General features: G+C 66.6%; 56 protein-coding genes and 1 pseudogene (2 of these 57 running past the window's edge). 32 read left to right on the top strand and 25 right to left on the bottom strand.

Annotated elements, in window-relative coordinates:
* A protein-coding gene (locus ACFQEY_RS00555; protein ID WP_379763717.1) for a tyrosine-type recombinase/integrase crosses the window boundary here: on the top strand, positions 1-84 show its 3' end. 1,011 nt of this gene lie to the left of the window's left edge; only the last 84 of its 1,095 coding nucleotides appear in the window; the start codon falls outside the window, past its left edge; its stop codon occupies positions 82-84.
* A 7-nt stretch (positions 85-91) separates the two neighbouring features.
* On the opposite strand, the gene ACFQEY_RS00550 is transcribed toward ACFQEY_RS00555, so the two are convergent.
* Positions 92-805, bottom strand: coding sequence for a hypothetical protein (locus ACFQEY_RS00550; protein ID WP_379763715.1), 714 nt, complete (start codon positions 803-805; stop codon positions 92-94).
* A 50-nt stretch (positions 806-855) separates the two neighbouring features.
* On the opposite strand from ACFQEY_RS00550, the gene ACFQEY_RS00545 reads away from it, so the two are divergent.
* From ACFQEY_RS00545 to ACFQEY_RS00480, 14 genes are all read left to right on the top strand, one after another.
* Positions 856-999, top strand: coding sequence for a DUF7557 family protein (locus ACFQEY_RS00545; protein ID WP_379763712.1), 144 nt, complete (start codon positions 856-858; stop codon positions 997-999).
* Between the two features lie 263 nt (positions 1,000-1,262).
* The gene (locus ACFQEY_RS00540) at positions 1,263-1,421 is read left to right on the top strand and encodes a hypothetical protein (protein WP_379763710.1); all 159 of its coding nucleotides are present in this window, start codon (positions 1,263-1,265) and stop codon (positions 1,419-1,421) included.
* Positions 1,414-3,939, top strand: a complete 2,526-nt coding sequence (locus ACFQEY_RS00535; RefSeq protein ID WP_379763708.1) for a phage/plasmid primase, P4 family — start codon at positions 1,414-1,416, stop codon at positions 3,937-3,939. Before ACFQEY_RS00540 ends, ACFQEY_RS00535 begins: the two co-directional genes overlap by 8 nt.
* A 416-nt stretch (positions 3,940-4,355) precedes the next feature.
* Positions 4,356-4,700 carry a hypothetical protein gene (locus ACFQEY_RS00530; RefSeq protein WP_379763706.1) on the top strand — a complete coding sequence of 115 codons (345 nt, stop codon included), beginning with the start codon at positions 4,356-4,358 and terminating at the stop codon, positions 4,698-4,700.
* Positions 4,700-5,221 carry a hypothetical protein gene (locus ACFQEY_RS00525; RefSeq protein WP_379763704.1) on the top strand — a complete coding sequence of 174 codons (522 nt, stop codon included), beginning with the start codon at positions 4,700-4,702 and terminating at the stop codon, positions 5,219-5,221. The genes ACFQEY_RS00530 and ACFQEY_RS00525 overlap by 1 nt, the downstream gene beginning before the upstream one ends.
* A complete protein-coding gene (locus ACFQEY_RS00520; RefSeq protein ID WP_379763702.1) occupies positions 5,218-5,505 on the top strand; it encodes a DUF8136 domain-containing protein in 288 nt (95 codons plus the stop codon). Before ACFQEY_RS00525 ends, ACFQEY_RS00520 begins: the two co-directional genes overlap by 4 nt.
* The gene (locus ACFQEY_RS00515; RefSeq protein ID WP_379763699.1) at positions 5,505-5,810 is read left to right on the top strand and encodes a hypothetical protein; all 306 of its coding nucleotides are present in this window, start codon (positions 5,505-5,507) and stop codon (positions 5,808-5,810) included. The genes ACFQEY_RS00520 and ACFQEY_RS00515 overlap by 1 nt, the downstream gene beginning before the upstream one ends.
* A complete protein-coding gene (locus ACFQEY_RS00510) occupies positions 5,807-7,234 on the top strand; it encodes a hypothetical protein (protein ID WP_379763696.1) in 1,428 nt (475 codons plus the stop codon). Before ACFQEY_RS00515 ends, ACFQEY_RS00510 begins: the two co-directional genes overlap by 4 nt.
* Complete coding sequence (locus ACFQEY_RS00505; protein WP_379763694.1) at positions 7,234-7,527, top strand: hypothetical protein; 294 nt, start codon at positions 7,234-7,236, stop codon at positions 7,525-7,527. Before ACFQEY_RS00510 ends, ACFQEY_RS00505 begins: the two co-directional genes overlap by 1 nt.
* Positions 7,528-7,529: 2 nt before the next feature.
* Complete coding sequence (locus tag ACFQEY_RS00500) at positions 7,530-7,673, top strand: DUF7563 family protein (RefSeq protein WP_379763692.1); 144 nt, start codon at positions 7,530-7,532, stop codon at positions 7,671-7,673.
* Positions 7,670-9,142, top strand: coding sequence for a hypothetical protein (locus tag ACFQEY_RS00495; RefSeq protein ID WP_379763690.1), 1,473 nt, complete (start codon positions 7,670-7,672; stop codon positions 9,140-9,142). Before ACFQEY_RS00500 ends, ACFQEY_RS00495 begins: the two co-directional genes overlap by 4 nt.
* 101 nt (positions 9,143-9,243) lie before the next feature.
* Complete coding sequence (locus tag ACFQEY_RS00490) at positions 9,244-9,594, top strand: hypothetical protein (RefSeq protein ID WP_379763688.1); 351 nt, start codon at positions 9,244-9,246, stop codon at positions 9,592-9,594.
* Positions 9,595-9,650: 56 nt separating this feature from the next.
* Complete coding sequence (locus ACFQEY_RS00485; protein ID WP_379763686.1) at positions 9,651-10,259, top strand: hypothetical protein; 609 nt, start codon at positions 9,651-9,653, stop codon at positions 10,257-10,259.
* Between the two features lie 148 nt (positions 10,260-10,407).
* Positions 10,408-11,013, top strand: a complete 606-nt coding sequence (locus ACFQEY_RS00480) for a PH domain-containing protein (protein ID WP_379763684.1) — start codon at positions 10,408-10,410, stop codon at positions 11,011-11,013.
* 228 nt (positions 11,014-11,241) lie between these two features.
* Here the strand turns inward: ACFQEY_RS00480 and ACFQEY_RS00475 are convergent, their stop codons facing one another.
* Positions 11,242-12,972 (bottom strand): type II/IV secretion system ATPase subunit, encoded by a 1,731-nt coding sequence (locus ACFQEY_RS00475; protein ID WP_379763682.1) that lies wholly within the window; start codon positions 12,970-12,972, stop codon positions 11,242-11,244.
* 289 nt (positions 12,973-13,261) lie between these two features.
* Here ACFQEY_RS00475 and ACFQEY_RS00470 point away from each other — a divergent pair, with 289 nt between their 5' ends.
* On the top strand, positions 13,262-14,173 hold the full coding sequence (locus ACFQEY_RS00470) for an HpcH/HpaI aldolase/citrate lyase family protein (RefSeq protein ID WP_379763680.1): 912 nt from the start codon (positions 13,262-13,264) through the stop codon (positions 14,171-14,173).
* Positions 14,174-14,783: 610 nt separating this feature from the next.
* Here the strand turns inward: ACFQEY_RS00470 and ACFQEY_RS00465 are convergent.
* From ACFQEY_RS00465 to ACFQEY_RS00455, 3 genes are all read right to left on the bottom strand, one after another.
* The gene (locus ACFQEY_RS00465) at positions 14,784-15,122 is read right to left on the bottom strand and encodes a preprotein translocase subunit TatA (protein WP_379763678.1); all 339 of its coding nucleotides are present in this window, start codon (positions 15,120-15,122) and stop codon (positions 14,784-14,786) included.
* 53 nt (positions 15,123-15,175) lie between these two features.
* A complete protein-coding gene (gene nreA / locus ACFQEY_RS00460; protein ID WP_379763676.1) occupies positions 15,176-16,504 on the bottom strand; it encodes a DNA repair protein NreA in 1,329 nt (442 codons plus the stop codon).
* A gap of 172 nt (positions 16,505-16,676) precedes the next feature.
* On the bottom strand, positions 16,677-17,678 hold the full coding sequence (locus ACFQEY_RS00455; protein ID WP_379763674.1) for a transcription initiation factor IIB: 1,002 nt from the start codon (positions 17,676-17,678) through the stop codon (positions 16,677-16,679).
* Between the two features lie 124 nt (positions 17,679-17,802).
* Between ACFQEY_RS00455 and rnhA the strand changes: the two genes are divergently transcribed.
* Positions 17,803-18,399 (top strand): ribonuclease HI, encoded by a 597-nt coding sequence (gene rnhA, locus ACFQEY_RS00450; protein ID WP_379763672.1) that lies wholly within the window; start codon positions 17,803-17,805, stop codon positions 18,397-18,399.
* Positions 18,386-19,102, top strand: a complete 717-nt coding sequence (locus ACFQEY_RS00445) for a DUF7108 domain-containing protein (protein ID WP_379763670.1) — start codon at positions 18,386-18,388, stop codon at positions 19,100-19,102. The genes rnhA and ACFQEY_RS00445 overlap by 14 nt, the downstream gene beginning before the upstream one ends.
* A 107-nt stretch (positions 19,103-19,209) precedes the next feature.
* Here ACFQEY_RS00445 and ACFQEY_RS00440 read toward each other — a convergent pair whose 3' ends face one another.
* Complete coding sequence (locus tag ACFQEY_RS00440) at positions 19,210-19,569, bottom strand: PadR family transcriptional regulator (RefSeq protein WP_379763668.1); 360 nt, start codon at positions 19,567-19,569, stop codon at positions 19,210-19,212.
* 537 nt (positions 19,570-20,106) lie between these two features.
* On the opposite strand from ACFQEY_RS00440, the gene ACFQEY_RS00435 reads away from it, so the two are divergent.
* Both ACFQEY_RS00435 and ACFQEY_RS00430 read left to right on the top strand, forming a co-directional pair.
* Positions 20,107-20,640, top strand: a complete 534-nt coding sequence (locus ACFQEY_RS00435) for an inorganic diphosphatase (RefSeq protein ID WP_379763666.1) — start codon at positions 20,107-20,109, stop codon at positions 20,638-20,640.
* A 122-nt stretch (positions 20,641-20,762) separates the two neighbouring features.
* Positions 20,763-20,906: a hypothetical protein gene (locus ACFQEY_RS00430; protein WP_379763663.1), complete on the top strand. Its 144-nt coding sequence runs from the start codon at positions 20,763-20,765 to the stop codon at positions 20,904-20,906.
* 53 nt (positions 20,907-20,959) lie between these two features.
* On the opposite strand, the gene ACFQEY_RS00425 is transcribed toward ACFQEY_RS00430, so the two are convergent.
* From ACFQEY_RS00425 to ACFQEY_RS00415, 3 genes are all read right to left on the bottom strand, one after another.
* A complete protein-coding gene (locus ACFQEY_RS00425) occupies positions 20,960-21,757 on the bottom strand; it encodes a helix-turn-helix transcriptional regulator (protein WP_379763661.1) in 798 nt (265 codons plus the stop codon).
* Between the two features lie 100 nt (positions 21,758-21,857).
* A complete protein-coding gene (locus ACFQEY_RS00420; protein ID WP_379763659.1) occupies positions 21,858-22,106 on the bottom strand; it encodes a hypothetical protein in 249 nt (82 codons plus the stop codon).
* Between the two features lie 126 nt (positions 22,107-22,232).
* Entirely contained in the window at positions 22,233-23,579 is a 1,347-nt protein-coding gene (locus ACFQEY_RS00415; RefSeq protein ID WP_379763657.1) for an MFS transporter, read from the bottom strand.
* A gap of 175 nt (positions 23,580-23,754) precedes the next feature.
* On the opposite strand from ACFQEY_RS00415, the gene ACFQEY_RS00410 reads away from it, so the two are divergent.
* The gene (locus tag ACFQEY_RS00410) at positions 23,755-23,886 is read left to right on the top strand and encodes a DUF7503 family protein (RefSeq protein ID WP_379763655.1); all 132 of its coding nucleotides are present in this window, start codon (positions 23,755-23,757) and stop codon (positions 23,884-23,886) included.
* Here the strand turns inward: ACFQEY_RS00410 and ACFQEY_RS00405 are convergent, their stop codons facing one another.
* Positions 23,887-26,052, bottom strand: a complete 2,166-nt coding sequence (locus tag ACFQEY_RS00405) for a caspase family protein (protein WP_379763653.1) — start codon at positions 26,050-26,052, stop codon at positions 23,887-23,889.
* A gap of 156 nt (positions 26,053-26,208) precedes the next feature.
* On the opposite strand from ACFQEY_RS00405, the gene ACFQEY_RS00400 reads away from it, so the two are divergent.
* The 3 genes from ACFQEY_RS00400 to ACFQEY_RS00390 all read left to right on the top strand — a co-directional run bounded on the left by ACFQEY_RS00400 (position 26,209) and on the right by ACFQEY_RS00390 (position 29,516).
* On the top strand, positions 26,209-27,165 hold the full coding sequence (locus ACFQEY_RS00400; protein ID WP_379763651.1) for a succinylglutamate desuccinylase/aspartoacylase family protein: 957 nt from the start codon (positions 26,209-26,211) through the stop codon (positions 27,163-27,165).
* A complete protein-coding gene (locus tag ACFQEY_RS00395; RefSeq protein WP_379763649.1) occupies positions 27,165-28,514 on the top strand; it encodes a pyridoxal-phosphate dependent enzyme in 1,350 nt (449 codons plus the stop codon). Before ACFQEY_RS00400 ends, ACFQEY_RS00395 begins: the two co-directional genes overlap by 1 nt.
* A 105-nt stretch (positions 28,515-28,619) precedes the next feature.
* Positions 28,620-29,516, top strand: a complete 897-nt coding sequence (locus ACFQEY_RS00390) for a ketopantoate reductase family protein (protein ID WP_379763647.1) — start codon at positions 28,620-28,622, stop codon at positions 29,514-29,516.
* 579 nt (positions 29,517-30,095) lie between these two features.
* On the opposite strand, the gene ACFQEY_RS00385 is transcribed toward ACFQEY_RS00390, so the two are convergent.
* Positions 30,096-30,317 carry a DUF7556 family protein gene (locus ACFQEY_RS00385; protein WP_379763646.1) on the bottom strand — a complete coding sequence of 74 codons (222 nt, stop codon included), beginning with the start codon at positions 30,315-30,317 and terminating at the stop codon, positions 30,096-30,098.
* Positions 30,318-30,630: 313 nt separating this feature from the next.
* Here ACFQEY_RS00385 and ACFQEY_RS00380 point away from each other — a divergent pair, with 313 nt between their 5' ends.
* The 3 genes from ACFQEY_RS00380 to ACFQEY_RS00370 are packed head-to-tail and all read left to right on the top strand — an operon-like array spanning position 30,631 to position 33,899.
* Positions 30,631-31,479, top strand: coding sequence for a CBS domain-containing protein (locus ACFQEY_RS00380; protein WP_379763644.1), 849 nt, complete (start codon positions 30,631-30,633; stop codon positions 31,477-31,479).
* Positions 31,480-33,279, top strand: coding sequence for a glycine--tRNA ligase (gene glyS / locus ACFQEY_RS00375; protein ID WP_379763642.1), 1,800 nt, complete (start codon positions 31,480-31,482; stop codon positions 33,277-33,279). It begins immediately after the preceding gene.
* A gap of 2 nt (positions 33,280-33,281) precedes the next feature.
* Positions 33,282-33,899: a dolichol kinase gene (locus ACFQEY_RS00370; RefSeq protein WP_379763640.1), complete on the top strand. Its 618-nt coding sequence runs from the start codon at positions 33,282-33,284 to the stop codon at positions 33,897-33,899.
* A gap of 536 nt (positions 33,900-34,435) precedes the next feature.
* Here ACFQEY_RS00370 and ACFQEY_RS00365 read toward each other — a convergent pair.
* From ACFQEY_RS00365 to ahaH, 10 genes and pseudogenes are all read right to left on the bottom strand, one after another.
* Positions 34,436-37,353 (bottom strand): annotated as a pseudogene (locus ACFQEY_RS00365) (DEAD/DEAH box helicase).
* A gap of 355 nt (positions 37,354-37,708) precedes the next feature.
* Positions 37,709-38,401, bottom strand: coding sequence for a V-type ATP synthase subunit D (locus ACFQEY_RS00360; RefSeq protein WP_379763638.1), 693 nt, complete (start codon positions 38,399-38,401; stop codon positions 37,709-37,711).
* Between the two features lie 130 nt (positions 38,402-38,531).
* Positions 38,532-39,956 carry a V-type ATP synthase subunit B gene (locus ACFQEY_RS00355; RefSeq protein WP_379763636.1) on the bottom strand — a complete coding sequence of 475 codons (1,425 nt, stop codon included), beginning with the start codon at positions 39,954-39,956 and terminating at the stop codon, positions 38,532-38,534.
* Between the two features lies 1 nt (position 39,957).
* Positions 39,958-41,733 carry a V-type ATP synthase subunit A gene (locus tag ACFQEY_RS00350; RefSeq protein ID WP_379763634.1) on the bottom strand — a complete coding sequence of 592 codons (1,776 nt, stop codon included), beginning with the start codon at positions 41,731-41,733 and terminating at the stop codon, positions 39,958-39,960.
* Position 41,734: 1 nt separating this feature from the next.
* Complete coding sequence (locus ACFQEY_RS00345) at positions 41,735-42,064, bottom strand: V-type ATP synthase subunit F (protein WP_379763632.1); 330 nt, start codon at positions 42,062-42,064, stop codon at positions 41,735-41,737.
* Positions 42,061-43,107 (bottom strand): V-type ATP synthase subunit C, encoded by a 1,047-nt coding sequence (locus ACFQEY_RS00340; protein WP_379763630.1) that lies wholly within the window; start codon positions 43,105-43,107, stop codon positions 42,061-42,063. The genes ACFQEY_RS00345 and ACFQEY_RS00340 overlap by 4 nt, the downstream gene beginning before the upstream one ends.
* Positions 43,104-43,682: a V-type ATP synthase subunit E gene (locus tag ACFQEY_RS00335; protein ID WP_379763628.1), complete on the bottom strand. Its 579-nt coding sequence runs from the start codon at positions 43,680-43,682 to the stop codon at positions 43,104-43,106. Before ACFQEY_RS00335 ends, ACFQEY_RS00340 begins: the two co-directional genes overlap by 4 nt.
* Positions 43,683-43,703: 21 nt before the next feature.
* Positions 43,704-43,955: a hypothetical protein gene (locus ACFQEY_RS00330; protein ID WP_379763627.1), complete on the bottom strand. Its 252-nt coding sequence runs from the start codon at positions 43,953-43,955 to the stop codon at positions 43,704-43,706.
* 224 nt (positions 43,956-44,179) lie between these two features.
* Positions 44,180-46,393: a V-type ATP synthase subunit I gene (locus ACFQEY_RS00325; protein ID WP_379765065.1), complete on the bottom strand. Its 2,214-nt coding sequence runs from the start codon at positions 46,391-46,393 to the stop codon at positions 44,180-44,182.
* 4 nt (positions 46,394-46,397) lie between these two features.
* Positions 46,398-46,754, bottom strand: coding sequence for an ATP synthase archaeal subunit H (gene ahaH / locus ACFQEY_RS00320; protein WP_379763625.1), 357 nt, complete (start codon positions 46,752-46,754; stop codon positions 46,398-46,400).
* A 155-nt stretch (positions 46,755-46,909) separates the two neighbouring features.
* Between ahaH and ACFQEY_RS00315 the strand changes: the two genes are divergently transcribed.
* Positions 46,910-48,616 (top strand): nucleotide-binding protein, encoded by a 1,707-nt coding sequence (locus ACFQEY_RS00315; RefSeq protein WP_379763623.1) that lies wholly within the window; start codon positions 46,910-46,912, stop codon positions 48,614-48,616.
* Positions 48,617-48,631: 15 nt separating this feature from the next.
* Here the strand turns inward: ACFQEY_RS00315 and ACFQEY_RS00310 are convergent, their stop codons facing one another.
* Entirely contained in the window at positions 48,632-49,603 is a 972-nt protein-coding gene (locus tag ACFQEY_RS00310) for a transcriptional regulator (RefSeq protein ID WP_379763621.1), read from the bottom strand.
* A gap of 158 nt (positions 49,604-49,761) precedes the next feature.
* Between ACFQEY_RS00310 and ACFQEY_RS00305 the strand changes: the two genes are divergently transcribed.
* Positions 49,762-51,267 carry a TiaS agmantine-binding domain-containing protein gene (locus tag ACFQEY_RS00305; protein WP_379763619.1) on the top strand — a complete coding sequence of 502 codons (1,506 nt, stop codon included), beginning with the start codon at positions 49,762-49,764 and terminating at the stop codon, positions 51,265-51,267.
* 90 nt (positions 51,268-51,357) lie between these two features.
* On the opposite strand, the gene ACFQEY_RS00300 is transcribed toward ACFQEY_RS00305, so the two are convergent.
* A complete protein-coding gene (locus ACFQEY_RS00300; RefSeq protein ID WP_379763617.1) occupies positions 51,358-51,588 on the bottom strand; it encodes a DUF7543 family protein in 231 nt (76 codons plus the stop codon).
* Between the two features lie 140 nt (positions 51,589-51,728).
* The gene (locus tag ACFQEY_RS00295; protein WP_379763615.1) at positions 51,729-51,905 is read right to left on the bottom strand and encodes a hypothetical protein; all 177 of its coding nucleotides are present in this window, start codon (positions 51,903-51,905) and stop codon (positions 51,729-51,731) included.
* 158 nt (positions 51,906-52,063) lie between these two features.
* Here ACFQEY_RS00295 and ACFQEY_RS00290 point away from each other — a divergent pair, with 158 nt between their 5' ends.
* The 3 genes from ACFQEY_RS00290 to ACFQEY_RS00280 all read left to right on the top strand — a co-directional run bounded on the left by ACFQEY_RS00290 (position 52,064) and on the right by ACFQEY_RS00280 (position 54,402).
* Positions 52,064-53,185, top strand: a complete 1,122-nt coding sequence (locus tag ACFQEY_RS00290; protein ID WP_379763612.1) for an aminopeptidase P family protein — start codon at positions 52,064-52,066, stop codon at positions 53,183-53,185.
* 430 nt (positions 53,186-53,615) lie between these two features.
* A complete protein-coding gene (locus ACFQEY_RS00285) occupies positions 53,616-53,903 on the top strand; it encodes a DUF5789 family protein (protein ID WP_379763609.1) in 288 nt (95 codons plus the stop codon).
* A gap of 52 nt (positions 53,904-53,955) precedes the next feature.
* Entirely contained in the window at positions 53,956-54,402 is a 447-nt protein-coding gene (locus ACFQEY_RS00280; protein ID WP_379763606.1) for a DUF302 domain-containing protein, read from the top strand.
* Positions 54,403-54,844: 442 nt separating this feature from the next.
* On the opposite strand, the gene ACFQEY_RS00275 is transcribed toward ACFQEY_RS00280, so the two are convergent.
* A protein-coding gene (locus tag ACFQEY_RS00275; protein WP_379763603.1) for a cation:proton antiporter crosses the window boundary here: on the bottom strand, positions 54,845-54,915 show its end. Its footprint extends 1,144 nt past the window's final position; only the last 71 of its 1,215 coding nucleotides appear in the window; its start codon lies off the right edge, out of view; it ends in the stop codon at positions 54,845-54,847.

Genomic DNA, 54,915 nt, shown 5'->3' with positions numbered 1-54,915 from the left:
GGCGCGATCGACGAGTACATCCACACATACTTTGAGGATATCGAGAAGATCTATCGAGAAGAGATTTACAAACTGAACGTGTGAGGCGGCACTAATCTTCGGCCTTTTCCTGTATGCGATCTTGCTGTCGTTCTTGGATCTCTTTACCGCTTATGTCCGTTTCGTGGTGGAGGCGAAGGGTTTCCTCGTATGAGAGGCGCGCACCGGCGTGGAATCGTTCTTTTATATCCTCGATGTCGGTCTTTGGTTCCGTCTTGATATTGATTTCACACGTGGTGACTTTCTCACCCCGCTTTTCGGCGGCCACTTCGACGGCCTCGGCGATCATATCTTCGAGTTCGAGGTTGATATCCGGCTCAGACCACGGGCCAAGATCGACACTCTCATCGAAGTGCCTCGAATCGGTTCCGAACTCGTTTTCGACTTCCAGCGGCGTGGTTTTATTCAAACTGGGCATTTCCATTATTCCGCGGAGGAACAGGCTAAGACCTCCGACCGTCCTTTTACGGAATTGGATAACGTCGTCGAGATTCTCCACAACCTCACTCTCCACCCGCGTGCCGTCGTGCTCGTGGATTACGTCGGTGTCTTGTGAGTATACGTCGGTGAAAATACTCTCCACGTCGTCTTGGGGTAGATGGACTCCGACGTGGCCGATCTGGTCTAAAACCCCCTTCACGCGCTCGCGGATCTTGTACCGGTACTGTGGATTCGTGCCGTCGGTCGGTGCGTGACCAACCTCCCGAAGTCGGCCGAATATACTATCAGTCAGCGGGCGGCCCTTCTCTCGCTCTTTGCTAACCATACGTTCCGTTATCGCTCTTAACACTTAAACATGGTCTCTTATGTAATCATATGGCAGCAACGGAGTCTGTCCGAACGACAGTCGGATTGAAGCAGTCAACTAAGCGCCGTCTTGAGGCGCTCAAGCCCTACGACAGCATGAGCTACGACGAGCTGCTGTCGGAAATGGCCGACGTGTACGAGGGCGACGCCTAACGATGCGTCGGAACAGCATGGCCGCGCGAGGACGCGGCCACGGAAGCCTTGATGAAGACGACGAGGACGACGACGCACCCACGGGGGGTGTTCACGTCCGTGCGTGAGTTCGTCCCACAGCGTAAAAACCGTTTCCCCGGCCTCTCGACCGGCTGGCGCGGTGTGTACGCCGCATTAGAGTGTTCGACCGGTATCGAGCCGGCGAGCACCGACGGCGGCCGGTCCGACACGAGCGCGAACGTCACGCTCGGTGAGGTGGCCCGATGAGCGACCGAGAGGCGCACGTCGGCGACTCCGGCGCGGGGATCTTCCTCTCCGGATCGGACCTCGAAACGCTCGGGATCGACCCGTCGACCACCGACCGTGTGGGGTACGACGTGACCGCCGACGGCGTCGAACTCCGCGAGGTGGCCGATGAGTAGCGCGGATTCGCCGCCGGAGCCGGAGACGGTCGGATTCTCCCCCGGCGCGATCCCGGAGGCGCTCACGTCGCGCGAGCAGTGGATCTGCTGGCGGTTCGACTGGAAGGACGAGCGCGACGAATGGACGAAAGTCCCGGTCGATCCGCGCACGGGTGGGTTCGCGAAAACGACCGATCCCGACACATGGACCAGTTTCGCACAAGCCGCCGAGTACCACCGTCGGAGCGCGAGCGACACCGCGGGACTCGGGTTTGTGTTCAAGGGCGACGACATGATCGTAGGGGTCGACCTCGACGACTGTCGCGACCCGAGCACCGGCGAGCCGACCGATGAGGCGCGGTCGATTATCGAGCGGCTGGATTCATGGACCGAAGTCAGCCCGTCCGGCACCGGCTACCACGTGTTCGCTCAGGGTGTGATTCCCGACGACGGGAGCCGCGGCGACATGGACACCGGATCGTCGCATATCGAGATGTACGACCAGACGCGGTTTTTCACCGTCACAGGTGACCATGTGGGGACGACGCCCGGCAGCGTCACACCCGCGCCGGGTGTGGTGAAGGACCTCCACGCGGAGTACGTCGCCGACGACACCGACGCCGGCGGCAGTAGTGGCGGCGCGGGCGCGTCGTCGACGCCGTCGGAGATCCAAGATATCGACGACGCCGACCTCATCGAGACGGCCAAGAACGCCGAGAACGGCGACAAGTTCGCGCAACTGTGGAACGGAAACACCGCGGGCTACCCGAGCCACAGTGAGGCGGACCAAGCGCTGTGTAACTACTTGGCGTTCTACACCGGCGGCGACCGGCACCGGATGGATCGACTGTTCCGACAGTCGGGCCTCCACCGTGAGAAATGGGACGAGGACCGTGGGGCCAAGACCTACGGCGAGCTGACGATCGACACGGCGATCACGTCCGTTTCGGACCAGTACGAACCCGGAGAAGGCGGGTCTTCCCCGCCCGAACCCAAGGGGTTGACCGACGAGAAAGGCGACCCTGTCGACGACGACGGGGCGGCCGTCGTTCGGCCGGATAACTTCTGTGCCGAAGCGGGGATCAACCCCTCCGAAGGCGAGCACATCTCCGACCTGAACGACAAGCAGAAAGCGGCCGCGACGTGGCGGCTCATCAAGCGGTCCGATGAGTATCACGTCCGCGCGCACCGCGACACGGGCGCGCTGTGGGCGTATGAAAGCGGCGTGTGGGAATCCAACGGCGAGCGGACGCTACAGTTCGCCGCGCGGAAGGCGGTCAACCCGGAGAACTACGGTGCGAACCTCCTGAACGAACTCAAGGCACAGGTGTGTGCCGATCCCTACGCCGAGATCGACGACGACACGCTCGGGCTTGAGCCGGGCGCGGTCGCCGTCGAGAATGGATACGTCGACCTCCGGGCGGCGGCCGGCGACGGCGACGGGGACGCGCTCCGACCGCTTGAGCCGGAGGACTACGCGCTCGCGAAACTCCCTGTGGAGTACGACCCGGACGCGACCAGTGCGCCGTGGCGGGAGTTCGTCGCCGACGTGGTCGAGTCGGAGAAGATCGACGCCGTACAGGAATACGTCGGGTACACGCTCCACCGCGGAGAAATGCCGTTCAACCGCGCGCTGTTGCTCGTGGGGTCCGGTGCCAACGGGAAGAGTACGTTCCTGAACGTCGTTCGGCAGCTACTCGGGCCGGAGAACACCGAGACGAAACCCGTTCACAAGTTCGACAAGGACAACGCCGTCGCCGACCTCTACGGGAAGCTCGCGAACATCGACGCCGACCTCTCCGAAGGGTCGCTGTCGTCGCGCGGGCTGGCGACGTTCAAGCGGCTGGTCGGCGACGATCGCGTGACCGGTCGGCACCTGTATGAAGATGCCTTTACCTTCGAGCCGGCTGCTAAGCACCTCTACGCGTGTAATCAGGTGCCCGATGTGAGTAACATCGTGAGCGATAACGACACCGCGTTCTGGCGGCGGTGGGTTATCGTTCAGTTCCCGAACTACTTCCCCCCGCGGGACCGGGACCCGACGCTTGAGGGGACGCTTACCTCCGACGCGCACCTCTCCGGTGTGCTCAACTGGGCGATCGAAGGCTGGGGTCGCCTCATGGAACAGGGGGCGTTCACCAACATCGAGACGACGCCCGACGAAACCCGGCGGCTCTGGCAGAGCTGGGGCGACAGTGCCGATGAGTTCCTTTCGCAGTGTGTCGAGACGGACCCGAGGACGACCAACCTCACCACCGGCGAAGCGTGGGAAGTCTACAAGGAGTGGTGCCGTCGGGAGGGGAAGGACGCCACGGGGCAGCGTGACTTCACGAACACCGCGAAGGCGTCGGACGTGGATCTCGGCTACAAGACCAGCGTCCGGACGAAACGGCACCGGTCGCCGCGCGGTGGGTACAAGGCGTTCGGGTTGACCGACGACGCTCCCGATCTCGACGCGGTGCTCGCCGACGACGACGGCGACGACACCGACGACGATGATGGGACGATGGGCACCGGCCTCGATTCCTTCGGATCATGATCGGGTCGGCTACATCGGTCACACCTCCGGCTACATCCGTCCCCCACAGTCAGCCGTGCTACTCCCCGATTTCCACATTTCGGGTTTGTTGTAGCCTATGTAGCCTATGGGGATCGAAAAGTCGTGCTAATGGAGAGAGTGAGCGGCAGTGCCGTGTGTATACTGTAGAAAAGAAGGTTTCCGATCAGGGTCGGCTACATAGGCTACATTTTCCCGGCGGTCGCCGCGCGGCCGGTGCCGTTCTCCCGCCGGCGGCGCGTGGAATCCCCCCGCCCGACAGTGGCGATCCCGGACGTACCGATCACAGACTAACTGGCAGATAAGACGACGATAATGAAGACACCGAACCCACGAACGACGCACCGAACCGCCCGAAATCGGGCGAATCGCACCGAAACCCCGGGGGTTGTCCCGGCATGAGCGGGAGCGACGACGACACCGACGCGGAGAGTGTGGAGAACGCCGACGACGCGCTGCCGGCGGAGTTCACCGACGAACAGCTCGACGCGCTCGCCGACGCCGTCAAAGATCGGCTCATCGACGACACCGCGAAGGCGGCCGGCGGCGACAGTGAGGACTCCGAGTTCACGTTCACCGAAGCGACCGAGGCGGTGGTCGAATCGCTGGATACGGTAAAAAAGCGGTTCGACGTGATGAGCGACCGGCTCGATCTACTCGAAGACCAGATCGCCGACGGCGACGGCGTCGACGACAGTACCGACACGCAACCGACCAGCGACCAGTTTCGAGGTTTCCAGTAATGTTCACCCACCGATACGAAGTGACTGTAGAGTTCGATCGAGCGTTAGACCACCCGCGTGACGAACCCGAGAGGCTCGCGGACTTGGCGCGGAAACACGCCGTGCGGGCGGTCGTCGAAGGGCGCGGCGTGGCGTATGAGATCGCGGACGTGACCGTCGACGCCGACACGGGGCTGTTCCGGGCGGTCATCAACGCGGACGCGCCGGTCGGCTTCAAGCGGGGACGGTTCCGCCGGGCTGTAGTCGAGAAGTACAACGACGAGACGGACAAGCCCTCGATGAGCGATTGGGACGGACCGTCGTCCTATCTCGCGTCGCGGGCGGTCACGGGCGGCCATGAGTCGGTGAGCGACTTCGCCAACCGTGTCAAACACGGCGGGCGGCAGGCGTACCGCCCGAGCGACGACGAGAAGCGGGAGGCGCTGGAAATCGCCGAGAAGTACCGCCAACTGCCGGGGGACGCACCGGACCTCACGTTAGACGGGTACCACCTCCGGACCCTCGCGGGTGAGACGGCATGAGCGCGGACACGTCGCCGCCCGCGGCCGACGACGCCGACGCGGTCGTGAGCGATTACGACCAGATGCTCGCGGACCTCGATGTGGCGATCGAAGAGGCGCGCCGGAAGATCGAGGACGGTCGTGTCCGCGACGCCGAGAATGAGAAAGTCCGGATCAAGTGGATTCGGGCGCTCGCGTACACCGTGAACATCCGGCGGCAGGTGGCCAACGATCGCGACCTCGAAGAGCTGGCCGAAGAGATCGAGGCGCTGAAAGCGGACACCGACGCGGAGGGGGGTCGGTAATGGTCGAACCGACCTACCCCTTCCCGCCGGCGCAAGACCGGATGAGCGACAAACAGGTATCGGCGTGGTACAACCGTCGGCTCCCGGAGCGTGAACAGCGGAAGTTCGCGTTCGTGCTCGAAACGATCGACGAGCGCGACGGCGACCATGGCGACGACACGATCGTCACGGTGATGAACCACTTCCACACCAACCCGGAGGACCCGGTCGACGTGCGGGAGGTACTACAGGATGTGGGAATCGCGTTCGACGATCCGGACCCGGACATGAGCCACATCGATCTGAATGAGGTGTTCATGCCGTGAGTGTCCGCGAGCTGGTTTTCGAGTACAAACAATCGGGTGCTCGGAGTGTCGCCCGGAATGATCGTCGCGTGAGGGAGTCGATCCAAAAAACGGGACGCACCGCCGAGCGCGAATCCGGAAAGGTACAGCGGTGGCTCGACAGAAATAAACAGGCGATAAACGCCATATCGGTCGCCACGCTCGCGGCCGTGGGTGGGATCCTCTCGGCGGCACCGTCGTTCAGGGCGGCCATGTCGGGCATACGGGCGTCGTTCACGCTCCTCGCCCACACAATCGTGTCCGACGTTCTCCCGGGTGGGACGAACTTGGCGTCGGTAGCGTTGGACCTCGTGAATCGGTTCCGTAGCCTCGATGAATCGATACGCCGACCGATAAGCGCGCTTGTGCTTGTCGGTGGGACGATCGTCGGCCTCCTCCCGGTGATCGCCGCGTTCATCAAGTCCGCTGCCGCCGTCGGGGGCGCGTTGTCGGGTGCCGTCGCCGCGGCCAAAACGGCAGCCGTCGCGATCGGGGCAATCACCGGCGTCGCCGTGTCGACCGTCGCAGCGATCGCCGCGTTGGTCGTGGCTGTGGGTGCGCTCGCAGTCGCGTTCATCACCGACTTCCGTGGGATCCGGACGAAAACGCTGGAAGTGATGGATGCGGTGATCGACTTGAGCGACGTTGTCTCCGGGTTCCGTCGACTCGTCGGCGCAGCCGGGCGACTACTTACCGGGGATTTCGGCGGCGCGCTCGAACTCGCACGGTTGGGGCTGCGCGACCTGTGGCTCGCCGGCGCACAGACACGGCAGAAAGTCTTGCTGTTCATCCGGCAGATGGTCGCCGGCGTCATCGAGCGGTTGCTCGCGTGGCGAAAACGGTCGGTGAAAATCGCGGTCCAGATCCGGGACGCGGTTGTCCAACGGATCACAGACATGACCACCCGCGTGTTGGAACTCTTGAGCCTCGCCCGTGAAATGGCAGCGAAGGGGCGAGCGTGGGTTAGCGGCCTCGCCCGTGGGGTGAGTGAGCGCGCCGGCGAACTCGTCGACGCGTTCCGTAACATGGCTTCACGCGTGGCGAGAGCGTTCAAGGACCGATTTAACGACCTCATCCCGTCGGTGATTTCGATCCCGAGTGTGTCCATCGACATCCCGGACATCCTCGGCGGTGGATCGCGAACCGTCGGCGGTGGGTATCTCTCACTTCCACAGCTCGATACGGGCGGTCGGATCGCGAGCGACGGGTTGGCCATGCTCCACGCTGGCGAGCGGATCATGCCGGCGGCACAGGTACGCGAGCGTGGTCCCCAGCCGACCGGCGGCGATACCGTCACGGTCGACACCGTGAACATCATGGTTCAGGGATCGGGTGACGGCCGGATCGACGGTCAGAACATCGCTCGGGAGTTCGAACGGGAGCTATCCGACCGGGGGGCCAACTAATGCCGCTACCCACCCGCGGTGAGGTGCTGGTCGTGGCCGGCCTCGCACTGTGGCTCTTGGCGATCCCGACGCTGTGGAGTACCGATCTGGTTTGGGGGACGATCGTCATGCTCGCGTGGGTGCTCACCCCGAGCGGGATCGCGGCGGGTTACTTCCGTCCCGATCGGCGGGTCACGTGGCCGTGGATCGCGGCCGCGTGTGTCCCCGGCGTCGCGATCGTCGTCGCGATCGTGTACCTCGCCCGCGGCCGTCCCGTCGTCGACGACGCGGACCGACTCGACGCGGGGGCGTGACCATGCCGACGTGTCAAAACTGCGGCGGTCACGTCTCGAAGCGGTACGCCCGTGTGCTCACACCGCGCGGCGTCGACGAACCCCGGACGTGCCCGAATTGTGACCTCATCAGGAACGGCGCGGAGATACGCGAACGGAACACATGACCACACCACACCAACTACAGAAAGAGATCGAGGGGCTGCGTGACCAGCGGGCCGACGCACAGGCACAGGCCGACGGCGTCACGGTCCTGTGGGGCGCTGCCGACCCGGAACACCGCCCGGACGGTATGACGTGGGTCCCGGAGACAAACACGCTCACCTACGACGTATGGGCGGCTCAGCGGGAGACGCTCGACGCGCTCGATGAGCCGGACCGTGATATCGTGGCGTTCCTCGCCGGGTACGGGACGGGGAAGTCCGTCGCCGGCGCACGGTGGCTCATCGCCAACGCGATCACACACCCCGGGAGCCGCTTCTTGGCGCTCGGGATCGACTTCGCGAAGGCGCGTGATACCACGTTCCGGATCCTCTTCGAGCAACTGCCGGGCGAGCGCACAGGTGTGGTCACATCGAGCTACAACGGACCGGAAACGTCGCCGATCGTCGCCGACTACAACCGCGCGGAACACCGGCTGACGCTGGTCAACGACACCGTGATTAAGCTCGGGTCGGCCGACAAGTGGAACCGGTACGCCGGCGACGAGTACGGCGCGGTGTGGCTCGATGAGCCGTCACACTACGGCGAAGACCTCCACGACCTACTGGAAATGATCGGCTCGCGGCTCCGCGGCGTCGCTGGTCCGAAAACGATGGTGTGGACGCTCACCGGAAACGGGTACAACGCGGCATGGGAAATCCTCGAAAAGCGGGAGGGGGCCGACGGCGACCCGATCGGACTCGGGATCGAGGTGGTCCGTGCCTCCACGCTTGAGAATCCGTATCTCGACGACGCCACGAAGGAACGCTTCGAGCGACAGTACGCCGGCACCGGCCGTGAGGAACAGGCACTTCACGGTGGGTTCGCGGCCGCGTCGGGGCTGGTCTACTCGGGGTTCTCCCGCGACACCCACGTGGTCACGCACGCCGACGCCGTCGACGCCGTCGACGACACGAACGACTGGCGGATCTACGGGTACGACGCTGGTTGGGGCGATCCGCGTGTGCTCGTCGAGATCGCCAAGACACCCACGGACCAGCTGGTCGTGCTCGATGAGTTCTACCGAACGGACACCCACGTCCGGGAGGTACTCCGGTGGCTCGCCGCGCACGACAAGCCGGGCGGGACGATCTACGCGGAACACGAACCGAGCGATATCGACACGTTCGACACGGGGGATGAGGCGGTCCCCGAGCACGACCCGCGGGAGTTCGACGCGGTCCGCGCCGAGAAGTCGATCGACGCCGGGATCGCCGACGTGCGTGAACGCCTCGAAGTGAAGGACGGTGAGCCGGGGCTGTTAATCTCCGACCAGTGTGAAAACCTCATCCGGGAGTTGCTCGGGTACAAAGAGGAACAAGTCGGGACCAGTGCCGCCGAAGATCACGTTTGTGACGCCAGTCGCTACGCCATTCACACCGACCAGCGGACGCCGTCGACCCCCGAGCCGTCGGATATCTTCGGGAGCGTGTGAACCCACGACCGCGGTGGGTTCCGCGGACACTCATCATGTGGTGACTGTTCGGCCGTGAAACGTGTTGCCTATTTATCACACCGGCGGGTTAACCGAAGCGTATGAAGCGACGACAGTATCTTGCGGCGGTGGGTGTCGCCACAGTGGGCGCGCTCGCCGGATGTTCAGGCGGATCGGGCGCGGAAGTCTCGGGGACGGTGCGTGATCCCGACAACTCGACCCACAACGTCGACGTGGAGTCGGGGCAAACTCTCCGCGTCGAAGTGGAGAACACAGAAGGCCCCATGACTGCCGTCCGCGTGAACACTCCCGACGGGGATCGTGCGATTGACGAAACGGTAGATACCGAAGCGACGTTTACACACACCGCCGAGAGTACGGGCGCATACCGCGTGACGATCGTCCCGACGGGGTCGGCGTCGTATGAGATCCACATCGACACCGACGAGTGAGGCAGGGGACCAGTTTTGTGACCGGGATTTAACCGGTCGTGGGGAAATCTCGCCGTATGGGTATTTTCGATCGACTCTTCGGGAGTGGAGGCGGCGACGACGGCAACGACCCGCCGGGTGAGACGGCAAAAGACCACATCGAGAACCCGGCGGAATCCGACATACTCCTCGATCCCGAACTTCTTGAGGGGAAGGTGAACGTCGACCGTCGGGCGGAAATCATCGATACGCATTACGACGACGTGTCCACAGACGACGCGCGATTTATCGCCGAGACGGTGAAAGAATACGTCGAATCATACGATCTGCGAAAGGGCGACGCGCGCTCCCGGATCGAGGAACGGACGGGATTAGACCGTGACCGCGTGGTAGAAATACTATGGACTGAACGATCTTCGGTCCAAAACTGCGACAAGGTACGTAGCTGGCAAGACGCGGAAACGCCGATGATGTTCGTTTGGAAGTTGGGGGATGAATGCTCACAAATCTGTGCCGACGTAGAAGAGGCGACCGCGGGGCGTGACGAACCGATTCCTTTAGGCGAGCTACAGGAACTCCTGCGAGAGAAAGCGGAGGAGTATGCCGATGAGGGTGGCACCCCCGAGCGGATGGATCACTGGGTCCCTCACCACAAGTGTAAGGCTCTCTTACAGATGAAAGTGTAGTAGCAGCAATTCCACACCGGCACGCGGTGTGGTTTTCACGCGGGTGTATCGTGCTGCCATATGTTGATACTCCCACCGTGGATATACTAGCCGGATGAACATTCATCTATTCCGAAGAGTATAGGACGATCGCAATACAGGCCCATGTATGGGATTATTTAGCAATGACGACGCGGAGATACCCGAGCACTGGCGCACTGAACCTCAGGGAGAATACGTCACAAAGGAGCGTATAGAAAAAATAGAAGATGTTCTAGACGACGGTGAGGCACCACACTACATAACGCGGGGATCAACCGTTGATGTTGAAGGATCGTCGGCCGGGTCGTCGCTCTTCGGTGACGATCGGAGTCGAAAGAGCGGCACACGTGGGTGGGTGCGGTCGGTTTATACTGACGGGCGTGTCGTGGTGAAAATTCCCCAATGGCTGGGGTCCGATGAACGTTCGATCCCCTACGACAGTATCACAAGCGTCGATTTGGATACAGGCCTTGTGAACAAACGGATCTCCCTACAGACTCCCGGCCAGACGTATCACATTGAGGCACAGGAACCGGGGAAAGACCAAGTCCGGGAGATCGTGAGCTTCATCCGCGAGAAAATATCGGAAGCGAATGAACCCGATACGGTTGTTGCGGAATCGGAACCAGATCCGTTAGACCGTATTGAGAAACTATCCGAACTCCACGAACAGGGTGTAATTAGTGATGAAGAGTTTGAAGAGAAGCGACAATCGCTGTTAGACGAGGTATAGACCGATGGAATATCCACACCGCGCGCCGGGTCCTTACTCATCAGGCAGATTGTAGCCTATGTAGCCTATGGGTGAGGAAAAGTCGCGAAAGCGTGGAGTAGAAGCGGTGTGACTGTGGATAGTGTAGGAAAGAAGGTTTCCGGTTGGGGTCGGCTACATAGGCTACAAGTCACACAGTGCTTTCGGGGAGCGCGGTCGGCCGGCGTTTCGTATTAGCATATTCGCTCTTTAACCGGTGTTCAGCGTCTCGGCGAAGGTCTCGAAGCTCGCCGGCGTGTTGATCTCCGCTATCACCTCCACGTCGGGGTTCAGGTAGTTCGCCTCGGTCATCAGTTCCGACATGCTCACGGCCTTGTACGCGTCCTCGTGATCCCGGGTCGTGAGCGACACCCCGGTCTCGTGCGGGAGCCTGACTTCCCGGGATCCCTCGTCGATCGAGACTGGCCGGTCGTCGAACGGGATGAAGGGCGTGTGGGCGTTCAACAGCGTCGTCTTCCCCACGCCGGTCGGTCCCGCGAAGAGGACGACGCCGCGGTGCTCGTACAACAGCCACAGCAGCGTGACGATCTCCGCCGACAGCGTCCCGCGGTCGATCAGGTCGACGGGGGTCAACGCGTCCGCGCTCTGCTTCCGGATCGAGACGTGCGGACCACCCTCGGAGATGACCGGGAGCGCCACCGCACACCGGATCGTCTCGTCGACGGCGTCGACGTCGAGGTTAACCTTCGCCGAGGGCGTCGAGGCGTTGAGCTCCGTCCCGTCGCGGGCCGCCAGCCCGGTGACGACGTTGACGAACGACGCCTCGTCCGCGAAGGAGAGGTTGGTCGGCACGCGCGCGCCGGCCGCCGCGATCGACTCCTCGTCATTCTCTCGCGTTTCCCGCAGTATCGACGAGCGCGGGACGACCTTGACGCGCTCGCCGACGCGGTTGGCCTCGACGTCCTCCAGGTTTGGGTCCCGGATCGGGACGGTGAGGATCCCCTCGCCGACGAAGTCGCGGAGCACGTAGTACGCGAGGTCGTCGAGCCGGTCGTGGGCGTACCGCGAGTCGACCGGCGGGACGGCGAGCCCGCGGTCGGCCAGCCGGGACCTGACCCGGTGGGCCGCGGCGTCGAGCCACGCGCGGGTGTTTCGGGCGGTGAGTCGCCGCGAGAGGAATCGACGGGCGTGCTCGGCGACGAACGCCTCGCGGTCGTCGACGACGCCGTTCACCGTCGTCTCCCAGATACGCTCTTTGCACTCCTCGATCAGCGCCTCGTCGCCGGGGAGGAGGTCGGGCTCTAAGGCGGCGTATTTCGTCTCGAACGCGTCCGAGCCGAGTAAGCGCTCCCGATAGACGACCACGTCGACCGAGAGCCCGGCGAAACCGACCGCGTACTGGGCGAGCCGCTCGGCCGCGACGCGCTCGACGTACTCGGTGTCGACGTCGATCCCCGTCTCCAGCGGTGCGAACGTCTCGGTGTGGACGACGAGCTCGCGCTCGTCGCCGACGTCGGCCACCTCGATCCGATCGTCGAGCGCGACCGGCGTGAGGTCGCCGAGCAGCCGGAGGTCGCGCAGTGCGTGGTAGTCGATCCGGCGGCGCGCGGCCGGGGTCGCGTCGAGTAGCCGATCGAGTGCGCGCTCGTACTTCGGCTCGAACCCCGCGGCCGCGCGCTCTATCACCCCGATCCGCGTGAGCGGTCGGCGGTGGCGGACGGCGGAGAAGTGGTCGCGGACGCGGTCGAGCGCGCGAGCGGCGGCGGCCGACAGCGGCGGCTCGCGCACGTCGTACCCGAACCGTCCGCCGTCGCGCTCGCGAACCGTCGCGACGACCCCCGGCGCGGCCTCGTACTGCGCGCGGACGTCGGGCGCGTACCACGCCTCGGGGTCCCCCGGCGGCACCGGTGCGGGCACCGCGCCGGCGGCCGGATCGTCGTCCGACCCGCCGCCGATCTTGAGGGTCGGCCCGTCGCTCACGTCTTGGTCCCTCTCGTCGTCGCTCGCGTCGTCACTCGATTCGTCGCGGCGTCGCCGCCCCAGCTCGTCGTCATCGTCGGTCGTTCGCGGGTGGCCGTCGCCCCGATTTAAGGGTTTATTTTATCCCTGACATGTCGTTTCAGGGATGAGAAATGTTGGCGAGGTCGATCCGCCGACGTGCGCCCGCGGTCGGGACGCTCGTCGCAGATGGACTTCCTTTCGTCTCGGAGAAAAAACTCCGAGTGAGGTAGCTTTATTTTCATGGATGTGAGTGATATACCCGTCACACATGACGGACGTTACCCTTCGTCGAACGCAACTGGCAACGCCTGCGAGCGACGAGAAAATGATGCACTCGGCGGCCGACAGCGACGCTGACGAGGTGTTCCTCGATCTCGAGGACTCGGTGGCCCCGAACGCGAAGCCCGCTGCGCGTGAACCCCTTATCAAGGCCGCTCGCGAGGAGGACTGGAGCGACAAGGTCCTCAGCTTCCGGATGAACGGTATCGACACCCAGTGGTGGTACGACGACCTCATCACGGTCGTCGGAGAGGCCGGTGAGCACATCGACGACATCATCGTCCCCAAGGTGAAATCCGCCAGCGACATCCATACCGTCGAGAACCTCCTCGAACAGATCGAGGTGAACAACGGGCTGGAGGTCGGCGGCATCGGCCTCGAACCCCAGATCGAGGACGGTGAAGGGATGCACAACGTGCACGAGATCGCCCACGCCTCCGACCGTCTCTCGTCGGTCATCTTCGGTCCCGGCGACTACTCCGCGGCGATGGGCACGCCCGGACTCGACATCGGTCAGTTCCCGGAGTATCCCGGACACTACTGGCACCACGCGCTCTCGGAGTGTAACGCCGCGGCGAAGTCCGCCGGTCTGCCGTGTCTCGACGGCCCGTACGCCGACATCGAGGACGCAGACGGATTCCGCGAATCCGCCGAGAACGCCAACATGATCGGCTGCGACGGTAAGTGGGCGATCCACCCCTCGCAGATCGAGATCGGCAACGAAGTGTTCGCGCCGGACCCGGAGACCGCCGAGCGCGCCAAGCGCATCGTCGACGCCTACGCCGAGGCGATGGAGGAGGGCAAGGGTGCGGTCTCCGTCGACGGGCAGATGGTCGACGAAGCGACCAACAAGATGGCCCAGGATATCGTCGAGACCGCCGAAGCGGCCGGCATCCTGTAATCGGCCGGTAGCACGCTCGACTCGTTCAGCTTCGATCCACCGTTTTTTTGACGTCGCTCGCGCTCGGAGCCGCGCCGCTCTCGATCGATTTCGGGAGTAGGTATTGCAGACCACCGCCGGCGACGTGGTATATAAAAAGAGTGAGCGGGGGCGGCGACGACTGCTTATAAATGACTGAGGCGGTGGCGTCGCCGGACTACGTCCGGCTTCAAGCGAGAGCTTCGCTCTCGCCCTGTGCGCCGGGAGCGGCCGACAGGCCGCGAACAGCGAGGGACCGGAGGTCCCTCTGTCAGCCGGCGGCAAAGCCGCCGGCGACGCCCGCACGAGGGACGCCGCGAGCGCCTTTTAAAGGCGCGAAGCAGCGAGGCTGGGGAGGCGTGAGGTGCAGGGCTATGCGGGGTGGGGGCTTTGGAAGTGTTCAACGCGCTGTCGACGATCACTTATAAGCAATCAACGCCATACACTGAGCGATTCACCGCGCCAGGAACGAGATATAACCAGCCGCCAGCAACACCACTCGCTCACTTATAAACGACCACCCCATCCGCGTGCAATACCCACTCTCGCAGTGAGGCAACGAACCTCCGGTCGGCCGCGAGGCTCCCGGTGCTCAGTCGGACTCCTGGTCGTCCACCTCTTCGCGGAGCCGGTCGACTTCGGCCTCCAGCTCGGCGATCCGTTCGGCGTTGGCGGCGACGTCCGCGTCGATGTCGGCGGTGGAGTGGGCGTCGGGGTCGGCAGCGGAATAGGCGGCGGCGGCGGGATCGACATCGGAATCGGCGTCGCCGCCGACGGCGGCGCTCTCGTCGCCGTCCGGTCGAGATCTGAGGAACAGAACGACCGCCACGATGACGATCACCGGAGCGCCGAAGAGCGCGAGGATGAGCAGGAGGATCAGAATCTCCGGACCGGCCGGGACGCCGCCGAACGCGGGGACTGTCGGGACCATGGGTCCACCAGTCGGCGGCGAAATAAAAACGATCGGGCGATCGGGACGTCTCCTCAGTTCGCGTCAGCGAAGTCGCCGAGGTTCGCCTGCAGTCCGGCCGCCATCGTGGATTTCCGCCGCAGGCGACCGAGCGATATCGGGAGGTGCTCGGCGACGCCGCGGACCGCCTCGCCGAACGTCTCGGCGGTCCCGAGCTCGCCCTCGAAGGCGTTTCGGACCGCCTCGCGCACCTGCCAGACGCCGACGGGTCCCCAGTAGTCGTCCGAGACGTGTCGCAGGACGAGCGCCTTGGCCTGTCGCCCGCGGTCGTCGAGGTGTTCGAGGACGCCGAGACGGGCCGCGTAGTAGGCCCCGGCGGTCTCCTCGACGTACCCGGTGCGCCCGTCGCGACCCTCGCTCGCGGCCGCCAGATAGACGCCGGCCTCGGGGTCGGGATTCCAGATCGAGCCGGGCGATTTCATCTCGACGAGCTCGTACTCCCAGCGGCCGGGTACCAGTACGACCCAGAACGCGTTGCCGAGGTACTCGTTGCGGTGGACCTCGATACGGTCGATCGTCGGGGTATCGCGGATCGAGCCGCGGAGGAACCGCCCGACCGTGTCGTCGACGGCCGTGATCGACCAGCGCGTCGGGACGAGCCGCCGATTCGCCCCCTGACCGAGTGCGCCCGCCGAGAGGATCGTGTTGATCTCGTAGACGTCGAAGCCGCGTCGGTAGAGGTACGTCATCGCACCCTCCGCGCGCCAGTCGTCGTCTTCGAGCGTCTTCTTCACCGGACGCGGGACGTGCGGATTCTCTCCGAGGTCGGCGGTCCGAGCCGCGGCGCGCGGGCCGGTCGGCGTCTTGATGTCCTGCGTACCGATGTCGAAGTCGAGGTCGGGGGTGCCGTCCAACCCGATCTCGACGTCGACCGGACGGTCCGCGATCGCGACCTCGCGTTGCACGCCGAGCCAGCCGTCCCACGCGTCGTGGACGCTCGCAGCGGCGGCGGAGCCGCCGGCTGGCCCCCGGCTCCGGCCGATTCTCCCGGCGTCCCCCACGTCGACGCCGCGCGTCGAGTTGAGCAGGCTCGTCCGGCGGTCGAACACGTCCGCGATGGAGACGCCCTCGTCGTACCACGCGGCGGAGGTCTCGAATCGTTCCGCCTGCTCCTCGCGACCGACCGGCGAGAGCAGGCCGGTAGAGACGTTCGGATAGTTGGCTCGGCCGACGAAGATCGAGGGCGAGACGCTACCGACCACGGCGTCGTCGGAGACGTGCTCCTCGAATCGCCGCTCGAAGGAGTCGAGGTGGTCGAGGATGCCGTAGTCCTTCTCGGCGGCGAGGCGACGGCGCTCGGCGCGCTCGTTCGCCTCGAACTCGATGAATTCGTCGAGCCGCATTCGGATTCGAATTGGAACCGCGACGGCTTGAACGTTGCTGGCGACGAATCAGTGCTTGAAAAATGTGTGCAGAAAGGAGGTGCGCGTGAATCATGAGCCCAGGAATCATGGGCCCAGGAATCATGAGCGCAGAGCGAAACGCGAGGGACGGACAGCGACCGTCGAACGCCCGTTAGGCGTGGATCCCCATCGCTTCGATCTGCTCCTGGTAGCGGTTGCGGATGGTGACTTCGGTGACCTGCGCGACGTCGGCGACCTCGCGTTGGGTCTTCTTCTCGTTACAGAGGAGGGAGGCGGCGTAGATGGCGGCCGCGGCGTACCCGGTCGGCGACTTCCCGGAGAGCAGTCCCTGCTCTGCCGTCGTCTCGATGATCTCGTTGGCCTTCGACTGGACCTCCTCGCTGAGCTGGAGCTCGGAGGAGAATCGGGGGACGTACTTTTTCGGGTCGACCGGTCGCATCTCCAACCCGAGTTCCTGCGAGATGTAGCGGTACGTCCGGCCGATCTCCTTGCGGTCGACCCGCGAGACGTCCGAGATCTCCTCGAGGCTGCGGGGGATGCCCTCCTTGCGACAGGCGGCGTAGAGGGCGGCGGTGGAGACGCCCTCGATGGAACGACCGCGGATGAGGTCCTCGTTGAGCGCGCGGCGATAGATCACGGAGGCGACCTCGCGTACCGAGCGGGGAACCCCGAGCGCGCTGGCCATGCGGTCGATCTCGGAGAGCGCGAACTGGAGGTTGCGCTCGCCCGCGTCCTTCGTCCGAATACGTTCCTGCCACTTCCGCAAGCGGTGCATCTGCGACCGCTTCTTCGAGGAGATGGAGCGGCCGTACGCGTCCTTGTCCTTCCAGTCGATCGTCGTCGTCAGCCCCTTGTCGTGCATCGTCTTCGTCGTGGGCGCGCCCACGCGCGACTTCGACTGGCGCTCGGAGTGGTTGAACGCCCGCCACTCCGGGCCGGGATCGATCTGCTCTTCCTCGACGATGAGTCCGGTCTCCTCGTGTATCAGTTCGCCGTCGGCCGTCCGGGTGAGGTCCTCCGGATCGAAGTCCTCGGGGTCCAACTCGTCGGCGTCGACCCCCGCGACCTCCTCGGCGTCGGTTTCTGTCTCGTCGGCGTCCTCGTCCCGCATGCGCTGCCGGTCGTGATCCCGTTGCCGGGTTGGCCGTGTCATCGCATTTATATACTATCCCGTCGGATTGCCTTAAAAGTTCGTGAGCAACGGGAGATCTCACGGACGCGAACGGCGTGCCGGTCGACGGACAACCCTTTGTCCGGCGAGCGCGGAATCGGATCGAATGCCGACCATCGAGTGCGATCCGCGGGCCGCACGGGCGCGGCTGGCGGACGCCGGCGTCCGGATCGAGGAGGGGAACACCGCCCACGAGCGGTGGCGCGCCGAGCGCGACGGGGCGATCGCCGTCGCGTACGACGACAAGGTCGTGGTCCAGGGGAGCGATCCGACGCGTCTGACGGCCGTCCTGAGCGACGGCGGCGGGCGCGCGCACGTCTACTTCGACGGGGCCTCACGCGGGAACCCCGGACCGGGCGCGGTCGGGTGGTGTCTGGTCACGTCCGACGGTATCGTCGCGGAGGGCGGCGAGCGGATCGGTCGGGTGACGAACAACCAGGCCGAGTACGCCGCCCTGATCCGGTCGCTGGAGGCCGCAGACGAGTACGGTTTCGACGAGATCGACGTCCGCGGCGATTCCGAACTGATCGTCAAGCAGGTGCGCGGGGAGTGGAACGCGAACGATCCGGAGCTGCGCGAGAAGCGGGTCAGGGTCCGGGAGCTGTTGGAGCGGTTCGACCGGTGGTCGATCGGTCACGTTCCGCGGGAGATAAACGCGCGCGCCGACGATCTTGCGAACGAGGCACTCGATGACGCGAACTAACGACGGCGAGCCGCCGGAGTGGGCGAAAGAACGAGCGCGCGAGGTGATGGCGGCCGAGGAGCCGAGCGGCGACGGAGACGGTTCTGATACGGAATCGGATCGCGCGGATACGGAGTCGGACCGCGCCGATCCGGAGTCGGACGCCGACCGCGTCCCTGACGTTCCGGTCGAAGTCGTCGGCGAGGCGGAGCGACTCACCCGGCTCGCGCGGGAGACCGAAGACGCCGAGGCGGCCGCGTTCTACCGCGAGCGCCGCGACGAACTCGTCACCGACCACGACTACGTTCCGCGGCTCCGCGAGGAGGACGACACGCTCGTGTTGTATCCCGGCGAGTGGATGGACGACGGGACGGTACGGCTCGATCGAATCGAGACCACCGAGCGCGCGGTCGAGGTGTCGCTGTCGGGTCCCGGAGACGCCGACCGCTACCGCGAGATCGCCGCCTACAACGACGCCATCGCCGAGGCGGTCGGTGAGGAGGCCGCTGATCTCCACGCGGACACCGCGGAGCGCTTCGCGGCGTTCATGAGCAACCACTACGTCCGCGCGGTCGACGACGCGACGCCCGAAATGCGAGCGGAGTTCCGCGAGGAGTACCTCCCGCGGAACGGCTGGCCGACCGACGAGCAGTTGGCCGCGGTCGACGAGTCGCTGTCGGTGGTAGAAGAGACCGCGACCGACGTCGAGGGACCGGCGGAGTAGCCCCGGCGCGCCCGCTCGTTGGTGAAGTGTGCGCGGTTTTCACCGCGCGCGTGTGCCAGAAATCGCGTTGGTTTCGTGCCGGTACGGCGGAGTCCGCCCGAGCCGAGCTACTCCCCGAGAAGCGCGCGGACCTCGTCCGCGCGGGCCTCGTCGGTGACGAATCGGTCGAGGACCCACTCCAACTGACCGAGGACCGCGTCGTGTCCGGCCTCGGTGAGCTCGTACTGGTTCGTTCGCTTGTCGAGCTCGCTCTTCTCGACGAGTCCGTCCTCGACGAGGTCGTCGAGGTTCGGGTAGAGCCGTCCGTGGTTGACCTCGGAGCCGTAGTAGGACTCGAGCTCGCGTTTGATGGCGAGCCCGTACATGGGCTCCTCCGAGAGGATCGCGAGGATGTTCTGTTGGAACGCCGTGAGATCCGACGCCGATCGCGTTACGACCGCATCAGTGACTGATTGTGCCTCTGACATGGTTATCTGAAGGACACCCGAACTTATAACGTTTCTCAAGATTCACAGGTGTTTTAATATCTCACCGGAGAGAGGATCAGAGAAACGACCCGATGCAGGGTCGAACGGCACGAAAACGGGAGAAGTGGGGGATGCCGTTGTTCCGACAGTTCGTCCCTCTCCGTGGCAAATTCGTGAAGATTCATCGGAATTTTTCGCGGAGACGTCCGGATCCGGTATCCGTGACACCAGGCAATAATATCCGGGTTGCGGCTGTCGCGGGGTCGTGATCGTCGCGAGGCTGCGGTCATCGGGAGGCTGCGGTCATCGGGAGGCTGCGGCCATCGGGAGGCTGCGGTCATCGGGAGGCTGCGGCCATCGGGAGGCTGCGGTCATCGGGAGGCTGCGGCCATCGGGAGGCTGCGATCCTCGCGAGGCTCGACCCTCGCCGGCACTTCCGAACGCGGATCGGCGGGACGCTGCAGGCGCTACAGGCGGCGGATCGGGACGAGTCGAACCCGAAAGGACTTTGCGGGACTTGGTCCGAGTATCGGCCACATGGTCAACCTCTGGGAAGATCTCGAGACGGGACCGAACGCACCGGACGAGATCTACGCGGTCGTGGAGTGTCTCAAGGGTGAGCGGAACAAGTACGAGTACGACAAAGACATCCCCGGCGTCGTGCTCGACAGGGTGCTCCACTCGAACGTCCACTACCCGTACGACTACGGGTTCATCCCGCAGTCGTACTACGACGACGGGGATCCGTTCGACGTGATGGTGCTCGTCGAGGACCAGACGTTCCCCGGGTGCGTCGTGCAGGCTCGCCCCGTCGCCATGATGAAGATGGACGACGACGGCGAGCAGGACGACAAGGTGATAGCAGTCCCGACCGAGGACCCCCGATTCGATCACATCGAAGACCTCGAGGATATCCCCCAGCAGACCCGCGACGAGATTGACGAGTTCTTCTCGACGTACAAGAACCTCGAAGCGGGCAAGGAAGTCGAGACACTCGGGTGGGAGGACAAGGCGGCGGCGAAGGACGCGATCGAACACGCACAGGACCTGTACGACGAGGAGTTCCAGTAGCGACGGTCGCGGAATCGAACTCGACAACGAAGATAACCCGCGAACATACCCCCGCAGTCGCGGGATGCGTTATGCACATGGGTAATTTTTAGGTTGTGTGGTGCCTACGAGCAGACACAGCCATGAGCGCGAGCACCCCGTCCGTCGGTATCGACCACCCGACGGTCGTCCCCGCCAACTTCGACCCGGAAGAACGCACGGACGACGCTTTCGACCCGGAAGAACGCACGGACGACGCCGACGACTCGGGCGCGTCGGAGGAGTGAGCGACCGGGGCAGCGGCAGACGGCCGCTTCGGACCGACGGAGACGTAGTCGGGTCAGGCCCTCTCGACGACAGCGGAGAGGCGTTTCGCGTCGGCCACGAATGATTCGAGCCGTTCGTCGACCCACTCGACGACCGTCGAGTCCGTGGATTCGAGCACGCATCGGGGGCTGTTTCGCCGGTCGTACGCCGTCACGCAGGCGAGATCGCCGTATCGAAAGAGACCGTACTCGACGGGCGTCGGCGAGACGTACACCGTGGCTCCGTCGTCGTCGAGCGCCCTGTCCGTCGCTGGGCCGAATTCCGCGATCGACGCCTCGACGACGTCGCGGTCGATGACGAGCTCGATATCGGCACCCGCGTCGAGGGCGTCGGCGGCCGCCTCGTTGAACTGCTGGATGACGACCGGCGAGACAGCCCGGATCTCGTCTCCGCGGCACTCGCGTAACAGTTCGGTGAGTCGATCGACCGCCGCAAGCGGGTTCCTGTCCGCGGCGACCGTCAGTTCGCCGGCGTCGAGCACCGAGGGCGGAACGTCCGCCCCGACGCGTTCGAGGTCGGCCGCGAACTGCCCGAACCGGGCGGCTCGGTGGACCTCGTCCAGCAGCGACTCGTAGGCGTCGTGAACCCGCTTTCCGGTCGGGGTCACGCGATAGGCGGCCCCGCGTTTGACGACCCAGTCGCGGTCGCGGAATCCGGCGAGGATCCGCTGGACCGTCGTGCGCGTCGCGTCGACGGCGGCCGTCAAGTCCGCGGGTCGCCGCGGGTCGCTGCGGAGGGTTCTGAGTATCTCGACCCGAATCGGCGACCCGGCGAGGTATTTCGCGTCGTCGTGTCCGTCGTCGGACGTCATCGTCTGTTCTCCCGATACGAGCACCGAACGGTTAACCGTACCGCGTGAGGGATCCTCATGGTTGGAGACTCCGACGGCGAGGACTCCCGAACGGCCGGCCTCACGGGCGGTGCTGGAACGACACGACGGTACCGATCGCGTCCTCGCCGTCGATCGTCTCCGTGGTCACCGTCGCGGCGACGACGGCGTCCGCGCCGAGCGCTTCCTCGATCACGGCTCGGAGCGCGTCCGGGTCGGCTCCCTCCTGTAGCACCGGAACCCGGACCTGTCGTCGGTTGACGGCGACGTCGCCGAGGTCGTAGTCGGTGTGCTCGAACGCGTCGCGTATCGCGGCCTCGATGTCGGTCATGGGGACTTCTCGGTCGCGGGAGGGCAAAAAATCGACGGGGCGGTCGAACCGCTCGCGGCGCGCTTCCGTCAGTGGCGCATTTCCGCCGGCTGCGTACTTCCGCCAGCAGCGCGCTTCCGCCAGCGGTCACGCGTACGCGTCGTACTCCTCGCCGAACAGCGCGAAGTACGCGGCCCCCACGAGTCCGATCCCGCTCGCGAGGCCGAACGACAGGACTGGGCTTCCTTCGAACGCGATATCGGTCGTCGGGATCGAGAAGCCGCCGTATATCAGCCCGCCGAGCGCCGCGCTCGGGATGACGATCGCGTTGCGGAGGAGGTAGTACGATCCTGAGACGCGGCCGCCGGTGTCGCGCTCTGCGGGACCGACGATCAGCGCCTTATGTGCGGGAAGTCCGGCGAACCGGAGCCCCGAGAACGCGAACAGCAGGACGACGAGCGGTGCGGTCAGTGGCGTGTCGGCGGGAACGCTGATGAGCAGCGCGGGGAAGACGGCGTAGACGAGGAATCCGATCGCGACGACCGGTTTGAGGCCAACGGACTCCGCGGCGCGCGCCGCGGGGGGCATCGAGACGAGCGCGACGAGCATCTCGATCGCGAGCAGTACGCCGAAGAAGGCCGCCGGCGACAACGAGAGCGGGCCCATATCGAGGCCGACCTCCAGAAACTGCGTGATCACGATGACGAAGAAGACGTACACCATCCCGTTCGCGAACCGGACGAGCGTGTCGCCGACGAGCAGTGGACGGAGCTCCGGCGGGAGGTTCCGGAGATCGTCGGCGATCTCGTGGATGCCCTCGAACTCCTTCCCGAGCGTGTCCTCGCTGGCGTCGTACAGAACGTGTTGGAGCGCGGTGGCGACGACGCCGAAGAACAGCGCGATCGCGAGCACGTACTGGAAGCTCACGGTGAACTCCGCAACGTACTGGATCACGCCGGCCGCGATCAGCGGGCCGATCAGGAACGCGGTCCGGCGGAACACCTCGGTGCTCGCGAACCCGCGCGCCAGTCGCTCCGGCGGCACGGACTGCTTGACGATCGCGAACGTTGCTCCGAGCCCGAACGACTTCCACGCCTGCGCGAGAAAGAGCCCGACGAAGATCCAGATCCACGGCTCGAACACGACGCCCCCGACAGTGATCGTGCCGAGGGTCGGGGCGACGAGCCAGACGGCGAACCCCAGACTCGACAGCACCCCGAACAGCGTGAGCGCGATCCGAGATCCGATCCGGTCCGAGAGCCGACCGCCCGGGTACGGGTACACCGCGCCGATGACGTTGCCGACGGTCCCGAACAGCCCGATGACGAACGCGCCCGCCCCCAAGGCGCTCATGTACTCCGGGACGTACCGGCTCGTCATCTGGAATCCCAGGCTGAACGCGAACATCGCGAGCGACAGCACGAGCACGTCCCGACGCAGCGAGAAGAACTGCCGAAACGGGTCGAGGAGGTCGACGTCGTCGGGCTCGCTCATGTCGAATCACTCCGCCGAAACCGGCATTAAGCCACCGGTCGGTGGGGGACGAGAGCGACAACCCGGTGGGAGCGCCGGTCTCCCGTATTATTTCATTTGTTTGAATATTCAAATATATAACAATAGTCATCGCAAAATGATTTCAGATTTAATTACACGCGCTATCTCGTGTAATATGCACGAAAGTGTAGCAGACTACGTGGCAGAGCACCCGAAAATGGCCGGCGTCCTGTTCACCGCGCTCCTCCTGCTGACGCAGGCGGCACCCGCGTCGGCGAACGCACTGGCGTCGGTGGCTGGTCCCTGATCAATCGAACTCGTCACTCCACACCAACCCCGACTGCGTAAATACGGGAAGTACCTCCAAACTCAGAAACTTTTCTAGTTGCGATTCAGTGACATTAGTTAGCGCTATCTCACTCGGAACATAGTAATTGGACGGACTTGACTCGGTATTCGGAGTCGTCAGCGTGCCCGATCCGTAGGGGCCGTTCGGATACACTTTGACGGACACGTTCCACGGCGTGTTCTCGCTGTGGACGGTAACGGCGGCGACCACCCCGCTTCGGCTCTGACAGATCGTCGTCCCCCCGTCACCGAGGACGATGTATTGGTTGCCGGTGATCAGCTCCCGCTTCGCGACGTGGAGCGCGGTTCGAAGGTTGAATCCGCTGTTCATCAGCCGTGCGATGATTCGACCGAGCTGGGTCGCCGGCGAGTTCGCCACGTCTGAGAGAGTCACGATCCCGCCGCGGGATCCGCGGTGGATCAGCGCCTCTCCCTGCTGGTACGACTGACAGGCGTTGAGTAGGAAGGCGCTGACGCCGACGTCGAGGTCTTCGGCGGTGAGATCGAGGTAGTCGTCGGTACACTGCATGCCCCGCTCGTCGACGTGACCCACGTAGTGAAGGAAGTCGACGTCCGAGCAGAGCACCTCGCGCATCTCCTCGCGAGTGAGGTCGTGGCGCACCTCGATGTCGAACTGGACCATGTCGCGTAACCCGTACAGGTTCGCGACCTCGCCCTCCTCGCGCATCTGCTCGTCGTTACACACCACGAGAACCGAGATCCGCGACTGCTCGACCGCGCCCTCCTCCAGCCGTCGGTGATACGCGTCGAGCGTTGCCTTGTTCGCGTCCAGCGGAACGCCCTCGCCCACCCACGCGTGCTCGACCGTGTCCACCGGATCGGGCCGCACGAAGTCCGCGTCGGTCGGGACCGCCCCGCGGTCATCAGTGGCGTCCGCACCGCGGGACACCGAGACGTCGGTCCCCCCGCGAACGAACTCGTCCGGGCCGACTGCGACCGGACTGAGGGCCGGTCGCGCGTCCGGCCGCGGGGCCGCGACGGGGCCCGTTCCTCGGAAGAACCCGGTACCGATGCCGCCGCCTCCGCCGCCGCGTTCGCTCCCGCCCGCGGTTACCGGCGTCACCGTCTCCGGGGACCGGACGATCGACAGTTCCCCGGCCACGAACGGGAGCATTTCGACGTTCTCTGGATCGGGGCGCACGTCGGTCGTCAGCGTCCACTGGGGGAGTTCGGGTTCGACGCGGTCGAAGGGGACCTCGAGGTACGCGCCGAGCCGTTCCGCGAGGGGGAGGTCGTACAGCCGCTCCCAGTCGAGGTCGAGGCCGGTCGTCTCGCGCTCGTGGAGGTCGACCGGGTAGAACCCCTCCGTGCGAACGAGACAGTCGAGGTGGAACGACTGCCGGAGCACCTCGGCCGTCCGACGCTCGAAATCGGGCTCCAACGGGTACGACCAGCCCTCGCCCTCGATTCGGGGGACGTCACCGGGAACGACGTCGGCGGCGAAGTAGTACGCCAGAGAGACGACCGGGTAGAGGTACCGGTATTCGGCCGGAACGACGATCCGGACGCCGCTGTCGAGCGGTTCGACTCGCTCCGGGACCCGAAACTCGTCGCCGGACTCGACGAGCGGCGGGTGCCCGCGGAGGGTCGGGAACGATCGCTCAGGGCTCGTCGTCTGGAGCGCAGAGCCGAGCAGCGACACGGCGTCCATCAGCGATTCGGGGTCGGTCGGCGTGGTGATCGTACCGGCCGGAACCTGGTGGAGCGACCGGAATCCGAGCGTGACCTCCGCGGGGGAGTCGAGGTCGATCCGGGTCGTCCGATCCGTCGTCGAGACCGAGAACGCGGATTCGAACGTCAGATACAGCTTGGTCGGTGCGGGATCGATCCCGACGTGGTACGTCCCGGTGGGCATCCAGTAGTCGTCGCCGCGGGTGAGAAGCGCACCGTCGTCCCCGCGGGTCTCGACGACGGCGACCCGCGGGATCTCGACCGCGCCGGTCTCGACGGCGACGCTCGCGTCGACGGGGAAGTAGTGGTCGTCGGTCGGCCTCGCAGTCGGAACGACCGCTCGATCGGTGTACACCTCGAACTGCGTGTTCTCGATGTGGTCCGTGACGGTGAGTCCGGCCGTACCGGACAGCGGATCGATGTCGATGCTCATGTGGGGTGACCCCGCGCCCGCTGCGAACGGGCCGTTCCGATGGCGGGACGGCGCGGTCGTCGATACCAATCCGTCGGTCGATGCGGCGATAAAACTTGTGCCGGGCGACCGCCGCGGACCGAACTGATAAAGGGGTCGCCGGCCCACGCTCCGGTAATGATCTCACTCGGAACGGCCCGCGCTCAACCGGGCGAGACGGACACGGGCCGTCTCGAAGTGGGCGAGACGCGCGACGGGAGCCCGGTTCGCTTGCCGGTCGCCGTCGTCAACGGTGCCGAGGAGGGCGAGACGCTGTACGTACAGGCGGTCAGTGACGGAGACGAGCTGAACGGGCTCGGCGTCGTCAACCGCGTCGTTCCCCGGATCGACCCGACCGAGTTGGCCGGGACCGTTCTCGTCGTCGGCGTCGTCAACTACTTCGCGTTCCAGGTCGCGGAGCACCGGAATCCGATCGACGATCGGAAGATGAACCGCGGGTATCCGGGCGACGAGGACGGGACGACGAGCGAGCGGATCGCACACGCGACGTTCCAAGCCGCGAAACGCGCGGACCTCATCTTGGACCTGCACCAGGGTTCGACCAGCCGGATGATAAACGAGACGCGGGTTCGCTGCGGGATCCGCCACCACCTCCACGGCGACTGCCTGGAACTCGCGAAGGTGTTCGGCTGCGGGCACGTCCTCGATATCAAGGGACCCGACGGCCAGCTCGCGCGGATCGGCCCTGAACACGGGATCCCGACGATTGACCCCGAGCTCGGGGGCTGCGTCGGCTGGGACGAGGAGTCCATCCGGTACGGCGTCGAGGGCGTGTTCAACGTGCTCCGACACTACGGCTTCCTCGACGGCGACGCCGACCTCGAACAGCAGGTCAGGGCCCGCGGCTTCGACCAGTACGGCTCCCCCGCCGGCGGGCTCGTGCGATTCGAACGAGAGCTCGGCGAGCGCGTCTCCGCCGGGGACGTCCTCTTCGAGGTGACCGACGTGTTCGGCGGACTGGAGGCGCGAGTGACCGCCGACGACGGCGGGATCTTCTGGCGAACCCGTCGACTTCCCCAGGCCGCGGCCGGCGAGTACGTCTGCTCGGTCGGCACCAACGTCGACCGGTACTGATGGTCCCGGACCGCGAAGAGGCGGGCGATTCCGCGATCCCGAGACGGCTCGCCTGTCCCGACTGCGGAGAAACGTACCGCGACCGGTGGCGCTGCGCGTGCGGCGCTCCGCTGTCGTTCGCCGACCCGCCGGCCCCGGCGAGTCGGGACCCGCCCGACGCGGTGTCGAGCGAGGTCGACCGGGACGGACTGTGGGCGTTCGAGGATTTCCTGGCCGTCGGCGACGACCCCGCCGATCGGGTGACGCTTGGCGAGGGAATGACGCCGCTCGTCGACGCCGATCGGTCGATGGGCGGCGACGGCGCTCGCGGTGGCGACGACCACGACCACGACGGCGACGACCATGACCACGACGGCGACGACCACGACCACGACGGCATCTGCGACAGCCCGGGAGACGGTTCGGACGCCTGGAACGCGGCGTTCAAACTGGAGTACGTCTTCCCGACCGGCTCGTTCAAGGACCGTGGCGCGACGACGACGCTGACCCGCGCCCGCGAGTTGGGCGTCGACCGGGTCGTTGAGGACTCCTCCGGAAACGCCGGAGCGGCGATTGCGACGTACGCGGCCCGAGCCGGGATCGAGGCCGAGATCTACGTCCCCGCGGACGTCAAGGACGCCAAGCTCCGCGCGATCCGGCGGGCGGGGGCCGAACCGGTTCGGATCGAGGGGAGCCGAGCGGACGTGACGGACGCGTGCGTCGACGCGCTCGACGCACTCGACGCTGACGGCATCGACGGCGTCGACGAAGGATCCGACGCTGAGGCGGGCGAGGCGGTCAAGGTGGCTGCCGGGAGCGGCGCGTGGTACGCGAGCCACGCGTGGAATCCGGCGTTCTTCGAGGGGACCGCGACGGTCGCCTACGAGATCGCCTACCAGCGCGGCTGGGACGCCCCCGACGCGGTCGTGACCCCGGTCGGCCACGGCACCCTCTTTCTCGGCGCGTACCTGGGGTTCGAGCGGCTCGAACGCGCGGGGTGGATCGACGAGGTACCTCGCCTGTTCGGCGCGCAGGCGGCCGGCGTCGCGCCGATCGTGCGCGAGCTTCACGGGCCGCACGCCGCGGACCCCGAGGGGCGCGTCAACGTGGCGGCCGACGGGATCCGGATCGCCGATCCAGTGCGGAAGGCGGAGATCCTCGACGCCGTCGCCGACACTGACGGCGACGCGCTCGCGGTCACGGAGTCGGCCGCCGAGCGCGAGCTCGATCGGCTCCACGCCGCCGGCTTCTACGTCGAGCCGACCAGCGCGGTCGCGCCGGCCGCCCTGCGAACCCTTCGGGCGCGCGGAGCCATCGCTCCCGACGACGACGTCGTCGTCCCGCTGACCGGGAGCGGACTGAAGACCTGAGGCGGCGGAGCCGGCCGTCACCGCGTTCGCGCCCAGCCGCGCTCGGACGCGACCGCCGGGCTCGGACCGGCATCCCTTTTCACCCGCGACGCCGTGCGTGGGCATATGGAGGTCCTCGTCTACGGCGCGGGCGCGCTCGGCAGCCTCGTCGGCGGGCTGTTAGCGCGAGCCCACGAGGTCACTCTCGTCGGGCGCGACCCGCACATGCGCCGGATCCGCGAGGACGGACTCCGGATCGACGGCGAGGTCGACGTCCGCGTCCGTCCCCGGGCGCTCACCGACGGGACCCATCGATCGGCGGATCTCGCGCTGGTCACGACGAAGGCGTACGACACGGACGCGGCCGCGCGGGCGCTCGCGACCGGCGAGTACGGCACGGTGTGCTCGCTCCAGAACGGGTTCACGGAGGAGCGGCTCGTCGCGGCGCTCGACGCGACGGTGCTCGCGGGCACGGCAAGCTACGGCGCTCGGTTCGCCGAGCCCGGTCGGGTGACGTGTACGGGGGTCGGCGAGGTCGTCGTCGGGGCGCTGTCGGGAGGACCGGATCCGCTCGCCGGGCGGGTCGGGGCCGCATTCGACGCGGCGGGGATCGCGACGACGGTCGCCGAGGACATGCCCCGGCGGCGGTACGAGAAGCTCGCGGTCAACGCCGGTATAAACGGGCCCTCGGCGCTCGCTCGGCTCTCGAACGGCGCGACGCTCGACGGTCCGGCCGGCGATGTCGCCCGCGGGGCCGCACGCGAGGCGGCGAGGGTCGCGCGGGCCGACGGCGTCGACCTCGCGGGCGACGGGGCGGTCGCCGCCCTCGAACGCGTCGTCGCCGACACCGCCGCGAACCGGTCGTCGATGTGCGAGGACGTCGCCGCCGGGCGGCGGACCGAGGTGGACGCGATCTACGGGGCCGCGATCGGCCGCGCAGACCGGTTCGGGGTGACCGTGCCGACGTGTCGGACGATCGCGTCGCTGATTCGGGCGTGGGAACGAGGCGAAGGGATTCGTTAGTGAAAATAAGGTAACGATGCGGTGCGGTGGCGTCGCCGGCGGCTCCGCCGCCGGCTGCAAGCGAGAGCTTCGCTCTCGCCCTGCGCCTCCGAGCGCTCGCTTATAAGCGAGCGCGAGGAGCCCGCGAGGGACGCGGTGAGCGCTCGGAGAGCGCGAACCGCGAGGCTGGGGAGGCGTGAGGTGCTGTGCGGAGCGGTGCGGGGTGGGTCTCAAAGGGGCAGGCGCGAGACGGGCGCAGGCGATGTAAGCAGGGAGGGACCGAAGGTCCCTCTTGAAGCCGGCGCGGAGCGCCGGCGACACTGGAAGGAGCGAACGGAGTGAGCGACTGAAGCGCGTGGTTCGAGACGCCGGAGGCGTCTCGTCATCACGAAAATCTTCGATTTTCGAACGACAGCGAGCGTCCGCCCGTCTCGCGACTGGGGCTTTGGATGTGGTCACTGCGCCGTCAGCGATCACGTATAAACGGGTAGTTGAGCCGTTGAAAGCGCTCTTCGTGACAGCTATTTATAACCGAGCGACCGAAACCTAGCGAGCAGTCATCGCACCGGAACGGTTCACGTATAAATGAACGATCGAGCCTCAACACCACTCTTCGAGGATGGTCGCGTCCGTCTCGTCGACCGAGACCCACGCGTTCTCGCGGGAGACGTCCGCGATCACGAGCTCCGATCGCGACGACGAGGAGTCGATGGAGGCCATGATGTCCGGCGAGTCGCCGGCGTCGAGGGCCGGATCCGTCGGCAGCGCCGTCGGACGGTGATCGGGGTCCGGGTCGTCCCATGGAGTGGAACTCCGTGACATGGTTGTCAATAGTTCACACTACGTATAAGGGTTCCGAACCGGGACCGGCCGCCGTCGATGGATCTCCGGTTCAAGACGAGAATTGACGAACGAACGCGGAGATGTCCGTGGATCGAACGGCGATCGTCGGCTATCGGCGTCTATTCGCCGAACACGTAACGCGTCTGTCGAGGGCGGGATCGGCGTCCCGCCGGACGTGACGGGCCCTCGTCGCCCACGGAAACGTCCTCGCCCACGGAATCACGGTGATCGCGGCCGAGCTTCCCCAACCACCTTCGCAGTATACAAGAGGTGCCACGCTGAATGACGGTGCATGAACGTATCTGACGCCATGACGCCGCGAGCGGATCTCGTCGTCGTCGAGATTCCGGGGAGCCGGAACGACGTGCTGGAGTACATTCAAGAGTACGGCTTCTCGTCGGTCCCGGTCGTGAAAGACGTCGACGGCGAGGAGGTGTACCGCGGGCTGGTCTCGCGGGACGACCTCATCGAACAGCCGGACGAAGACCAGCTCGCGCTGTTGATGCGCGAGGTGCCGACGATCGGGGCCGACGACGACATCGTCGACGCGGCCGCCACGATGGTCGCGGAGAACTCTCGGCGGCTCCCGGTTGTCGACGGCGACGCGCTCGTCGGCATCTGCACCGTCACCGACGTGGTGCGGGCGATCGCCCGCGGCGAGATCGACGGCGACACCGAGGTCGGCGGGCTCGCGACGCGGGCGGTCAACGCGACCCACACCGAGACGCCGCTGCCGGTCGCCGAGCGCGAGATCGGGCTCGCGAACGTCCCGTACGCGGTCGTGCTCGACGACGACGCCGCGATAGCAGGCATCCTCACCGAGGTCGACGTCCTCGAAGTCGCCCGCGTCGTCGAGGGCGAGGCGAGCACGGGCGACTCGATCGCAGAGCAGGACTCCGAGTGGTCCTGGGAGGGGATCAAAGCGACCGGCGCGCGCTACCTCCCGACCCGGAACGTGGAGCTTCCCGTGGGCGCGACGCGCCACTTCATGACCGCGGAGCTCGTCACCGTCTCCGGCACGCGGACGGCCAAGGCGGTCGCCCAAGAGCTCATCAGCAACGACATCGAGCAGGTGCCGCTCGTCAACGGCACCGATCTCGACGGTATCGTCCGGGACGTGGACTTGCTGGAGGGGCTGTAGATGGCCGCGGGCGACCTCGTTGAGCTGGCCAAACGACGCGGGTTCTTCTTCGGGTCGAACGGCGCGTACGGCGGTACCGCCGGCTTCTACACGTTCGGCCCGCAGGGCGCGGCTCTGAAGAAGAACGTCGAGGACGCGTGGCGCGACCGGTTCACCATTCGCGAGGGGAACCGGGAGATCGAAGCGCCGACGATCATGCCCGAGGCCGTCTTCGAGGCCTCCGGCCACCTGGAGGGGTTCGACGACATGCTCGTCGAGTGCCCCGAGTGCGGCGAGTCTCACCGGGCCGACCACCTCGTCGAGGACGCGACCGACGTCGAGGACGCGGAGGCGCTCCCCGGCGCGGAGGTCGAGGAACTGATCGCCGACAACGACATCGCCTGTCCGTCGTGCGGCACCGCGCTGGCCGGCGAGCCGGTCGAGGCGTTCAACCTCATGTTCGCGACCGACATCGGTCCGGGCGACGGCCAGCCAGGCTACCTCCGCCCCGAAACCGCGCAGGGCATCTTCGTGGAGTTCCCGCGGCTGAAGGAGTACGCCCGCGGAAACCTCCCGTTCGGGATCACCCAGATCGGCCCCGCCTACCGCAACGAGATCTCCCCGCGCGGCGGGCTCCTCCGGCTTCGCGAGTTCACGCAGGCGGAGTTGGAGCAGTTCATCGATCCCGAGGCCGACGAGCCGCCGCTCGACCGCGTCCGCGACGTCGACGTTCGGCTCTATCCCGCCACGGAACAGGAGGCCGACGACGGCGGCTACCTCGACACCACGATCGGCGAGGCGGTCGACGAGGGCGTCATCGGCTCCCCGTGGGTCGGCTACTACCTCGGCGTCGCCCAGGAGTGGTACGAGCGGGTCGGCGTCGACACGGACCGGTTCCGGTTCCGCCAGCACCTCGCCGGCGAGCGCGCCCACTACGCGGCCGACTGCTGGGACGCGGAGAGCGAGGTCGACGGCGACTGGATCGAGATCGCCGGCTTCGCGTACCGCGGCGACTACGACCTCTCGAAACACGACGAGTACGGCGACGACTCCTTCACGGTCTTCAAGCGCTACGACGAGCCGAAGACGGTCGAACGCGCGACCGTCGACCCCGACATGTCCGTCCTCGGGCCCGAGTTCGGGGGTGACGCAGCCGCGGTCGCCGACGCCCTCGAAACACTCGCCGAGCGCGACCCCGACGCGTTCGACGCCGAGACGGTCGCGGTTGACGTCGGGGGCGACGGCGACGCCGGCGAGACCTACGAGGTCCACGCAGACGTGGCGAACTTCTCGATCGAGGCGGTGACCGAGAGCGGCGAGCACATCACGCCGCACGTCGTCGAGCCGTCCTTCGGCGTCGGGCGGACGGTCCAGACCCTGCTCGCGCACGCCTACGAGGTGGACGAGGTCGACGGCGAGGAGCGCACGTACCTCTCGCTCGAACCCGAGGTCGCGCCGCAGGACGCCGCCGTCTTCCCGCTCGTCACCAACGACGATCGGCTCGTCAGCCTCGCCGACGAGGTCGCGGCCGATCTCCGCGCGGCCGGACTCGCGGTCGCGTACGACGACTCCGGTTCGATCGGGCGGCGCTACCGCCGGCAGGACGAGGTCGGCACCCCCTTCTGCGTCACCGTCGACCGCGACGGGATCGAGGGATCGGGGCCCGACACGGTCACGGTCCGCGAGCGCGACTCCGCGGTACAGGTCCGGGTTCCCGCCGACGAGCTGGCCGGGAAGCTGACCGCGCTCCGGGCGGGCGGCGAGTTCGACGCGGTGTTGGAGGGGTACGACCGCGTCGAAACTGACGTCGAGACGAACTGATCGTGGCCGCTTCGGGGACGGAATGGCGCGAGCGCGTGGAGTTCGAGCGGCGGCTGGTTCACTCCGGCGGCACGCTGTACCCGGTCCCGTACCTGCTCGGCTGGCTGACATGGACCGAGACGCGGTACTTCCTCGTCGCCGCGCTCGCGATCGTTCTCTCCCTGGAGTTCCTCCGGCTCGTCGTCGGACTCGACCACGCCGTCTACCGGAAGCTGACCCGCGAGTACGAGGCCGACGCCCTGGCGGGGTACGCGCTGTATCAGTTGAGCATGACCGGCGCGGTCCTCCTGTTGGAACCGACGCTCGCGATCCCCGCGATGTGGATGCTGTCTATCGGCGACCCGGTCAGCGGCGCGCTCGGTGACAACGACGCCACGGAGGCGAAGCGGCCCGCCGCGTGGATAGCGATGTTCCTCGTCTGTTTCGGGCTCGCGGTCCCCTTCACGATCCCCGCGTTCGGCCCCGACGTCGGCGTCGCGGTCGCGGTCGCGGGAGCCGCCCCCGCCGCCGTCGCCGACGGCCTCCCGCCGATCATCCGCGGCGTCGCCGTCGACGACAATCTCACCATTCCGCCCGCCGCCGCCGGCGGGATGCTCCTCGCGCTCGCCGTGTTGGGCTGAACGCCAGCAGCGATCCGACAGTCGATATCTGAACGGGCGGATCGCTGGCGACGAAGACTCGATTACTCGACTACTTATAAATGAACGCGCGGTGCGGTGGCGTGCGCCGGTGAGCGGCCGACAGGCCGCGAGCAGAATCGCGCGAGGGAGCCGGGGCGGAGCTTATAAGCGCCGCCCCGACGAGGCTGGGGAGGTGTGAGGTGCGGGGCTGTGCGGTGCGGGGTGGGACTCAAAGGGGCAGTCGCGAGGACGGCGCAGACGACGTAAGCAGGGAGGGACCGAAGGTCCCTCTTGAAGCCGGCGTGGAGCGCCGGCGACACTGCAGGGAGCGAGCAACGCGAGCGACCGAAGCGCGAAACGAGTGTGCGCCGTCCTCGCGACTGGGGCTTTGGAAGTGTTCACCGCCGATCGACAGTCATCAACATATAAGCGAGCGACTGGGGCTATGTGAATAGATACCGCGCCAGAAACGATTTATAAACTATCGACCGACTCATCACGAATCCATATATAAACTGTTCAGTCGCCATCCCCGTTCAATCCCAGAACGACTGCGTCCGCGCGTACTCGCGTTCCTGTCGCAGCACGTCACGGTAGAACTCGTCTTCGTCCTCGCGCAACTTGTTGATGATTCGGGCGGCGTTGTGCGGCCCGACGCCGCGAGCCGCCAGCGCGATCACCGCCCGCTTCCCGTGCGTCTGGACGAGGCTCGCGGCGCGGTGGGCGCGCCTCGTCCGCCGCTCCTGCTCGTCGTCCTTCTCGTCGGTCCGCACGGCGGCGACGGTCTCGTCGTCCCACGGATTCAACGCCGCGATCCGGGTCGACCCGCACTCGGGGCACTCCGGCCGGTCGCGGACGCGTCGAACCTTCGTCGTGCGCTTCCAGTCGGTACAGTGGAGACAAAACAGGATCACCCGATCGTTTCGGATGCGCTCGCGGATCGTCTCGATCACGTCGGCGTCGGCGTTCTCGGGCACGAGGAACTCGGTCCCCGACGACCGCCCGGCGGTCCCCAGGGGGGTTCGCTCACGAGCGATGTCGAGTTCTAGTGACTCAGACTGCACCGCCGCGAGCAGGTCCGCCGTCTCCGCGACCGCGAGGTCGGCGTGGAACACCTCTCGCAGCGCCTCGTCGTAGACCGGCGTCCCCTCCAGCGCCGCGAGGAGGCGGTCGCCGCCGAACCGCCCGCGCCCCTCGCGGTAGCGTTTCACCGCCCCAAACTTCGCGGCGACCTGCGCGAGCGTGAACTTCAACGCGTCGGAGTTCTTCAACGCGAGTTCGAGGTACGCCGCCAGTCGGTCGGGGTCCGTCGTCTCCAGCACCTCGCGGAAGGTGCTCGGATCGACGCCGTGCGGTACCTCGAACTCGATCCGGTACGGGTCCACGTCCATCCCGATCGACGAACCCGTTCGCTGTCCAACGAGCGCCGCGAGCAGCCGCGCGAGCGTCTCGTTCACCTCGTGGCCGAAGGCGACGTTGACGGCGACGGTACGGGCGCTCCCCTCGATGACGATCCGTCGGTCCGTGGGGACCGGGTGCCCGGCGTCGACGTGGTCGACGATCGGCTTCAGAGCGCTCGCGACCGTGTCCGAGTCGGTCGGATATCGGTCCGTCAGATCGCCCGCGACCGCCTCGGGGGTCGAGCCCGCCGCGAGCGCCTCGGCGGCCTCCCCGCGGATCCGTCCGACTTCTTCGGCGACGGGCTTCGGAACGGGGATCTCCTGCCCGATCCACGACGGCACCTCGCCCGTCGGGTCGGGGATGGGCGTGACGCTCACGCGCTCCTCCTCCTCGTCGACCTCCGTGATCCGCCACATCTCGCCGCGCTGGACGAACGTCTCGCCCGGCCCGGCGAAGTTGACGACGAATCGCTCGTCGAGGGTGCCGATCTGTCTCCGGGAGGACATGTCGTACACCTCGTAGGTGGACTCATCGGGTATCATCGAGAGGTTCGCGTAGAAGTACTGCCACGTTCCCCCGACTTTTCGAGTGCGTCCGACTCCTCCTCGAGCCACAGGAGGCGGTTGCCGTCCAGTTCGCGGACGATCTCCTGGAACGTCGGCTCCGAGAGGTCCCGGAAGGGGTACGCGCTCGTGACGATATCGTAGGCCTCGCGGGCGTGCACGTCGCCCTCGTCCATCACGATCCCCACGATTTGGTTCGCGACCGTGTCGAGGCTCCCGTGGTGGATCGCGGCCGGCTCCACGAGTTCGGCGTCGGCGCGCCGCGCGATGGCCATCGCTTCGAGGGTGTCGTCGCCGCCCCGCGTCACGACGGTCCCCTCCGAGACCAGATCGCGGCGGTGGCCCGCACGCCCGACGCGCTGGAGCAGGCGGGCGACCTCGCGGGGGCTCCCGTACTGGACCACGTGGTCGACGCGCCCAACGTCGATTCCCAGCTCCATCGAAGAGGTACAGACCAGCCCGTCGAGCTCGCCGGTCTTGAACCGATCCTCGACGTCGATCCGCACGTCCTTCGAGAGCGAGCCGTGGTGGATCTCGATCTCGGTGGGATCTGCCGTTCCTTCGGTGTCGCGTTCACCCTCCGCGAGCGACTTGAATCTTGAGCCGAGCGCCTCCGCGGTCTGTCGCGTGTTGACGAAGATCAGCGTCGACTCGTTTTCGGCGACGATCTCCCGGATCGTCCGGACGTGGCTCGCGGTCGTCTCGTCGACCGCCAGCTTCCCGGCCAGCGTCGCGTCGCGCCCGCTGATCTCCGGGTCGAGCACCTGCACGTCGACGCGACTCCCCGCGGCTACCTCAACGATTTCGAACTCGCGGTCCCCCGGACGGCCGGGGTCGCATTTCCCGCTGCCGACGAGGAACCGTCCGACCTCCTCGGGAGTCCCGACGGTCGCCGAGAGCCCGATTCGCTGGAACGGACCCGCCACCCGGCGGAGGCGTTCGAGCCCGATCGTGAGCTGTGCGCCGCGCTTCGCGGAGGCCAGCTCGTGGATCTCGTCGATCACGACGTGGGCGACGTCTTCGAGGGCGATCCGCATCTTCGATCCCGTCAGGATCGCCTGCAGGCTCTCCGGCGTGGTGATCAGCACGTCCGGCGGGTCGTCGGCCTGTTTGCTCCGCTCGTACCGGGTGGTGTCGCCGTGGCGCACCGCGACCTCGACGCCGAGCCTGTCGCCCCACCACTCCAGCCGGTCCATCATGTCGCGGTTGAGCGCCCGGAGCGGGGTGATATAGAGAGCGGAGAGCCCCTCGCGAGGCTGGTCGCCCGGCGCGTCGCGGGCCGCGACGATCGCGTCGAAGACGGGTAACATCGCGGTCTCCGTCTTCCCGGTCCCTGTGGGCGCGAGCACGAGGGCGTTCTTCCCGGCCGCGAGCGGCGGGATAGCCTCTCGCTGGGGCTCCGTCGGCGTGGAAAAGCCCTGCTCGGAGAGCGACGCACGGACCTCGCTCCCGAGGTGCGCGAACGCGTCCATCCCCGCCTGTTCTGGCATCACTCCGAATTGGGCGTTCGACCGATTAAGCCCGTCGCTGAGCGAGCTCGATTCGGATGCTCGGAGGGCACACCGCAACCGGTCGGAGATTCCGACGCCCGCACGAGCCGTCCCGGCCGGGACGTTGAAAGTGATCACCGCAGCAGCCGCGATTCATAAATGATAAACGCCGGGTTCATACCAATTCATCGCGCCGTCAACGCCGCATACGCAGTCGCTAGCGACACCACTCGATCACGTATAAACAACCGCACGACGAGAGCGAATCACGCACTCCCGCCATCGAGCAAGCGGCACGTGTCTCGAACGTCAAACGACATCGCGTGAAAGCCCGTATGGCCGGCGATCGACCGCGTCAGTCGGCGGGCTCGGGATCCTCGATCGCGGCGGTCTCGGCGGCCGCTTCGGCCTCGGCCTTCTCCTCTTCTTCCTTTTTCGCTTTGATCTTCTTCAGCCGGAAGATCTCCTCGCGTTCCTGCTCCTCAAGCTTCTGCTCGATGTACTCCTGGTTCTCGTACAGGCGGGGCAGGAGCGTGAACTCTAAGGCGTTCACGCGGCGCTTGGTGGTCTCGATCTCCGTGAGCATCTTTTTCATCGCCGTCTCGACCTCGGCGGCGAGAATGACCTTCTCTAACAGCTCTTCGTAGGCGTCCGCGGCCTCGTCGATCCGCGCGGAGGAGCCGAGCAGTCCGTACCCCCGCTCGTCGAGGCTCTTTTTCACCTTCGAGGACTCGATCTGCGGGACGACGACGCCCATGATGTTCTTCGACTGGGTCGTGATCTCCGGGTGCTCTTTCAGCGCCGCGGCCGCGCCGCGAACGGCGACGTCTCCCTCCATCGCGCGGGCCATGTCGATTTTTCGTTGCGCCGTCTCGTAGTTCTCGGACACGTCCGATCGGACATCCTGCGCCTGATCGAGGATGTCCATGAACTCCATGATGAGGCCGTCACGCTTCTGTTCGAGCGTGTCGTGACCGCGCTCGGAGAGCTCGATGCGGTCCTCGATCGCCATCAGGTTCTTCCGCGTCGGTTTGACGTCCTTGGCCATCTATTGGGGAAACGTTCCGCTCCGAAGCGGATAATTCTTTTCAGTCGCGACGTGCCAGTGCCCGCCACCCGACTGCTATCGGCGTCGCTATTGGGCCGAGAACTCGCGAAAGCGCGGAAAGAAAGCCGCGTCAGTCGGCCGCTTCGACGACTTCGCGCTCGGAGTCGTCCTCGCGGTAGTACTCCTCGATGAACTCCTCATCGATCCGGTTGAGGGCGTCCTTCGGGAGCATCGAGAGCAGGTCCCAGCCGATCTCCAGCGTCTCCTCGATGCTGCGGTTCTGGTCGAAGCCCTGGTCGACGAACTCCGTCTCGAAGGCGTCCGCGAAGTCGAGGTACTTGTTGTCGAGCTCCGAGAGCGCCTCGCGACCGACGATGTTCACGAGATCGCGGAGGTCCTCGCCCTCCGCGTACGCCGCGAACATCTGGTCTTTCACGTCGGCGTGGTCCTCGCGGGTGAGCCCCTCGCCGATCCCGTCGTCCATCAGCCGCGAGAGGCTGGGGAGCACGTTGATCGGCGGCTGCAGGCCCTGACTGTTCAGGTCGGGGTCGACGTAGATCTGCCCCTCCGTGATGTATCCGGTCAGGTCCGGGATCGGGTGGGTGTCGTCGTCGCCCGGCATCGTGAGGATCGGAATCTGCGTCACCGACCCCTCACGGCCCTGGATCCGACCGGCGCGCTCGTACAGCTGGGCCAGGTCGGTGTACATGTATCCGGGGTAGCCGCGTCGGCCCGGAACCTCCTCGCGGGCCGCCCCGATCTCGCGGAGCGCCTCGCAGTAGTTGGTCATGTCCGTCAGGATGACGAGGACGTGGTAGTCCTTCTCGAAGGCGAGGTACTCGGCCGTCGTGAGCACCATCCGCGGGGTGACCGTCCGCTCGACGGCGGGGTCGTCCGCGAGGTTCATGAAGACGACGGAGCGCTCCAGCGCGCCGGTGCGCTCGAAGTCCTCCATGAACTCGTTCGCCTCCTCCTGGGTGATCCCCATCGCGCCGAAGATGACGGCGAACTCGGAGCCCTCCTCGTCGTCGTCGCCCTCCTCCTCTTCGGGCACGCTGGCCTGCCGGGCGATTTGCATCGCCAGTTCGCTGTGCGGCTGGCCGGAGCTGGAGAAGATCGGGAGCTTCTGGCCGCGGACGAGCGTGTTCATCCCGTCGATGGCGGAGACGCCCGTCTCGATGAACTCCTCGGGGTACTCCCGGGAGTAGGGATTGATCGCCGCGCCGACGATGTCCTGTCGCTCCTCGGGGACGATCTCCGGACCGTCGTCGATCGGGCGGCCGGAGCCGTCGAGGACCCGCCCGAGGAGGTCCTCGGTGACGGGCATCTTCATCGTCTCGCCCAGGAAGCGGACGGACGCGTTCTGGTCGATACCGGAGGTGCCCTCGAACACCTGGATGGCGACGACGCCCTCCGAGGATTCGAGCACCTGGCCGCGCAGCGTCTCCCCCTGTGCCGTCTCGATCTCGACGATCTCGTCGTAGCCGATCGACTCGTCGACCTCGGCGTACACCAGCGGGCCGCTGATCTCGGTGATAGTTTGATACTCTTTCATGTTAGTAGAGGCTCCGGAGTTCCTCGGTGATCTCCACTTTGAGTTCCTCGACGTACTCCTCGTAGTCCTCCTGGACGCCGATTCGGTTGATCCGGGGGGCGGCCTCGGTGTCGATGATGTCTTCGACCGGCACGCCCGCTTCGAGGGCGTCGAACGCCTCGTCGTTGAACGCCTCGATCGTCGTCAGCATGAGGTACGTCTTCTCCGGTGGACAGAACGTGTCGACCGGGTGGAACGCGTTCTGCTGGAGGTACGCCTCGCGAAGGTAGCGGGCGACCTCGAGGGTGAGCTGCTGGTCGTCCGGCAGCGCGTCCTTCCCGACGAGCTGGACGATCTCCTGCAGTTCGGTCTCCTCGTCGAGCACGTCGACCGCCCACTGACGCTTCTCGGACCAGTCGTCGGCGACCTCGTTCTCGAACCACGGATCGAGCTGATCCTTGTACAGCGAATACGACTCGTTCCAGTTGATTGACGGGAAGTGACGTCGCTCCGCCAGGTCCGCGTCGAGCGCCCAGAACGTCTTCACGATGCGAAGCGTGTTCTGGGTGACCGGCTCGGAGAAGTCGCCGCCGGGCGGCGACACCGCGCCGATCGCCGAGACGGACCCCTCCGTCCCGTTGACGTTCTCGAAGTAGCCGGCGCGCTCGTAGAACTGCGCCAGGCGGGCGGCGAGGTACGCCGGATACCCCTCCTCGCCGGGCATCTCCTCTAATCGGGAGGAGATCTCGCGCATCGCCTCCGCCCACCGCGAGGTGGAGTCGGCCATCAGCGCGACGTCGTACCCCATGTCGCGGTAGTACTCGGCGATCGTGATTCCCGTGTAGATACAGGACTCACGGGCCGCGACGGGCATGTTCGAGGTGTTTGCGATGAGCGAGGTTCTGGCCATCAGCGGGTTGCCGTTGGCCGGATCCTCCAGCTCGGGGAAGTCCTCGATGACCTCGGTCATCTCGTTTCCGCGCTCGCCGCAGCCGACGTAGACGATGATGTCGGCGTCGGCGTACTTCGCGAGCTGGTGCTGGGTGACCGTCTTCCCGGAGCCGAACGGCCCCGGAATCGCGGCCGTTCCACCCTTCGCGATGGGGAACAGGCCGTCGAGGATGCGCTGTCCGGACACGAGCGGCGTCCGGGGCGTCTTCTTGTTCGCGGAGGGGCGCGCCTCGCGGACGGGCCACTCCTGGTGCATCGAGACGTTCGTCCCGTTGGCGAGCTCCGCCACCGTCTCGGTGACGTCGAACGAGCCCGACTCGACGGCGGTGACCTCGGTGGTCTCGCCCTCGTCGAGGGCGTCCGGAGGCACCATCACCTTGTGGTCGATGGTGACCGTCTCCTCGACGACGCCGACCACGTCGCCGCGGCCGACCTCGTCGCCGACCTCGACGGCGGGCTCGAACTCCCACTCCTTCTCGAGGTCGATGCCGGGCGCGTCGACCCCGCGGTCGAGGTACGGACTGCCCATCTTGCCCTCCAGCACGTCCAGGGGACGCTGGACGCCGTCGTAGATGGCGTCCAACATGCCCGGACCAAGGTCGACCGACAGCGGCTCGCCCGTGCTCTCGACGGGTTCGCCGGGGGCGACCCCGGAGGTTTCCTCGTACACCTGAACGGTCGTGATGTCGCCTTCGATCTCGATCACTTCCCCCATGAGGCCTTCGTCGCCGACGTAGACGACGTCGTTCATGCGGGCGTCGAGGTCGCGGGCGCTCACGACCGGACCGCTCACGCTTTGGATAACACCGTCTTCGGCGGTGGTCTCCGTGGATTCTGCTTTACTCATATTAGTCGTCCTCCTCCATCAGGTCGATCCCGATGGCTCGTTTGATCTGGTCGCGCAGCCCGCCGCTGCCGGCTCCGGACCCGCCGAGCGTCACGAGCACGGGCTCGATACTCCCCTCCACCGCCTCGCGGGTCCCCCGCGAGAGGTGATCGAGGTCGTCGTCGTGCATCACGATGATGCCGGTGCCCTCGTCGGCGAGGGTCCGTTCGACGGCGTCGTCGAGCCGCTCGTCCTTCTCGTCGTCCGGTACGTTCTCGAATGTCCGCACGCCGGCGAGACGGAATCCGGTGGTGAACTCCGGGCTGCCGACGACGGCGATTTCCTGGCTCATGTAATCACCAGCTCCGATTCGATCTCCTCGGCCGACAGGCCGGCCTCCTTGCCCCGAGCGATCGCCCGGATGTTCTCGACCTCGCGCTCCTTCGCGAGGATGTACGAGATGATCGGCGTCACAGACACCGGGTGGATCGTGCCGAGCCGGTCCCCGTACGCCAACAGCGCGGCGTCGGTCGCGTGCTCGAACGCGATCAGGCTGTCCGCCTCCTCGAGTTCGCGCAGGGCCGGCCCCAGCTCGTCGGCGTACTGGCTGTCCGCGATGTACTCGACGAGGTCGTCGAGGTTCCGCGCGAGTCGCGCGAGCGACCCGCGAGTGAACAGCTCGCCGCCCTCGATGAAGTACGCTGCCGGGTCGATATCCGCGCCCGAACGAGCGAGTCGAAGGGCGTTCGCCGCGTTCCGGAAGTCGACCTCGGCCTTGAGGAACGCCTCGTACTGTCGAGTCGGCTCGTCGTTGCCGAGCCCCGACAGGAGCCGCTCGTAGAACGCGCGGTCGACGGCGTTCTCCAGCGGCACCAGGACGTCCGTCTCCTCGTACTCGGCGTACGCCGCTCGGAGCGGACCGCCGTAGATCGTGTCTTCGAGCACCTCGACGACCGCGTCGATCGAGTCTGCTTCGAGCAGCCGACGGATCCGACGGTCGTCGAACTCGCCGGCGCGGATCAGGTCGACCTCGACGTCGGACTGGTCCGCGTCCGTGTAGACGCCGCGGATGACCGTCTTCACGTTCCACGCGTCGAATTTTCGAAGATACCGGGCGATCTGATCGTACAGCGTCCCCTCGCTCCAGTCGAGGATGCCCTCGAACTGTTCCGCGAGGTTCCGGTTTAACGCGTACTCGATCAGGTCGACGCCGCCGTGGCGACTCCCCAGGGCGTTGATCTCCGCCCCGTAGCTCGACTCCTCCATGAACCGGGCGATCTCGGCCGGGCCCATCCGGGTGAGCTTCCTGTACTCCTCGTCGCCGTAGAGGCTGCCGCGGCGGGCACGAACCCGCGCGACGACGTACTCTGGGTTCGAGCTCCCGACGGCGCTCATTGGTCGAACAGTCGCTCCGAGATATTTTTCAACTCGTCGTCCCAGACGGACTCCAGGATCGAGTCGAACGTGTTGTTCACGCGAACGCGAGAGGTGTCGCTCTCCGCGACGACCCCGCCGAGACAGTCGATCTCGCCGTCGACATCGGCGTTTCGATCCGCGACGAGATCCTCGACGAGATCGACGTCCGCGGCGCGGGTGTAGACGGCGACGTCAGCGTCGTCGTCGAACTCCGCGAGGGTCGCGTCGAGGAGAGTCTCGGTCAGATCGCGGCGACGGTCGCCGTCGAGCGACTCGATGGTCGACTCGACGTCGTCGTAGACGTCTTGGAGGACGTCGCGACGAGCGCTGAGCCGCTCCTGTTTGGCCTCGAGTTTGGCCGAGGAGAGCGTCTGCTCACGCTCCTGTTCGATCTCGCGATCGACCTCGGCGAGCCGCTCCTCGCGGATGCGCTCGGCGTCGGCCTCCGCCTCGGCGACGATCTCGTCCGCCTCGGACTCCGCCGCCTCGCGGATCTCCTCTGCACGCGCGCGGGCTTCGTCTCGAACGTCCTCAACGACAGTGTCCAAACTCATTGGTGTGAAAGGGGGGACCGCTTAGACGATGAAGACGACGACGAGTGCGAGGATGACGATCGTCTCGGGAAGAACCGTCAGGATGAGCCCGTTGACGAAGAGGTCGTCGTCTTCGGCCATCGCGCCGACGGCGGCCGAACCGATTCCGCGTTCGGCGTAGCCCGCACCGAGCGCCGCGAGCCCGACGGCCAGCGCCGCCGCGGCGTTGGGATCAGTCAGTGTTCCACCGGTCGACAGTGCGACGTTCCCGACTTCGTTGGTAGCTTCAAGCATTGGTAGTAGTTGCGGTTGCTCGTCTCCGAACAGTTGTTATTTGCCGCCACAGTAGTCATAAAGCTTCCCAAAACGACCGAACGGAACCGCGGTAACGAGGCGCAAGCCCGGGGCTTACGGAGGTTCACCGATCGCCGAGCGGGCGAGTCCGGAATCCGGAACGAACGGCGATCGTGTCAGGTTTGTTGCGCAACGAGCAGGTGCGGACGGGAGGGGTTGACTCGTCAGTCGTCAGTCGTGTACTTTCGGTCGTACCCGAACGGCAGGTACGTCTCTCCGCCGCCCTGGTAGAACTTTCCGAAGAACTCGACGTACTCGAGACGGATGGCCTGAATGCCGGCGGACGAGACGCCGAGCAGGAGCACGACGATGTGGCCGACGATAGCCACGAGAATTCCGCCCACGAGAGCGGCGAGGCCGAGCCCGCTCGGTTCGAAGGCCGTCGTCATCCCCGCGAAGACGAGCTCGTACTCGCCGCCGTTCGCCACGGAGTTTTCCTGGATGTACGCGAGGTACTCGGGCGTGAAGATGAAGTGGAAGCTTCCCTCACCGCCGTCGCCGATGTACGCGCCGAACGCGAGCAGATTCACCGCGAGCGCCATCCCGCCCTTCGCGAGCAGCACCGCCATGATCCGGGCGTACGAGATGACGTTAACGATGGGCGAGAGCACTTCGGCGAGCTCGGCCGGTTCGCCGATGGCGAGCAGGACCGCGCCGAGCGCTGCGGCCGCGAGCGCGGCGTAGCCGACGGCGACCGGGAACCCAGCGAACGAGACCGCGCCGAGCGTGAGGACCGCAACGGAGTCGAACAGGAAGTCCGGCTTCGATCCGGACACGTGCTGGCTGAATATCCAGATCCACGCGCCGTTGAGCAGGAGGAGCCACGACGCGCTCTCGTAGACGGCGTGTTTCAGATCGTGCTGCTGGAGGTTGCTCACGAACGAGAGGACGTACCCCGCGTTCAGGTGGAGCATCCCGAACAGCACGCTGACCACGAGCCACGAGAGCGCCCAGTCGATATCCGCGGGGGAGAGCCCCTTCCCGACCGGCCAGTGCTCGATGCCGAACAGCGGGTACGCGTGGTAGCCGAACACGTCGATCCCGTAGTAGATCCCGAACAGGATCGTGAACAGGCCGGCCCAGACGGAGACCGCGCCCAGCTCTCGGAACGTTCCCTCGTAGTTCGCGTACAGGAAGACGCCGATGGCGGCGTACAACACGCCGTAGCCGATGTCTCCGATCATGAATCCGAACATGAGCGGGAACGTGAGGAAGACCAAAAGCGTCGGGTCGAACTCCGAGTACTTCGGACGACCGAAGCCCTGAACGAGCAGTTCGAAGGGACCGGCCGCCTTCCCGTTGCTCTGAACGACCGGCGGGTCGTCGTTCCCGTGGGGCGCGTGGCCGCCGTCCGTGGCTGCCTCGCGGTCGGCGTCTCCCTCGGCCGTCGCGGTCGCGGGGTCTGTGCCGCCCGGGGAGCCGCCGTCGGCGACCGCCTCCGTGTGGTGGTCGCCGTCGGGAGTGAACGACGCGCGTTCGAGCTCCTCGACTTCGGCGTGATCGCCGACCGCGTCGGCGATGGCCGTCTCGAAGTCGGCGAACGTCTCGGTCGGGACCCACCCCTCGGCGATGAACGCGTTCTCGGTGGTCGCGAAGGAGAGCGGCGCTTCCTTCTTTTGCGCCTCGATGGTCAGCTGCTCTTCGGCGCGGAGTAGGAAGTCGGCAGCCTCCGCTTTCACGTCGGCGAGCTCGGCCTCGATATCGTCGAGGTCGGCGCGCAGGTCGGCGCGCTCGCGTTCGAGCTCGGCGACGTACTCGCTCGGGCTCGCGTCCGCCTCCGGCACCTCCAATAGCGCGATGTCGATGCCGACGAGCGAGTCCTGTAGGACGCCGTCGTCCGCACCGTCAGCGGGCTTCGCGAAGATGGCCACGACGTCGCCGCCCGCGAACACCTCGTGGGCGTCGATCCCAGTGGCGTCGGCCAGCGTCGCCTCGACGGCGTCGGCCTTCGCCTCGCCGACGACGACTTCGAGCGAGTCGTACCCCCCGAGGAGGTCGAGCTCGATGCCGAGGTCGGCGAACGGCTCCATCCGGTCTATCTCCTCCCGTCGGTCGCGGATCGCTCCCTGGAGGTCGTCGCGCTCGTCGTTGAGTTCGTTGACGCGCTCGCGCACGTCCGCGAGCTCGGCTTCGAGCGCCGCGTCGTCGATCGCGGCCGCGGCGTCGACCTCGTCGCCCTCGACGTCGAGGATGCTCTCCAGCGAACGGACGGTGACGAGCCGCTCGTTCACCGTCTCCGCCCCGTCGAGCGACTCGCCGGGCGAGAAGCCCTCGTAGCGCTCGTCGTAGTCGGTGACGTGCAGGGAGTGGTGAGCGTACGCCGCTTCGATCACGTCGTCGACGACGCGCTTCGAGCCCGTCACCGACACCTTGCTCATCCGCTCAGGCCTGAGCATCCACCGCCTCCTCGGCCTGTTGGTTCACCGCTTCTTCGAACCGTTCGACGGCGTAGTCGACGGCCGAGTCCACGCGGTCGCGGGCCTCGCGTTCGAGCTCGTCGCGGTCGGAACGCCCCGCTTCGAGGATCTCCTCGCGGCGTTCCTCGATGTCCTCGCGGGCCGCCTCGAGCCGCTCGTCGGCCTCGGAGGCCGCCTCCTCCTCGGCCTCGGCGCGGATCTCCTCCGCGCGCTGTCGAGCCTCGGCGAGGCGCTCGTCGGCGTCCGATTCCGCCTCCGCGATGATCTCGTCCGCCTCCGTTTCAGCCTGCTTGATCCGGTCGAGCACCTCTGGTCTCGCCATGCTACTAATCGCCTGAAACTCCACGAGCGACGTATAAGGTGTTTGCGAAAGCGAGCGGTGGCTCCGGTCGGCGCGGACTCGGATCCGGCCCGAAATTCGCCTCGATCGGCGCGTCGCCGCCTACATTTAAGTACCAGTCGCCGGACCGTCACCGTATGACAACGGTGTATGCGGTCGCGTCGGCGAAAGGTGGGGTCGGAAAGACCACCACGACCGCGGCGATAGCGACGATTCTGGCCGACTCCGGTGCTGACGTCGTCGCGATCGACGCCGACATCGGCATGGCGAACCTCGCGGGGACCGTGGGCGTGACGCCAGGCGAGACCACCCTTCACGACGTCCTCGCCGGACGAGCCGACCCGCTCGACGCGGTTCACGACGGCCCCGCCGGGCTCCGCGTCGTTCCGGGGGCGACCGACCTGGACGCGTACGCGGCGGCGGATACCTCGGAGCTTCGGGCGGTCGTCGACGCCTTCGACGACGCCGACTACGTGTTCATCGACGCGGGAGCCGGACTCTCGCACGACTCCACGCTCCCGCTCGGACTCGCGGACGCGACCCTGCTCGTCTCAACGGCCGAGCGGAACGCGCTCGTCGACACCGAGAAGACCCGACAGCTGACCGAGCGGCTCGGCGGCACGATCGCCGGAGTCGCGATCACCCGCGCGGGAGCCGACATCGAGACCGAAGACGACGTCACCCGGACCCTCGACGCGCCGGTCCTCGCTCGGATCCCGGAGGACCCCGCCGTGTTGCGGGCGTCGAAGGCGAACGAGCCGCTCCCGGCGTTCGCACCCGACGCGCCGGCGACCCGCGCGTACCGAGACCTCGCCCGAGCGCTGACCGGCGCGGAAATCGAGACTCTCGCACCCCCCGAAGGCGACGACGACGCGACGGACGACGCGAGAGACGACGTGACGGACGACGCGAGAGACGACGTGACGGACGACGCGAGAGACGACGCGACGGACGACGCGAGAGACGACGCGAGAGACGACGCGACGGACGACGATTCCCCCGGCGACTCTCCCGGCGATGCGCGCGAGCGTGCAGTCGAGCGCGATCCGGAGGCGGCACCTGCCGACGAAGGGGCTCCAGCCGACGAGGACATTATCGTCGCCGACTCCGAACCGGCCGGGCTGGGCGAGGAAGGCGACGAGGAGGACATCATCGTCGCCGCCGAGTCGCCGGTTTCGGAGGCCGAGGAGGTCGATTCGGGGAGCGAGTCGCCCGAATCTGAGAACGAATCGCCCGAGTCGGGGAGCGAGTCGCCCGAATCGGAGAGCGAGTCTCCAGTTTCGGGGAGCGAGGACGAAGGAACGCGAGACGGTCCGGGAGGCGTCGATGACCCAGAACCCGTCGACGACACCGGGATCGACGGTGACACCAAAACGGTGGGGGAGGATCACGTCGACGCCGACGATCTCGAATCGATGATCGAGGAGGACCTCGGCGACGACGGGGCCTTCGACGGCGAATCGGAGCCGTTCGATGGCGACGCGGAGTCGGCCGATGACGGTTCGATCGCCGGCGACGAGTCCGTCGAGGACGCGAATACGGACGACCTCGACGAGGCCGACGCCTCGACCGACGACCGGGCGGACGCCGAAGAAACGGGCGTCGGCGATTCGGCCGAGACGGACATCGCCGATATCGACGACGAACTCGCGGGGAGCGTCCCGTTCCGCGACGACGACACCGGGACGATGAACACCGCCCTCGCGGAGGAGCGATCGAACGAGACCGACTCGGAAGGCGACGAGAGCGGCGATGAGAGCGGCGACGATCGAAGCGACGATGAGAACGGCGACGGCGGGAGCGATGGCGACGGCGGGTTCTTCAGTCGGTTGCTGGGACGGTGAACACGAGAGGGCGTCTCAGGCCTCCGACGGGGCCTCCGCGCGATCGCGGATGAGCTCGCGGATCTCCTCGGGATCGGTGATGCCGGCGAGCTCCTCACAGGAGACGAGCGCGGTGCCGTCGACCGACTCGCGCTTCTCGTTTTCCTCGGTGAAGTAGACGGAACGGGTGCGCGCGACCTCGCCGATGGAGGACATGATCCGCGCGCGCTTCTCGGCCGCGGGGGTGAACGCCGAGTGACCGGTGAGCACCCGCGTCACGGCGCTGTTCTCGTCCTCGGAGACTGCCTTGAACGGGGCTCTCGCCGTCGGGTGGACGGTGAATCCGGCGTTCGTGAGCACGTGGAGGACGTGCTCGTCATCCGGGTCGGTCTCTGGCGCTGAGGGGGTCGGGTCGGCGTCGCGGACGCCGTCAGCTCCTTCGAGCACGTCGACGGGGCTGGAGAACGGCTCGTTGAACAGCTCCTCAAGCTGAATCGCGACCTCGATGGAGGCGTTCATTCCGTCCTCGTACTTCGAGACCGTGCGTCGGGAGACGCCGAGCTCGGTCGCGAGCCGTCCGAGCGACCAACCGCGCTCCTCGCGTTCGTCGGCGAGCAGGTCGCCGTCGAGGCTGACGTAGAGCCCGCCGGGGGCGGCGTAGATGAGCGGGGGCATCCCCTCGACGAACAGGTCGTAGCCCGTGTCGGGGTTGATAACCGGGACGCCGTGCCGGAAGTAGACGACGCCCGGCTTCAGCTCCTCGTCTCGCGTCCGGATCCCGATCACCATCGGCGTCGCTTGCAGATACTCGCCGAGACGGCGCATCTCCGCGCCGGTCTCCGCGTCGAGCGCGTCCACGTTGCCAAGGATCTTCAGGAGAACGAGGTCTTCCCCGCGGCGAGCGGCAACGTCGAAGCTCTTGGGCCGGACCGCACACCGGTCGCTGACGAGGAAGCCCGCGTCCTCCAGCATCGCGGTGACGTTCCCGATGAGCGCAGTCCGGGACATACCCGAGATAAGCGGCTCGGCGTATATATGCGTTGTGTCAGTTGTGTGCGCGAGAATCGTCCGCCTCCGTGCGATTTCTCGACCGAACTCCGCGATCGGGGCGTCCCCTTCGGCCGAGTCCCGAAACCGGTTTGTTCGGGAGCGCGAAAGGGACGCGCATGACCATCGTCGCCGTCGACGACACCGACTCCCGCGAGCGCGGGATGTGTACGACGTACGTCGGCGCGAGGCTCGCAGAGCGGCTCGACACCGTCGGCGGCCGGGTCCTGCGGCGTCTCCTCGTCCGGCTCAATCCCGCCGTGAAACACAAGACGCGGGGGAACGCCGCCGTCGCGATCCACGTCGACGGGGTCGGCGTCGCCGAGGCGTTCGATATCGCCGAGCAGACGGTCCGGGAGTTCGCCGCCGCGAGCGACCCGCGGACCTCTCCCGGCGTCGTCGTCGCCGACATCAACGTCGCCGACATCAACGTCGCCGACATCGACATCCCCGATATCGACGACGACGGCGATCCGTTCGCTCTGGAGGATGTCGTGGAATCAGGGCGCACGTCGATCCCTGACGACGTCGCCGACTTTGCCAGGCGCGCGCTCCGTCACCGCCTCCCACTCGACGAGGCGCTCGCGCTCGCCGACGAACGCGGGTTCAGACACGCGGCGTTCGGCTCCGGCGGGGCGACGGGTTCTGACGCCGTCGAGGGGCGGGGACGGATCGGCGCGCTGGCCGCGATCGGCGCGCCCGCCGCGTTCGACGACTGGACCGCCGAGCGCATCGCCTATCGGGAGCTGGACCGCTGTGGGACGCCACGCGAGGTCGACGTCGAGAGCATCTTCTCCGCCGCGGACGAGGCGTACCCGGTCGTCTGGGACACCGTCGATCGGGAGACCGGGGCGGCCGTCTGCGTGCCCAACGCGCCCGGACCGATCCTCCACGGGATCCGCGGCGACGACGCCGAGGCGTGCCGGCGGGTCGGCGAAGCGATCGAGAGCGAGCCCGTCGAGCGCACCGCGACGTTTCTGACGAATCAGGGCACAGACGCCCACCTCGCACCCGGAACGATTAACGACCTCCGCGACAGCGCCGGATATCGTGTCGACGCCGTCGTCACGGCCGAACCGGAGACGAAGCGGGGGGGCCGGGTCCACGTCGACGTCGCGCGGGACGAACACGTCGAGATGGGAATCGAAGCCGCAGACCGGACGGACGACGCCGACGGAGCGACGGCCGCCGACGGAGCGGCGACCGCCGTCGAACGGCTCCGTTGCGTCGCGTTCGCGCCGACCGGGCGTTTCCGCGATCGCGTCCGCGCGCTCCGCCCCGGCGATCGGGTGACGCTTTGCGGCGAGCACGAACGACGGGACCTCGGAGAGGGCTCGGAGCGGATCGCGACGCTGAAACTGGAGAAATTCGCCGTGCGAGACCTCGTCCGGACCGAGCCCGCGGTCCCGGCGTGTCCCGAGTGCGGTCGATCGATGTCGTCTGCCGGCCGGGATCAGGGCTACCGCTGTCGCGAGTGCGGCACCGACGCTTCCGGGAAGGTCGATCGCGAGATCGACAGGGAGATCGAACTCGGGTGGTACGAGGTTCCGCCGAGCGCGCGCCGACACGTCGCGAAGCCGCTGATTCGAGGCGGATTCGACGCGCCGACCCATCCGGAGCGGTGAGGGCGGATGGGCGGTGAGGGCAGTGAAGGCGGGAAGGCGGTCACAGCTGTGCGGATCGGCGGACCGGAGCGGGCGGTGCCGAGGCCAGATTCACTCGTCGAGATCGCGCTCCGCGCGCCACGCCGCTGCCCGGTCGAGCGCGTCCTCGCGCGCGCTGAACCGCTCGCGCTCGTAGGTCGATTCATCGGCGGCCTGTTCCATGACGTCGAGGCGGACGACGAACCCGCCGTCGCCGCGCTCGCGGACGCGGACCGTCGCGTAGCCGTCCGACCGCTCCCACTCGGTGATCACGTCGTCCTCGCGTCCCAGAGACCAGCTCATACCGAACACGGCGGCCGCGCCTGCTAAAACGACCCGGTTCGGCGGCGGAACGGACACCCGACCGCGAGGCGCGGCTGAACGGACACTCGACCGCGAGGCGCGGCTGAACGGACACCCGACCGCGAGGCGGCCGGTGCGACTCAGTCGGCGCGCGTCGATCGACGTGATTCCACCGGTCCGGCCGGGGTGCGCGGAGTCGTCGAGTGCGCACACACTGGGCAGACCGCGTAGCCGAGAGCGTCGTAGGGAATCGAGGCCGCGGGGGCAGTCACGCCGCACTCCGGGCAGTCGAACATCGCCGGGTCTTTCGCTCCCATGTCTCGTATTACCACGGATACACTGATTGGTATGCACACACTAACGCCCGCTTAGATCGCGATCGCGCCGGCGGATCCGACCGGTTTGTCGAGGACGCGCCGGCCGGCCCCTCGACCGGCATCACGACCTATATCCGGTCGCCGAACGGAGGCTCACCATGGCCGAGGATATCCACGCGGACCGGCGCGAACGCGCGGCGTCGCGGCTCCGAGACGCGGGCGTCGACGGGCTGATCTGCTTCCCGAGTCGAAACCTCCAGTACCTCACCGGTTTCGAGGAATCGCCGGGGGAACGACACCTTCTCCTCGTGATGCCGGCGGCGGGTCGCGAGCGCGACGATCCGAGTCTGCTCGTTCCCGCGCTGTACGAGCGACAGGTCCGAGAGGAGACCACCGTGGCGGACGTGCGGACGTGGCGCGACGGCGACGACCCGACCGCGGCGGTCCGCGAGCTGTTCGGCGAGTTCGGGCTCGGGGAGGGGCGGCTCCTCGTCGACGACACGATGTGGGCGACGTTCACGCAGGACCTCCGGGATGCCGCGCCGGACGCGACGTGGGGGCTCGCGAGCGAGATTCTCGCCGACCTCCGCGTGCGGAAGGACGAGGCCGAGTTGACGGCGATGCGCGCGGCGGCCACGGCCGCGGATGCGACCGTCGACGACCTCCGGGATCTCGGCGCTGACGCGGTCGGGATGACGGAGTCGGAACTCGCCGACTGGATCGTCGATCGCATGGGCGAACACGGCGGAGACGGCCCGTCGTTCGGCCCGATCGTGGGCGCTGGACCGAACGGAGCGAAGCCGCATCACGGTCACGGCGACCGCGAGATCCGTCCCGGCGATCCGGTCGTACTCGACTTCGGCACGCGGGTGGACGGGTACCCCTCCGATCAGACGCGAACGCTCGTGTTCGACGGCGACCCGCCCGCGGCGTACGAACGGATCCACGAGACCGTCCGCGAGGCGCAGGCGGCCGCGATCGCCGCCGTCGAGCCGGGCGCGACCGCCGAGTCCGTGGACCGGGCAGCGAGAGGCGTGATCGAGGATGCGGGACGCGGCGACGCGTTCGTCCACCGAACCGGCCACGGCGTGGGCCTCGACGTCCACGAGGAGCCCTACCTCGTCGCGGGCAACGGCCGGACGCTCGAACCGGGGATGGTGTTCTCCGTGGAACCGGGGATCTACCTCGACGGCCGGTTCGGCTGTCGGATAGAGGACCTCGTCGTCGTCACCGAAGACGGTTGCGACCGGCTGAATCGGACGGATCGCGGATGGCACTGACGGAACGGAACGCCGGCGTCGAACCGATCGGAAACTGAGAAGCGAACGAGCTGGTTGTGGTTGAACGAGCTGGTTGTGGTTGAACGAGCTGGTTGTGGTTGTTTGTTCCCGCTCGCGCGCAAAACCGGCGCGACGTGGGGTCGACGCCGAGGTGTGCGACGTGCGACGACGGGAGTCGTGTGCCTTACCCCCAAGCGGAAGTTACTGCCGCATCGTATAATCGTACTACCGAATAATTTCGGGTGGACGGGTGACCGCTCCGGTTCGGATTCGACGCATCGGTGGCTCTGCCGAGATGGATGGTGGTTGAATCGATCGAAGGGCCACTTATATTGGGAGCGGGCGGCGAACCCGGTGGGACCGCTCGCGGCCGGGCGGCGACGCGAGGGCGCATCGAAACCATTAGTGTCGCCGGAGCGGAATCGGGGGTATGAGCGATACCGACGAGGCCGACGAGGCCGAACCCGCCGTCGAGCTCGGCGAGGGACCGGACGTGTCGGGCGAGCCGATCGCGCGCGTCGCGTCTCGGCTCACGTGGCCCGCAAAGCGAAGCGACGTGGTGACACAGGAGGGCGACGCGGTCGTCCGAAGCCCGGAGGGGCCGCGCGACCTCGACGAGGTGCTCGCCGACGCCGAGGTTCCGCTGTTCGAGAGCCGGAGCGAGTTCGTCGCGACGGTCGAGGAGCTGGTGGGACGCGGCCCGGTCGCGACCGAGTAGACCGGTCGTCGGTCCCCGCGGGATTTTTGGTCCGTCGACGCCGAATTGACGTATGGCGATACCGTTCGATCCGCACGAGCTGGACCCCGAGGAGTACGGCGAGACGCGGACGACGCTGTCGACCGACCACGAGTCGGCCATCGAGCGCGTCCGCGAGGTGTGTACCGACGCCGGCTTCGGCATCCCCGTCGAGTTCTCGCCGTCCGAGATGCTCAACGAGAAAGTCGATGCGGACCGCGACCCGTACTACGTGCTCGGGGCCTGCAACCCTGCGATGGCGGACCGCGCGCTCGACGCGACCGACGGCCGGATCGGCGGGCTGTTCCCCTGTAACATGGTCGTCTGGGAGGCGGCCCCCAACGAGCAGGTCGTCTACCACATCTCGATCATGAAGACCGCGCGGCTGCTCGGCCTCCCGGTCGACGACGAGGCGATGGACGCGATCATCGCCGACACCGGCGAGATGGTCGACGCCGTGTTCGACGAACTCGCGGAGTGAGCAACGGCCGGCGACTAGGTATTTAACTGATCGAACGCGGCAGCGGCGACTGCTTATAAATGAACGTGGCGGTGGCGCGTGCCTGCGAGCGGCCGGTAGGCCGCGAGCAGACCGCGCGAGGGACGCGGCGAACGGAGTGAGCCGCGAGGTTGGGGAGGCATGAGGTACAGTTGCGGTGCTGTGCGGGGTGGGACTCAAAGGGGCAGTCGCGAGTAGCGAGGGCGACCGGAGGGAGCCCTCGTAGCGAGCGGTGAAACCGCGAGCTCGTCGCGGCTGGGGCTTTGGAGGAGGTAACCGCGCCAGCAACGATCACTTATAAGCGGGTGAGTGCGGCGGAGAACGGATCCACCGCCCCGTCAACGACTTATAAATATCCGCCGCCGACAACGCCATTTACTTATAAACAACCGACCTCTCAAGCGCTCTCTCCGTCGCTAGCCGGCTATGACGGATCCAGCCACGAGACCGCGATCGACTCGAACGGCGCGGAGTACTGCATCAGCGTCGTGCCGA

This window comes from Halorubrum trueperi (assembly GCF_042662525.1).
In the GTDB taxonomy this organism is placed as follows: domain Archaea; phylum Halobacteriota; class Halobacteria; order Halobacteriales; family Haloferacaceae; genus Halorubrum; species Halorubrum trueperi.
This window is presented reverse-complemented; position numbering and strand designations above follow the sequence as displayed.

Bases quoted from the DNA above. Each gene is read 5' to 3' on its own strand.
- ACFQEY_RS00550 (WP_379763715.1), bottom strand. From the start codon at position 805: ATGGTTAGCAAAGAGCGAGAGAAGGGCCGCCCGCTGACTGATAGTATA.
- ACFQEY_RS00545 (WP_379763712.1), top strand. From the start codon at position 856: ATGGCAGCAACGGAGTCTGTCCGAACGACAGTCGGATTGAAGCAGTCA.
- ACFQEY_RS00540 (WP_379763710.1), top strand. From the start codon at position 1,263: ATGAGCGACCGAGAGGCGCACGTCGGCGACTCCGGCGCGGGGATCTTC.
- ACFQEY_RS00535 (WP_379763708.1), top strand. From the start codon at position 1,414: ATGAGTAGCGCGGATTCGCCGCCGGAGCCGGAGACGGTCGGATTCTCC.
- ACFQEY_RS00530 (WP_379763706.1), top strand. From the start codon at position 4,356: ATGAGCGGGAGCGACGACGACACCGACGCGGAGAGTGTGGAGAACGCC.
- ACFQEY_RS00525 (WP_379763704.1), top strand. From the start codon at position 4,700: ATGTTCACCCACCGATACGAAGTGACTGTAGAGTTCGATCGAGCGTTA.
- ACFQEY_RS00520 (WP_379763702.1), top strand. From the start codon at position 5,218: ATGAGCGCGGACACGTCGCCGCCCGCGGCCGACGACGCCGACGCGGTC.
- ACFQEY_RS00515 (WP_379763699.1), top strand. From the start codon at position 5,505: ATGGTCGAACCGACCTACCCCTTCCCGCCGGCGCAAGACCGGATGAGC.
- ACFQEY_RS00505 (WP_379763694.1), top strand. From the start codon at position 7,234: ATGCCGCTACCCACCCGCGGTGAGGTGCTGGTCGTGGCCGGCCTCGCA.
- ACFQEY_RS00500 (WP_379763692.1), top strand. From the start codon at position 7,530: ATGCCGACGTGTCAAAACTGCGGCGGTCACGTCTCGAAGCGGTACGCC.
- ACFQEY_RS00495 (WP_379763690.1), top strand. From the start codon at position 7,670: ATGACCACACCACACCAACTACAGAAAGAGATCGAGGGGCTGCGTGAC.
- ACFQEY_RS00490 (WP_379763688.1), top strand. From the start codon at position 9,244: ATGAAGCGACGACAGTATCTTGCGGCGGTGGGTGTCGCCACAGTGGGC.
- ACFQEY_RS00485 (WP_379763686.1), top strand. From the start codon at position 9,651: ATGGGTATTTTCGATCGACTCTTCGGGAGTGGAGGCGGCGACGACGGC.
- ACFQEY_RS00480 (WP_379763684.1), top strand. From the start codon at position 10,408: ATGGGATTATTTAGCAATGACGACGCGGAGATACCCGAGCACTGGCGC.
- ACFQEY_RS00470 (WP_379763680.1), top strand. From the start codon at position 13,262: ATGACGGACGTTACCCTTCGTCGAACGCAACTGGCAACGCCTGCGAGC.
- ACFQEY_RS00465 (WP_379763678.1), bottom strand. From the start codon at position 15,122: ATGGTCCCGACAGTCCCCGCGTTCGGCGGCGTCCCGGCCGGTCCGGAG.
- nreA (WP_379763676.1), bottom strand. From the start codon at position 16,504: ATGCGGCTCGACGAATTCATCGAGTTCGAGGCGAACGAGCGCGCCGAG.
- ACFQEY_RS00455 (WP_379763674.1), bottom strand. From the start codon at position 17,678: ATGACACGGCCAACCCGGCAACGGGATCACGACCGGCAGCGCATGCGG.
- rnhA (WP_379763672.1), top strand. From the start codon at position 17,803: ATGCCGACCATCGAGTGCGATCCGCGGGCCGCACGGGCGCGGCTGGCG.
- ACFQEY_RS00445 (WP_379763670.1), top strand. From the start codon at position 18,386: ATGACGCGAACTAACGACGGCGAGCCGCCGGAGTGGGCGAAAGAACGA.
- ACFQEY_RS00440 (WP_379763668.1), bottom strand. From the start codon at position 19,569: ATGTCAGAGGCACAATCAGTCACTGATGCGGTCGTAACGCGATCGGCG.
- ACFQEY_RS00435 (WP_379763666.1), top strand. From the start codon at position 20,107: ATGGTCAACCTCTGGGAAGATCTCGAGACGGGACCGAACGCACCGGAC.
- ACFQEY_RS00430 (WP_379763663.1), top strand. From the start codon at position 20,763: ATGAGCGCGAGCACCCCGTCCGTCGGTATCGACCACCCGACGGTCGTC.
- ACFQEY_RS00425 (WP_379763661.1), bottom strand. From the start codon at position 21,757: ATGACGTCCGACGACGGACACGACGACGCGAAATACCTCGCCGGGTCG.
- ACFQEY_RS00420 (WP_379763659.1), bottom strand. From the start codon at position 22,106: ATGACCGACATCGAGGCCGCGATACGCGACGCGTTCGAGCACACCGAC.
- ACFQEY_RS00415 (WP_379763657.1), bottom strand. From the start codon at position 23,579: ATGAGCGAGCCCGACGACGTCGACCTCCTCGACCCGTTTCGGCAGTTC.
- ACFQEY_RS00410 (WP_379763655.1), top strand. From the start codon at position 23,755: ATGCACGAAAGTGTAGCAGACTACGTGGCAGAGCACCCGAAAATGGCC.
- ACFQEY_RS00405 (WP_379763653.1), bottom strand. From the start codon at position 26,052: ATGAGCATCGACATCGATCCGCTGTCCGGTACGGCCGGACTCACCGTC.
- ACFQEY_RS00400 (WP_379763651.1), top strand. From the start codon at position 26,209: ATGATCTCACTCGGAACGGCCCGCGCTCAACCGGGCGAGACGGACACG.
- ACFQEY_RS00395 (WP_379763649.1), top strand. From the start codon at position 27,165: ATGGTCCCGGACCGCGAAGAGGCGGGCGATTCCGCGATCCCGAGACGG.
- ACFQEY_RS00390 (WP_379763647.1), top strand. From the start codon at position 28,620: ATGGAGGTCCTCGTCTACGGCGCGGGCGCGCTCGGCAGCCTCGTCGGC.
- ACFQEY_RS00385 (WP_379763646.1), bottom strand. From the start codon at position 30,317: ATGTCACGGAGTTCCACTCCATGGGACGACCCGGACCCCGATCACCGT.
- ACFQEY_RS00380 (WP_379763644.1), top strand. From the start codon at position 30,631: ATGAACGTATCTGACGCCATGACGCCGCGAGCGGATCTCGTCGTCGTC.
- glyS (WP_379763642.1), top strand. From the start codon at position 31,480: ATGGCCGCGGGCGACCTCGTTGAGCTGGCCAAACGACGCGGGTTCTTC.
- ACFQEY_RS00360 (WP_379763638.1), bottom strand. From the start codon at position 38,401: ATGGCCAAGGACGTCAAACCGACGCGGAAGAACCTGATGGCGATCGAG.
- ACFQEY_RS00355 (WP_379763636.1), bottom strand. From the start codon at position 39,956: ATGAAAGAGTATCAAACTATCACCGAGATCAGCGGCCCGCTGGTGTAC.
- ACFQEY_RS00350 (WP_379763634.1), bottom strand. From the start codon at position 41,733: ATGAGTAAAGCAGAATCCACGGAGACCACCGCCGAAGACGGTGTTATC.
- ACFQEY_RS00345 (WP_379763632.1), bottom strand. From the start codon at position 42,064: ATGAGCCAGGAAATCGCCGTCGTCGGCAGCCCGGAGTTCACCACCGGA.
- ACFQEY_RS00340 (WP_379763630.1), bottom strand. From the start codon at position 43,107: ATGAGCGCCGTCGGGAGCTCGAACCCAGAGTACGTCGTCGCGCGGGTT.
- ACFQEY_RS00335 (WP_379763628.1), bottom strand. From the start codon at position 43,682: ATGAGTTTGGACACTGTCGTTGAGGACGTTCGAGACGAAGCCCGCGCG.
- ACFQEY_RS00330 (WP_379763627.1), bottom strand. From the start codon at position 43,955: ATGCTTGAAGCTACCAACGAAGTCGGGAACGTCGCACTGTCGACCGGT.
- ACFQEY_RS00325 (WP_379765065.1), bottom strand. From the start codon at position 46,393: ATGAGCAAGGTGTCGGTGACGGGCTCGAAGCGCGTCGTCGACGACGTG.
- ahaH (WP_379763625.1), bottom strand. From the start codon at position 46,754: ATGGCGAGACCAGAGGTGCTCGACCGGATCAAGCAGGCTGAAACGGAG.
- ACFQEY_RS00315 (WP_379763623.1), top strand. From the start codon at position 46,910: ATGACAACGGTGTATGCGGTCGCGTCGGCGAAAGGTGGGGTCGGAAAG.
- ACFQEY_RS00310 (WP_379763621.1), bottom strand. From the start codon at position 49,603: ATGTCCCGGACTGCGCTCATCGGGAACGTCACCGCGATGCTGGAGGAC.
- ACFQEY_RS00305 (WP_379763619.1), top strand. From the start codon at position 49,762: ATGACCATCGTCGCCGTCGACGACACCGACTCCCGCGAGCGCGGGATG.
- ACFQEY_RS00300 (WP_379763617.1), bottom strand. From the start codon at position 51,588: ATGAGCTGGTCTCTGGGACGCGAGGACGACGTGATCACCGAGTGGGAG.
- ACFQEY_RS00295 (WP_379763615.1), bottom strand. From the start codon at position 51,905: ATGGGAGCGAAAGACCCGGCGATGTTCGACTGCCCGGAGTGCGGCGTG.
- ACFQEY_RS00290 (WP_379763612.1), top strand. From the start codon at position 52,064: ATGGCCGAGGATATCCACGCGGACCGGCGCGAACGCGCGGCGTCGCGG.
- ACFQEY_RS00285 (WP_379763609.1), top strand. From the start codon at position 53,616: ATGAGCGATACCGACGAGGCCGACGAGGCCGAACCCGCCGTCGAGCTC.
- ACFQEY_RS00280 (WP_379763606.1), top strand. From the start codon at position 53,956: ATGGCGATACCGTTCGATCCGCACGAGCTGGACCCCGAGGAGTACGGC.